This window comes from Pseudonocardia sp. ICBG1142 (assembly GCF_020496255.1).
Taxonomy (GTDB): Bacteria; Actinomycetota; Actinomycetes; order Mycobacteriales; family Pseudonocardiaceae; genus Pseudonocardia.
In genome coordinates, this window is sequence record NZ_JAHLJC010000004.1 from 573,011 (window position 1) to 629,576 (window position 56,566).

Sequence of the window (56,566 nt, forward strand, 5' to 3'; positions counted from 1 at the left end):
TTGGACACGACGAGGGACACCAGCTGGGCCAGGATCAGCCCGGCGGGCACCCCGATCTGCGGGAACGAGCCGTAGCGCCCGCGCCGGCCGGGCGGGGCGTGCTCGACCGCCATGAGCGCGGCGCCGCCCCACTCACCGCCTGCCGAGAGACCCTGCAGCAGCCGCAGCACGACGAGCAGCACCGGCGCCGCGACGCCGATCTGGCCGTAGGTGGGCAGCAGGCCGACCCCGACGGTGGCCACGCCCATCAGCAGCAGCGAGAGGACCAGCATCTTCTTGCGGCCGAGACGGTCACCGAAGTGCCCCCACACGATGCCGCCGAGCGGACGTGCCACCAGGCCGACGCCGAGGGTCGCGAACGCGGCCAGGGTGCCCGAGGCCGCGGACATCGTGCTGAAGAACTGGCTGTTGAACACCAGGGCCGCGGCCGTGGCGTAGATGAAGAAGTCGTACCACTCGATCGTCGTGCCGATCGCGCTCGTCGCGGCGACCCGGCGCACCTGCGCGGGCGCGGAGCCGGTCGTGTCGGCGGCACTCGTCGGGCCCGTGCCGGGCGCGGCCTGCTGCTCGGTCATGCGTCCTCCCCTGCCCCGGGACGGCGGTGTCCCGGACGCGCTACTTTTGCACCGAACGTCCGGTCGGGTAAAGACGTCCGGTGCATCCGGTGCGTGCCACTCGCCGCACGGCCGGGTGCGGTCGCCGCCACGAACGGACCGTGAAGATCGGACATCGCGGGACATTCGCTACCGTCCGGTCACTGAACACGCGGTCCGGTATCCCCCGACGGGCCGGGATCCCCCGATCCCGACGCTCCCCCGCAGCCCGGCCGGTCCGCGTGCCGGAGGAGAGACCGTGCCGCCGCACCAGGAAGTGCCCCGACACCGACACCGACATCGGGCGCAGGCCGGGCCACGGCCCGGCCTGCGTCACGTCGCCACCGCGGCCGCCGTCGCGAGCGGCACGCTCGCCGTCGTCACGCCCGTGACCGGGCTCGACCTCGGGCCGACCCGGGCCGACCTGCGCCTGGCCGCGCAGGAGGTGTCCGACGGCCCCGGCGCACCGTTCGCCGAGGCCGCGGCCGCCGCGCGGGACACCCCGGTCCTCGGCGCCGAGATCGTCCGCGACGCGGGCCTGCTCGACCCGGCCGCCGACGCGAGCCTCGCCGCGGCCCGCAAGGCCCAGGGCCTGGTGCAGGAGGCCGCCGAACGGGCCAGGGCCGCTGCGGAGCTCGCCGCGCGCGGGCTGAACGACCCGTCGTGCGGGCTCGACCTCGGCGATCTGGGCCGAGTGAAGGAGTGGGTCTCCGACGCCGCGGAGTTCCTCGGCTGCGCCTACGGCGAGACCGACCTGATCGGCGTCGCGCAGCGGGCGAACGCCTCCGACCACCCCACCGGGCACGCGCTGGACATCATGGTGCGCGGGCAGAAGGGCGACCGCATCGCCGACTGCGCGCTGGCCAACGCCGACGAGCTCGGCGTGAAGTACGTCATCTGGGAGCAGCGCATGAACGACGGCTCCGGGTGGTCGACGATGGAGGACCGCGGCGACGACACCGCGAACCACTACGACCACGTGCACATCTCGTTCGACGAGCGCGCCGGGTCCGGCGAGCCGGACCTCGGCCGCTGCGCCTGACCCCGCGCCACCCGGTCCGCGCGGAGCACGGACCGGGTGGCACTGGGTGTCAGACGCCGATCTTCGCCGGGCGGCCGCCCTTCAGGTGCCGGATCGCGGCGACGGCCGGGCGGGGCTGCGCGGCACCGCCGTCGGGCCAGTGCGAGGCGGGCTTCTCCGGGGAGGCACCGTCGAGGTCGCCCGGGTGCTGCACCGACACGAGCACGAAGTTCTCGGTGACGACCGGCCCGCAGCACTCCGAGCCGACCGGGACGCTGGCGAACAGCCGGGTCGAGCCGCGCTGCGGCCCCTCCAGCACGACGCCGTAGAGGCCGTCGTTGATCTTCAGCGCCTGGGTGGAGTCGGTCGAGACCCACAGGTTGCCGTAGGGGTCGAACGCCACGTTGTCCGGCGAGGTGATCGGGCTGACCTGGGACTTGTCGAACCCGCCGAAGTAGGTCGACGGGTCGTCGGGGTCCCCGCAGACCAGCAGGATGTTCCAGGCGAACGTCGTCGCCGCCGGGTCGTCGCGCGTCTCGGTCAGCTCGATGACGTGGCCGTGCTTGTTGGCGTTGCGCGGGTTCGCCTCGTCCGGACCGGCCTTGGCACCCGCCTTGCCGCGGTCGGAGTTGTTGGTGCAGGCGATGTAGACCTTCCCGGTGCGCGGGTTGGGCTCCACGTCCTCCGGACGGTCCATCTTCGTCGCGCCGACCTTGTCCGCGGCGAGCCGGGTGAACACGAAGACGTCGGCGACGCTCATGCCGTCCACGTAGGACTTCGTGGTCGACGCCAGCGGCTTCCACTGCCCGGAGCCGTCGAAGCGGCCGTCGCGCGGCAGCGCCCCGGTGCCGGTGATCTCCGCGGCCGGGCTGTCCCCGGTGAAGGTCGCGACGTAGAGCGTGCCCGAGGACAGCAGGGTGGCGTTGTGCTCGCGGGCGGCCCGGCTGTTGCCGCGACGCATCCGCTTGTCCGACACGAACTTGTAGACGTAGTCGAAGCGCTCGTCGTCGCCCATGTAGACGACGGGGCGGCCGTCGCGGGTGAGGGCGACGGTGGCGCCCTCGTGCTTGAAGCGGCCGAGCGCGGTGTGCTTGACCGGCTTCGAACGCGGGTCGTGCGGATCGATCTCGACGATGTAGCCGAACCGGTTGGCCTCGTTCGGCTCCTGCGCGAGGTCCCAGCGCGGGTCGACGCGCTCCCACTTGCGCGACGAGCTGCCCTCGGAGATCCCGTAGCGCTTCGCACGCTCGTCGGTGACCGGGCCGGAGGCGAAGTAGCCGTCGAAGTTCTCCTCGCCGGACAGGAAGGTGCCCCACGGGGTGGTGCCGCCGGCGCAGTTGCCGATCATGCCCTTGACGCTGCGTCCGGTCGGGTCGGCCTTGGTGCGCAGCACCTCGGCACCGGCGGCCGGGCCGTCGAGCACCATCTCGGTGTCGGCGGTGATCCGCCGGTTGAGCTTCCCGTTGCGGTCGTAGCGCAGCTCGCCGGTGCGCAGGTCGCGGGTCACCTCGACGACGCCGCCGCCGTGCGCGGCGATACCGATCCGGATCTGCTCGGGGGTGGGGGCGTCCTCGTCGTACCCGCGGAACATCAGCGGCTCGAGGGTGTACTCGTGGTTGGAGAACATGACGTAGCGGCGACCCGGGCCGTCGATCGGCAGGATGCCGCAGAAGTCGTTGTTGTAGCCGAACTGGCGGGCCTGCGCCGCGGCGGTCTGCTTCTCGAAGTCGAACTCCGGCGCGTCCGGGAACATCGGGTCGCCCCAGCGGATCACGACGTTGCTCGCGTAGTCGGTCGGCACGCGGATCGCGTCGTCGAGGTTCGGCGCGACGGTCTCGTACTGCAGACCGCGCGGGGGCCGGGCCTGCTGCGGCGCGGCCACGTCGGCACCGAGCGGATGGGCAGGCGCGGCCGGGGCGGGCTCCGCCGCGGAGGCCGTGCCGGCCAGCGCCACACCGGCCCCGGCGCCCAGGCCGATCACCGCACCGGCGCGGAGCATCCCGCGCCTGTCGAGCACGGCCTGCATGACGTCGCCGAAGTAGGCGTTCGACGACGGGTTGGGCTCGGGCCGGGAGCAGGCGTCGCCGCACCGGTAGCGGCAGGTGAGTCCCTGGCGGTCGTGCCGCATGCGGTCGAGGAGCGGGAGGGCACGGCGGGGGCCAGCCTGGGGGGCGTCGCCGGGGCAGGTGTGAGCCACGGTCGTCCTCCTGGGGTCGTGGTGGGATGGCGCGGTGCGGTCCGGTCCGTTCGGAACCGTCCCTTTCCTCCGCATCCCAACACCCCTGTTCTCCCGTGAGGTGAGGAGAAGGTGGCCGCCGGGTGAACGCATCCCCGGATGGGATGACGTCGACCACGCGACGCGACCGGCGCGGCCACCCGATGGGTGACCGCGCCGGTCGTGTCACTCCGTGGAGCAGGGGCACGGGCCGGGGCGGGTACGTGTCCTCCGCCCCGGCCCGGCGGGATCAGACGATGCCCTGGCGGGCGGCGGTGTAGACGATCTCGGTGCGGCGCCGGACCTCGAGCTTGTCGCGCAGGTTCCGCACGTGGAACTTCACGGTGGCCTCGGAGATCCGCAGCCGGGTCCCGATCTCGCGGTTGGACAGGCCGACGGCGAGCAGCCGCAGCACCTGGTTCTCGCGGTCGGTCAGCAGCGAGGTCTTGCAGAGGTCCGGCGCGGGCGACGGCGCCGGGTCGTTGTCCCGCAGCACCTGCAGCGGGCCGGCGCTCGCGGTGCCCGGGTCGAAGACGCCCTCGCCGCGCAGGACCGTGCGCAGCGCCCGCACGATCTCGGCGGTGTCGGCACCCTTGCGCAGGTAGCCGTGCACCCCCAGTCGCACGGTGCGCATCATCGCGTCGCGGTCCCGGCAGCCGGTCAGCACGAGGATCCTCACCCCGCGGCAGCGCTCCATCAGCGCACGCACCAGGTCCAGGCCGGGCCGCTCGTCGCGGGCGAACTCGATGTCGACGACGATCACGTCGGGGCGGGTCCGCTCGGCGGCCATCAGGGCGTCGCGCGGGGAGGCTGCCTCGCCGGCCGGGGCCAGGTCGGGTTCGGCGGTCAGCAGTGCCCGCAGCCCGTGCCGGACGATCGGCTCGGAGTCGACGACGAGTACCCGGGCCGCGCGACGGATCACATCCACGCCGTCGGCCCCGCGGCCGGCACGCAGATCGGTGGCCTCACGAACGGCTTCGAGCGTCATCGCTGTCCTCCGGTGGGTCTGTTGCGTCATCGCCGGGCACCACCCGGCGTCCCGATGCGGCAAACCGTAAGGAGCGCCACGTTGCCCCCACGTTGCGCGCGATCCGGCGACGTCGCATCCCGGCCCGGTCGTGTGGAGGTCGGGCCCCCGAACAGCGGGTATGCTCGCCACCCCGGGGGACGAACGCCGGGACGGATCGACCCGCGTCGGCGCGGGGCATCACGTGGGAGCAGGGCACCGGGTGTGCCCCGGCCGTGGCGGGAGGCGACGTGAGCGGAGCCGAGGGCGGCACCTCCCCCGACGAGCTGGTGGCCGACGCGAACCGCCTGCGGCGCATCTACGACGACGGGCTCGGCGCCGGCGGCTCGGCCGGCGCACCGCGACCGGTCGTGTCCGACTCCTGGCAGCGGAGCCTGGCTGCGCACGTCGACCCGGAGGGCAGGCTCCCCCCGCTCGTCTACCTCGCCGACGAGCTGAAGGAGGTCCGGACCGGCCACCCGCTGCACGCGGTGATGCCGCTGCTCCGCTCCACGCTCGTGAGCATCGCCGACGAGGCGATGCACGTGATGCTCGTGACCGACGCCGACGGCACCGTCCTGTGGCGCGACGGCGCACACGGCCTGCTGCGCTCCGCCGACGACGTCGGGCTCGTCGAGGGCACCCGCTGGGCCGAGGAGACCATCGGCACCAACGCGATGGGGACCGCGCTGGCCGTCGACCAGCCGGTCCGGATCCACTCCGCCGAGCACCTCGTCCGGACCTACCACGACTGGACCTGCGTCGCGGCCCCCGTGCACGACCCGGACACCGGCGACACCATCGGCGCCATCGACATCTCCGGCCCGCTGCACACCGTGCATCCCGCGCTGGTGCAGCTGGTGACGGCGACCGCGCACCTCGCGGAGAACCAGCTGCGGGTGCGGCTGGCGATCGCCGACGAGCGGCTGCGGGTCAAGAACATGCCCCACCTGACGGCGTTGCGCGGCTCCGAGGGCGCCCTGCTGTCCCCGAGCGGCCGGGTCATCGCCAGCGAGCCCTACGGCCTGTTCCCCGAGCGGATCCGGCTCGACGACGGCGTCGACCGGGTGCAGCTCGGCGACGGCCGGGAGATGGCCGTCGAGAAGCTGGCCGAGGGCTACCTGCTGGTGCCGCCGTCGCGACGGCGCGGGCGTGTGGTCGCGGCGGTGCCGCCCGAGACGGCACGCCCGCTGGAGCTGCGTTTCACCGGCGGGGGCGGGCCGCGCGTCACCCTCGACGGCGAGGAGTTCGCGGCCACCCTGCGCCCGGCCGAGATCCTCACGGCGCTGGCGCTGCACCCCGACGGGCTCTCCGGCGAGCAGCTGACCCTGATGCTCTACGGCGAGGACGGCAATCCGACCACCCTGCGCGGCGAGATCCACCGCCTGCGGTCGTCGCTGGGGGCGGAGCTGCTGCTCACCCGTCCGTACCGGCTCGCGACCGGGCCCCAGGCCGACTTCCTGCGGGTCCGGGACGCGCTGCGGGACGGCCGGGTGTCCGAGGCGCTCGACTCCTGCCACGGCGAGCTGCTGCCCCGTTCCGACGCGCCCGCCGTGCGCGAGCTGCGTGACGAGCTCCTGGTCGGGCTGCGGCACGCGGTGCTCGCCTCGGACGACGTCGCGCTCCTGCACCGCTTCGTCGTGCACCCGCTGGGGACCGACGACCTGGAGGCGCACGAGCTGCTGCTGGACCTGCTCGACCGGGACGACCCGCGCCGCGCCGCCGTCGCCGCGCGGGCCGAGCACCTGCGGGACTGACCCGGCCCGGTCGACCCGGTGGCCGGCCGACCCGGGTCAGGTCCGTGCGGCCAGCGGGCTGTCCGGCTCCGGCTCCAGCTCCCCCGCGCGCCACAGGGCCGCGTACCGACCGCCCGCGCGGACCAGCTCGTCGTGGGTGCCCTCCTCGGCGATCCGGCCGCCGGACAGCACCACGATCCGGTCCGACCGCCGGGCGGTCTGCAGCCGGTGGGCGACGACGAACGCGGTCCGCCGCGACGCCACTCGCTCCCCCGCCGCCAGCACGGTGGCCTCGGTGGCCGGGTCCAGCGCCGCGGTCGCCTCGTCGAAGATCAGCACGTCCGGGTCGACCAGCTCGGCCCTCGCCAACGCGACGAGCTGCCGCTGTCCCGCCGACAGGCCCTGCCCCCGCTCGCCGACGGGGGTGTGGAACCCCTGGGGCAGTGACCGCACCAGGCCCAGCGCCCCGACCGCGCGGGCCGCGGCCTCGATCCGCTCCGGCGGGGCGTCCGGGCGGCCGTAGGCGATGTTGGAGGCGACGTCACCGGTGAACAGGTGCGCCTCCTGCGGGACCACCCCGAGCCGGGACCGGTACCCGGCCAGCGGGAAGCGGCGCACGTCGACGCCGTCGACGCGGACCTGGCCCTCGCCGGTGTCGTAGAACCGGGCGATCAGCTTGATCAGCGTCGACTTCCCGGCGCCGGTTGCGCCCACCAGCGCGACGGTCTCACCCGCGCCGACGCGCAGCGACACGTCGTCGAGGGCGGGGGCGTCGACCCCCGGGTAGCGGAACGTCACGTGGTCGAGCTCGACCTCGCCGCGCAGCCGCGACGGCACCGGCACCGGCCGCTGCGGCTCGTCCGGGACCGAGGTGGGCGTGCGCAGCAGCTCCGAGATCCGGTTCAGACCGACCCGGGCCTGCTGGTAGCCGTCGAACACCTGCGACAGCTGCTGCACCGGGCCGAAGAACAGGGTCAGGTACAGCAGGAACGCGGTGAGCACACCCGGGGTGATGTCCCCGCCGACGATCCGGGTGCCGCCGACGAACAGCACCACCGCCGTCGCGATGTCGGACAGCAACCCCACGAACGGGAAGTAGGTGGCGATGTAGCGCTGCGCGCGCAGCCGCGACCGGCGGTAGGCGTCGGAACGCTCGCCGAAGCGGTCGTAGCTCAGCTCCTCGCGGACGTAGGCCTGCGCGATGCGGACCCCGGACACGTTCTCCTGCAGGTCGGCGTTGACCACGCTGACCCGCTCGCGGGCCTCGGCGTAGGCGCGGGAGGAGAACCGGCGGAACACCACGGTGCCGACCGCGAGCAGCGGCAGCAGCCAGCCCAGCGCGTACAGCGCGAGCTCCGGGTCGGTGAGCACCAGGGCGGTCGCGACCCCGCCGATCGTCAGGAGGCTGACGACGGCCTGCGCCAGCCCGGTCTGCAGGAACGTGGACAACGCGTCCACGTCGGTGGTCATCCGGGTCATGATCCGGCCGGACAGCTCCCGCTCGTAGAAGTCGAGGCCGAGCCGCTGCAGGTGCGCGTAGCTGCGCAGCCGCAGCAGGTAGAGCAGGCTCTCCCCGGCCCGGGCGGTGACCAGCGTCTGGAACCCGACGACCACCGCGTCCAGCACGACGATCAGCAGCCCGGCCAGCGCCGCCAGCAGCAGGACCCGGGTGGCGCCGTCGGCGATGCCGTCGTCGACGGCGATCCGGGCGATGCTCGGCAGGGCCAGGGTCGCCAGCGCGTCCGCGGTCATCAGCGCGACGCCGAGCACCAGCAGCCAGCGCACCGGCCGCAGCAGCGAGGACAGCCGGAACGCGGGGTCGGGGGCCGTCGGGTCGTCGTCGTCGTGCAGCCGGGGCGTCTCGGTCGCCGGGGGCAGCTTCGCGACGGACTCGAGCAGCTCGGGGGTCGCGCTGATCCCGCCCGCCCAGCCGGCCGCGCCGCCTCCGCCGTCGCGGGTCAGGGCGCGGTCCGGGTCCTGCTCGATGCTGACCCGCGGCCACAGCTCCGGGGTGACGGCCGGGCCGGCGGCCACGGACGCCGCCACCGTGTCGCCGGGGCCCGCCCCGCCGGTGTCGTCCGCGGGCTCGTCGCCGACCGGGGCGACGGTGGCCGCGCGGGTGCCACCGCCCAGCTCGTCGGCGGGGCCGGTGGCCAGCAGCTCCCGGAACAGCGCGCACCGGCTGCGCAGCTCGTCCTCGGTGCCGGTGTCGACCACCCGCCCCTTGTCCAGCACCGCGATCCGGTCGGCCAGCGCCAGGGTGGACCGCCGGTGCGCGACCAGCAGCGTGGTCCGCTCGGCGGTCAGCTCGTGCAGGGTCTCGTGGATCGCGGCCTCGGTGGCGGTGTCGACCGCGGAGGTCGCGTCGTCGAGCACGAGCACCCGCGGCCGGGTGAGCATCGCCCGGGCCAGTGCGATCCGCTGTCGCTGGCCACCGGACAGGGTCAGGCCGCGCTCGCCGACCTCGGTGTCGTAGCCGTCGGGCAGGTCCTCGACGAACGACGCGACCTGCGCCGCCTCGGCGGCGGCGCGGATCTCGTCCTCGTCGGCGTCGGGTCGGCCGTAGGCGATGTTGTTGCGGATGGTGTCGGAGAACAGGAACGCCTCCTCGAACACCACCCCCAGCTCGGCGCGCAGGTCGTGCAGCCGCAGGTCGCGCAGGTCCACCCCGCCGATGGCGAGACGCCCGGCCTGCGGGTCGTAGAACCGGGGCAGCAGCAGCGCCACCGTCGACTTGCCCGAGCCGGGCGGGCCGACCAGGGCGAGGGTCTCACCGGGCTCGACGCGCAGGGAGAGCCCGTCCAGGACCGGGTCGGGGGCGGCGTGGCCGTCCGGGCCGGAGCCCGCGGGCTCGTAGCCGAACCGGACGTCCTCCAGCTCGACGGTCAGGGGGCCCTCGGGGAGCGAGGCCGGACGTTCCGGGTCCACGATCCCCGGTGCGGAGTCGACGATCTCGAAGACGCGCTCGGCGCCGGCCCGGGTCAGCTGCGCGGTGACCACGAGCGCGCCGATCAGCCGGGCGGGCCCGACGAGCATGCCGACGTAGGTGGTGAACGCCAGGAACGTGCCGAGGTCGATCGTGCCCCGGGCGGCCATCCAGCCACCGATGCCGATCACCGCGACCTGCCCCAGGCCGGGCAGCGCCAGCAGCATCGGGTTGAGCCGCGCGGTCAGCCCGGCGGCCCGCAGCCGCTCGCCGTAGAGCCGGCGGGCCCGGCCCTCCAACGTGGCGGTCTCGCGGGCCTCCTGCCCGAAGCCCTTCACCACGCGCACGCCGGTGACGGTCTCCTCGACCTGCTGGGCGATCTCGGCGGCCCGCTGCTGCGCGGACCAGGTGGCCGGGAACAGCCTGCGCCGGATGCTGTTGGTGGCCAGGAACGCCAGTGGCAGCAGGACCAGCGCGACCACCGTGAGCAGCGGAGACAGGTACAGCATCGCGACGACCGCGACGACCACCAGCACGACGGTGCCCGCCGACAGCGGAACCATCGACAGGAAGCCCTGCACCAGCTGCAGGTCGGAGATGGCCCGCGAGGCGACCTGGCCGGTGCGCAGCCGGTCCTGGCGGACCCCGTCCATCCGCTGCACCGCGCCGAACACCGCGCGCCGCAGGTCGTGCTGCACGTTCAGCGCCATCTTGCCGCCGAGATAGCGGCGCACGAACGCGCCGACGAACTTCAGCACGCCCAGCACCAGGAGCCCACCGACGACCGGCGCGAGCACGCCGGTGTCCCCGCCGATCGCGCCGTTCACGCCCTCGCGGATCAGCAGCGGGCCGATCGCCTCCAGCCCGACGCCGAGCATGGACGCGACCAGCGCACCGACCGTGACGCGGCGGTGCCGCATGCAGGCCGCGGCCAGTCTGCGGATCCAGCCGGGGCCTGCGGAGGGGTGGGGAGTGGGCACGTCGCCAGGCTATGCCCGACCCCCGACAACCGGCCCGTCGACGCCGCCCGACACGGGGTCCCCGCCGTCGGCGACGGCAGCTCCTCCGCACCACCCACCACGGACCCGGCGCTCCGCTGTCGATCAGTGCATGAGCGCTGCCGGAGGCCGGGCGGACAACGGTCATGCACTGATCGACGAGGTACCCGGCGGTACTCACGGCGGGAGGCGGCTCAGGACCGGCGTCCCGCGCCTGCGGCGGCGTCGGACCGGGGGCCGCCGGCAGGTCTCAGGTGATGTCCCGCCGTGCCCCGACGACGGCGGCCAGCGCGATCCCCGCGGCCGTCCAGGCCGCCAGGACCAGCAGCCCGACCCAGCCGGGCGGCGGGGCGCTGACCCCGGCCAGGAACTCCAGGACGAACCGGGACTGCGCGCCCAGCCCGGCCGAGCTCACGACCGGCTCCCAGACCGCGAGGTCACCGGCGTTGCCGGGCAGGAACGGGGTCAGCCGGGCGAACACCGACGGGTCGCCGAGCGAGGACCCGTCGCCCGCGCGCAGCGCCCCGGCGATCAGGTTCTCCCCGATCAGCAGGTAGCCGACGGTGAGCGCGATCGCCCCTGCCTGGTTGGTGACCAGGGTTCCGACGGCGACGCCGAGCACCCCCCACAGCGCGCACACCAGGATCCCGATCGCGCCCAGCCCGGCGAGCCGGCCGAGGTCGGGGAGCTGCTGGCCGCCGAGCGTCGCACCGCCGAGCAGCGGGCCGACCACGACGAGGGCCAGTGCGTACAGCCCGGCGACGACGGCGGCGATCACCGCCTTGGCCGCGAGCACCTGGCCCCGGGACCCGGTCAGGTAGGCCAGCGTGACCGTGCGGTGCCGGAAGTCGCCGGTGCCCAGCAGGGTCCCGAAGGCGGCGCCGACGATCGCGGTCATGGTCAGGGCCGACGCCAGCCCCGCGAGCATCAGGATCGAGGAGGTCTCGGTGGCCTGCGGCACGAGCAGCTGCAGGATGCTGCCGAGCAGGCTCTGGGCGAGCGCGAGCAGCAGCACCGGGAGGAACAGCAGCCACCACACCCGGGTGGACAGGGTCTTGCGGACCTCCGCGGTCAGCACCGCGCGGAAGCGGTCGAGGCTCACGGTCGCCATCAGCGCTGCTCCTCACCGGCGAGCAGGCGCAGGAACATCTGTTCCAGCCCGGCCCGCTCCTCGCTCATCCCGTACACGGCGACGCCCGCGGCGAGCGCCAGGTCCCCGACGCGGACCGCGTCGGCCCCGCCGACGGCCAGCACGCCGTCGTCGACGCGGTCGATCTCGGTGATCCCGTCCGTCGCGAGCGCCTCGGCCAGCCGGGCCGGGTCCGCGGCGCGCACGAGCACGCGCGAGCCGTGGCCGGCGCGCAGCTCGGCGACGGTGCCGTCGAAGCGGCAGGCACCACGGTCGATGACGACCAGCCGCTGCGCGGTCAGCTCCATCTCGGCCAGCTGGTGGGAGGAGACGAGCACGCTGCGCCCCGACGCGGCGAAGGCCTGCAGGAACGAGCGCAGCCAGGCGATGCCGTCGGGGTCCAGGCCGTTGCCCGGCTCGTCGAGCACGAGGATGCGCGGGTCGCCGAGCAGTGCCACCGCCAGTGCCAGCCGCTGGTTCATGCCGAGCGAGAATCCACCCGCCGAGCGGTCCGCGGCGGCGGCCAGGCCCACCAGGGTGAGCACCTCGTCGACCCGGGTGTCGGGCACGCCGATCGCGGCGGCCGCGGCGCGCAGGTGTGCGCGGGCGGTGCGTCGCGGATGCACCCCCTGCACCTCCAGCACCGCGCCGACGACGCGGCCGGGCGAGACCAGCGCGGAGAACGGGACCCCGTCGACGAGCGCGCGCCCGGTGCTGGGCACGACCAGGCCGAGGATCATCCGCAGCGTCGTCGTCTTGCCGGAGCCGTTGGGCCCGAGGAACCCGGTCACCGAGCCGGGCTCGACGGTGAACGACAGGTCGTGCACGGCCTCGACCGGGCCGAACCTCTTGCCGAGCCCCTCGACGACGATCCGCCCGCTCCCGGCCGCCGTCGCCGGGTCCGTGGACGCGGTCTCCTGCACTCCGGTCTCCGTCCGTCTCGCGTCGCGCCCCGGGGTTCGCACCGGGGCATCGCCTGCGCCAATCCTCGCCCAGCCCGGGATCGCGGCGGGAGGCGGGCCCCGCACCGTTCCGGGCGGCGCGGGACCGGCCGGACCGTGCCCGTCGGGGCCCCGACCGCTACACGGTGGCGCGGACCGCCGCCTCGACCGCCGCGGCGAGCGTGTCCAGGTACGGGTCGTCGCACGCCGCCCCCGTGACCAGCACCCGGAACAGCAGCGGGGCGATCAGGAGGTCGACCGCGAGATCGACGTCCGCCGACGGCGGCAGGTCCCCCCGCGCGATCGCCGCGCGGAGCATCTGCACGCCGACCTCCCGCCGCGGACCGGCCACGTCCGTCTGCAGCACCTCGGCCAGCGCCGGGGTGTGGCGGAGCTCGGCGAGCAGCGTCGGGACCACCGCTGCCACCACCGGGGTGGCCACCTGGTCGCGCAGGGCACCGAGCAGCTCACGCAGGTCGCTGCGGAACGCCCCGGTCGCCGGGGCGGGCGGCAAGGTGTCGGCGACGGCCTGGCGGACCAGGTCGGCCAGCATCTGCTCCTTCGACGACCAGCGGCGGTACAGCGCCGCCTTGCCCACACCCGCACGCCGGGCGACCGCCTCCATCGACAGGCGGGCGTACCCGGACGCGGCCAGCTCGGCGAAGGCCGCGGACACGATCGCCTCGGTGACACGGGGGCGGAGCACCGATCCGCCGCCGGTGGTTCGTCGGAGCGTCACGCCGACATCCTAGCCGCCGACGGAACGCTTGCGTTCCGTCGATCGTCGACCTAGCCTCGGACACCAAAACGGAACGGCACCGTTCCGTTGAAGGAACGGAGAGATGCGATGTCCACCTCCACCAGCGACCGGGTCCGACTGCTGACCACCGGCCTCGAGGCCTTCCACCGGGAGGACGTCGAGACGTTCATGGCCATGTACCGCGAGGACGCCGTGCACGAGTTCCCGTTCGCCCCGGAGGGGATGCCCACACGCGTCGAGGGCCGGGAGGCCATCGAGGCCTGGATGCGCACCGTGCCCGATCTCCTGACCCTCGACGGCGGCATGCACGACCTGCGGATCCACGAGGGCGGCGACACCCTGACCGCCGAGTGGTCCTCGACCGGCCACTTCGCCGACGGGACCCCGGCCGCGATCTCCTACGTCGCAGTGGTCACCTTCGACGGCGATCTGGTCGCGCGCTACCGCGACTACATCAACCCCCTCGACCTGCGGCCCGCCTTCCCCGCCGCCCGCCACTGACGCCCGAGCCCACGGCGGGCCCCGTCCGACGTCACACAGGGCGCGATGCCGCTGTTCCACGTCGACGGGACCAGCGACGCGTTCGTCGCGCCGGCCCGGGGCGCGCGGATCGTGACGACACGGACGCCCGGCCGGCGTCGGCGACGTCGCCGTCATCGGAGTGCCCGACGACCGCCGGGGCGAGGTGCCGAAGGCCTGCGTCGCACCCTCCCCCGGCGCCCGCATCGACCCCGAGGACCTGCCGGTTCATGCGCGCGCCCACCGCGCGTCGTTCACATGTCCGACGACCGTCGACGCCCTGTCGGGGCTCCCCCGCAGCCCGACCGGCAAGATCGTCGAGAAGGACCTCCGGCCACCGTTCCAGGTGATGTGGCGCCGGTCTCATACTGAGACACGCCGAAACTTGACTGACTCAAGAAAAGCGGGCAGGCTCGCCGCCGTGTCGAACGCATCGGACTACGAGGGCATGTTGCGTGGAGCGTCGCTGCGCGTGACGCGTCCTCGCCTGGCCGTGCTGCAGGCGGTCCACTCCCACCAGCACGCGGACACGGAGTCGATCATCCGTGTCGTGCGGGAGGACCTCGGGGAGGTGTCGCACCAGGCCGTCTACGACGTGCTGCGTGCGCTGCACTCCTCAGGGCTGGTTCGTCGGATCCAGCCCACCGGCTCCGTCGCGCGGTACGAGGCGCGGGTCGGCGACAACCACCACCACGTGGTCTGCCGATCCTGTGGCGCCATCGCCGACGTCGACTGCGCCGTCGGCTCCGCACCCTGTCTCACCGCCTCCGACGACAGCGGCTTCGTGATCGACGAGGCCGAGGTCGTCTACTGGGGACGGTGCCCCGACTGCTCATCCACTGATCCCGAGAGGATGTCCCGTGTCTGACGAGCACCCCACCGTCGAGAGCGAGATGAACCGCGAGCAGGACGGCGGTTGCCCCGTCGCCGCCGGTCGCATCGCGCACCCCACCGAGGGTGGCGGCAACCAGAGCTGGTGGCCCAACCAGCTCAACCTGAAGATCCTCCGCAAGCACGCCCCCGCGTCGGACCCGATGGAGCCGGACTTCGACTACGCGAAGGAGTTCGCGACCGTCGACCTCGACGAGCTCGCGCGCGACGTCGACGCCGTCATCACCACCTCGCAGGACTGGTGGCCGGCCGACCACGGCAGCTACGCCGGGTTCTTCATCCGGATGGCCTGGCACTCCGCGGGCACCTACCGGACCTACGACGGCCGCGGCGGCGCGGGCGCCGGCATGCAGCGCTTCGCCCCGCTGAACAGCTGGCCGGACAACGCCAACCTGGACAAGGCCCGCCGGCTGCTCTGGCCGGTCAAGCAGAAGTGGGGCCGCAAGGTCTCCTGGGCCGACCTCATGGTCTTCGCGGGCAACCGCGCCCACGAGATCTCCGGCTTCCCGATGTTCGGCTTCGCCGGTGGCCGCGCCGACGTGTGGGAGCCCGAGGAGGACGTCTACTGGGGCTCGGAGAACGTCTGGCTGGGCAACGAGGCGCGCTACGGCGGCAACAAGGACATCGCGCACCGAGAGCTGGAGAAGCCGCTCGGCGCGTCGCACATGGGCCTGATCTACGTCAACCCGGAGGGCCCGGACGCCAGCGGTGACCCGATCGCCGCCGCGCGCGACATCCGCGAGACCTTCGGCCGGATGGCGATGAACGACGAGGAGACCGCCGCGCTCATCATCGGCGGGCACAGCCTCGGCAAGACCCACGGCGCCGCGAACCCGGACGAGAACGGCAACGTCGGCCCCGAGCCGGAGGCCGCCGACATCACCGAGCAGGGCCTGGGCTGGAAGCAGAACTACGGCAAGGGCAAGGGCCGCGACGCCATCACCTCCGGGCTCGAGGTCATCTGGACCCGCACCCCGAACCGGTGGAGCCACGACTACCTCAAGCACCTCTACGCCTACGAGTGGGAGCTGGAGGAGTCGCCGGCCGGCGCCAAGCAGTTCGTCGCCAAGGACGGCCCGGAGGTCATCCCGGACCCCGAGCCCGGCTACCCGAACCGCAAGCCGCGGATGCTGGTCACCGACGTCGCACTGCGCGTGGACCCGGTCTACGGCGAGATCACCCGTCGCTGGCTGGACAACCCGTCCGAGTTCGAGGACACCTACCGTCGCGCCTGGTACAAGCTGACCCACCGCGACATGGGCCCGAAGGAGCGCTACATCGGCGCCTGGGTGCCGCAGGAGGAGCTCCTGTGGCAGGACCCGGTCCCGGCCGTCGACCACCCGCTGGTGGACGCCGACGACGTCGCGTCGATCAAGGCGAAGGTCCTCGAGTCCGGCCTGTCGGTCACCGACCTGATCAAGACCGCCTGGGCCGCGGCCTCGTCGTTCCGCCAGTCCGACAAGCGCGGTGGCGCCAACGGCGGCCGCATCCGCCTGGAGCCGCAGCTGCAGTGGGAGGTCAACGACCCCGACACGCTGCGCCAGGTCGTCTCGGCGCTGGAGTCGCTCCAGTCCGAGATCAACGGCTCCCTGACCGGCGGCAAGAAGATCTCCTTCGCCGACCTCGTCGTGCTGGCCGGTGCCGCCGCCCTGGAGAAGGCCGCCAAGGACGGCGGGCACGACATCACCGTGCCGTTCGTCCCGGGCCGGACCGACGCCACCCAGGAGAAGACCGACGTCGAGTCGTTCTCCTACCTGGAGCCCACCGCCGACGGCTTCCGCAACTACCGCGGCAAGGGCCACACCCTGCCCGGCGAGTTCCTGCTCGTCGACCGCGCGAACCTGCTCGGCGTCTCCGCCCCGGAGATGACCGTGCTGGTCGGCGGCCTGCGCGTGCTGGGCGCCAACACCGGCGGGTCGACGGCCGGCGTGTTCACCGACCGGGTCGGCACGCTGTCCAACGACTTCTTCACCAACCTGCTGGCCGGCGACGTCCAGTGGCGCTCGGTGGCCGGCGACGACGACTCCTTCGAGGCCGTCGACGCCTCCGGGAACGTCAAGTGGACCGGCACCCGCGCCGACCTGGTCTTCGGGTCGAACTCCGAGCTGCGCGCCGTCGCCGAGGTCTACGCCTCCGACGACGCGAAGGAGAAGTTCGTCCGCGACTTCGTCGCCGCCTGGGACAAGGTCATGATGGCCGACCGCTACGACGTCTGATCGTCGCGTAGCAGCACGTCACGACGCCCGGGCCGGGTCACCGGCCCGGGCGTCGCCATGTCCGGGCCCCGGGCCGGACACCTCCGTCGAGATGCGGCTGAGGGCTGCGGTGCGCGCCCCCGCACGGACCCTGCGCTGCATCTCGACGCATTCCGGACACCGAGATGCAGCTCAGCGGGCTGGGGAGATCCACAACTCCCGCTGAGCTGCATCTCGGCGGGTCGGCGCCGGCGGTGCCGGTCGACGGGCGTCCCGTGGACCGGGCGTCAGTGCTGCAGCAGCCGTGGGGCCCAGGTCCCGGCACGCGGGCGGACGGCCCACCACAGGCGGGCGTAGGCGGAGTGCAGGGAGTCCCGCACCCGCGGACGGGGGCGGCCGCGACCGAGACGGTGAGCATCGGCCTCGCGGTGCAGGTCCGCCATCCGCGCCCGCGCGAGCCGGGCCCAGTGGTCCTCGATCACGACCCGCCTCCCGGCGGTTCGGACGGGGTGATCTCGTGCGGCGGTCGCGGGAGCCACGTGCCGAAGAAGAACTCGACCGGACGTGCCCCCGGCGGACAGGCCGACGGGTCGTGCTGCCGCTGCTCGAACCGTCGCGAGACGGCGATCAGCTCGTCGTGCAGCGCGCCGAGCTCCTCAGCGGTCATCCAGGTGGAGCCCGCCGAGAACCCGGCACCCTCGCGCCACTCGGGCGCCTCGGCCCCGGCGCGCCGGAACCACCGCTTCATCTTCTCGGCGACCCGGTCGACGTAGACCTCCGACAGCGTCTCCGCCGCCATCGCGGTCTCCGGCTCCATGCCGTCCTCGACACCCCAGGACTGGCCGTAGCGGACGAGCTTCCAGGGCTTCTCCCGGCCGCGGCCGCCCTCGGCCGGCTCGACGAAGCCGTACTTGGCGAGGATCCCCAGGTGGTACGCGCAGCTGGCCACGCTCTCGCCGGTGAGCTCGGCGCACCGGGTGGCCGTCGCGGTCCGTTCGAGCCCGACCACCTCCAGCAGCTCCACCCGCAGCGGATGGGACAGCGCGCGCAGCCGCGCGGGGTCGGTGAGGGTGTAGGGCTCCTTCGGCACGGAAGTCAACATACCTTTATCAAGATACTTTGAGCAAGGAGTGTTGATACGACTCGACCGCGCCGCGATGCAGCCGAGGGCTGCCCCGGCGCACGTGCGCACAGCCCTGACCTGCATCGCGGCATCAGAGGGTCGTCGAGATGCATCTCAGCGGGAGCTGTCGATCTCCACGGCCCGCTGAGCTGCATCTCGGCGACCGGCGGGCCGGGCAGCGGGGCGGGCGGCGGGCCGGGCGATGGGCCGGGCGATGGGCCGGGCGATGGGCCGACCGGCGAGCCGGGCGGCGGGCCGGGACGGGACGGCAGAGCGGGGGCGCGCCCGGAATGCGCGACGGGCGGGATCACCCCAGCCCGTCGAGCACCCCCGCGAGCCCCGACGGCGCGGAGAGCATCGGCCAGTGCCCCGTCGGCAGCGCCGTGAACGTCCACACCGGACCGTCCATCTCCGCGAACCCGGGCACCCCGGCGTCGATCAGCTCGCGGGCGTCGGCGGGGGTGAAGCTGCAGGCCACGACGGTCTTCGGCAGCGAGGGGTCGGGCGTTCCGCGACGGGCGCCGGTGAGCACCACCCCGGGCGGCTCGGCCGTCGAGCGGGCACGGACGTCGTCGAAGACGGTGTCGGGGATGCCTGCGGTGCTGCTGCCCGCGGCGTCGAGCTCGGCGCGGGACGGCATCGGCAGTGCACCGTGCTCGGCGAGGGTCGCCCGGGTCGCGGCCTGCGCGTCGGGCGGGGTGAAGTCGATCTGCGCGACCCCGTCGGGCAGCGGTCCGGTGTCGACGAACACCAGGTGCGCGACCCGGTCCCGGGCCCGCTCGGCCGCCGCCGCGCAGACCGGGCCCGCGCCGCTGTGACCGACGAGCACGACCGGCTCGCCCGCGCCGCCCAGCGCGGCGAGCACGTCGTCGACGCGGGTCCGGGCGGTGGCCCCGGGCTCGTGACCGAGGTCGAGCGCGGTGACGTCGTGCCCGCGGGCGCGCAGGTCGTCCGCGACCGCGCTCCATGCCGTCGCGTCGATCCAGAACCCGGGAACCAGCAGGTAGCTCGTCATGCCCCGAGCCTGGCGGCGGACGAGGACGGTTCCGGTCCTCGTGCTAGTTCTTCTGCTGCTCGGCCTTCAGCCGGGCGGCCTCGCGCTGGCTCTCGGCGCGGGTGGCGCGCTCACGGGCCAGCCACTCGGGCTCCTCGGCCTTGATCGCGGCGATCTGCTCGGTGGTCAGCGGCTCGGTGATCCCGGCGCGGGCCAGTCCCGAGATCGACACCCCGAGCCGGTCGGCGACGACCGGGCGCGGGTGCGGCCCGGTGGCGCGCAGCTCGCGCAGCCACTCCGGCGGGTCGGCCTGCAGCGCGTCGAGCTCGTCACGGGAGACGACGCCCTCGCGGAACTCGGCGGGGGTGGCGTCGAGGAGCACACCGAGCTTCTTCGCCGCGGTCGCGGGCTTCATCGTCTGGGCGGACCTCTGGCGCGTCATGTCACCAGGCTATGCGGCTAGCCTCGACCGGTGACCGCCACGTCCTTCCACCTCGGCTACGTCCCGGGCGTCACCCCCGGCAAGTGGACCCGGATGTGGGCCGAGCGCCGCCCCGGGGTCCCCCTGGAGCTGCACACGGTGAGCCCGGCCGAGGCCGCGGACCTGGTCCGCGCGGGCACGGTGGACGCGGCCGTCGCCCGGCTGCCGATCGACCGGACCGGACTGCACGCGATCCCGCTCTACACCGAGACGACCGTGGTGGTGGTCCCGAAGGAGCACGTGGTGACCGCGGCCGACGAGGTGACCGTCGCCGACCTGACCGACGAGATCGTCCTGCGCACCGGCGACGACACCCTCGACTGGCCCGACGGGCCGCCCGGCCGGGCCGCGGAGTACACCCCGCCGACGACGGCCGAGGCGGTCGAGATCGTCGCGGCGGGGGTCGGGCTGCTGATCGTCCCGCAGTCGCTGGCCCGGCTGCACCACCGCCGGGACCTCACCTACCGGCCGCTGGTCGACGCGCCGGGCTCCGGCGTCGCGCTGACCTGGCCGGACGCCGAGAACAGCGATCTGATGGAGGAGTTCATCGGGATCGTGCGCGGCCGCTCGGCACACAGCACCCGGACCCGGCGCAGCGAGCCCCCGGCCGCACCGGCGCGCCGCCCCGCGTCGACGGCGGCGAAGCGGCGACCGGCCCGGCGTCGCCGCTAGCCCCCGGACACGACGACGCCCCCCGGTGCACGGGGCACCGGGGGGCGTCGGGCGTATGACGCGGACGGGTCAGGCCGCAGCGGGCACCGGCTTCTGCGAGAGCTTCTCGAGGCGGCGCGTGGTGGGCCAGCGGACGGCGGTCGCCCAGCCGAGCTTCTCGAAGCCGCGGATGACGGCGGCCGAGATGTCGATCTGGCCCTTCTTCACACCGTGCCGGGCGCAGGTCGGGTCGGCGTGGTGCAGGTTGTGCCAGGACTCGCCGAAGGACAGGACCGCCAGCCACCAGACGTTGGCGGACTTGTCACGGGAGGCGAAGGGGCGCTCGCCCCAGATGTGGCAGATCGAGTTGATCGACCAGGTGACGTGGTGCAGCACCGCGACGCGGACCAGACCGGCCCAGAAGAACGCGGTGAACGCGCCCCACCAGGACATGGTCACCAGACCGCCGATGAGCGCCGGGCCCGCCAGGCTGAAGACGACGATCAGCGGGAACGCCTTCTCGACGCGCATCATGTCGCGGTCGGCGAGCAGGTCCGGGGCGAACCGCTTCATGTTGGTGAGGTCGCGGTTGAACAGCCAGCCCAGGTGCGAGTGCCAGAAGCCCTTGACCAGCGCCGAGGCGCCGGTGCCGTAGAGCCACGGCGAGTGCGGGTCGCCCTCCTTGTCGGAGAACGCGTGGTGGCGGCGGTGGTCGCCGACCCAGTCGAGCACGCTGCCCTGCAGCGAGATGCTGCCGGCGATCGCCAGGGCGATCCGCAGCGGACGGTTCGCCTTGAACGAGCCGTGGGTGAAGTAGCGGTGGAAACCGACGGTCACACCCAGGCCGCTGACGGCGTAGAAGACGACGAACAGCGCGACGTCGACCCACCCGAGACCCCAGCCCCAGGCGAGCGGGACGGCGGCGAACAGCGCGAGCGTCGGGAGGATCACGAACAGTCCGACCAGGAACATCGCGCCGGGCGGGCGCTGCCCGTCCACGATCGGCGCGGGTGTCCGCTTCTCGGACGTGCTGCGGGGTGGTGCGGCCTCGAGCGTCATGCGTCCCACTGTCGCGGCACCCCTACCCCGCGGGCAGTGCGGTTAACCCCCCTGTTCGGATTCGGGTTCCGCCCCGGTCCGGACTTGACCGACGAGTAACTTGTGAGTACTGAACGGGGAGTGAAGCTCTCCACCGTCCTCCCCTACGGCGACGACCCGATCCGCAACGCGGACGCCGTCACCGACATGGAACGCGCCGGCCTCGATGTCGTCTGGGCCGCCGAGGCGTACTCGTTCGACGCCGTCTCCCTGCTCGGTTACCTCGCCGCCCGCACCGAGCGTCTCGAGATCGGGTCGGCGATCCTGCCGATCTACTCGCGCACCCCCACCCTGACCGCGATGACCGCGGCCGGCCTCGACGCCCTGTCCGACGGTCGGTTCAACCTGGGCCTCGGCGCATCCGGCCCGCAGGTCATCGAGGGATTCCACGGGGTCGCCTACGACAAGCCGGTCGGGCGCACGCGCGAGATCATCGAGATCTGCCGCAAGGTCTGGAAGCGGGAGGAGAAGCTCACCAACGACGGGCTCTACCCGATCCCGCTGCCCGGCGGCACCGGCCTCGGCAAGCCGCTGAAGATCATCAACCACCCGAAGCGCGCCGACATCCCGGTCTGGGTGGCCGCACTGGGCGAGAAGAACCTGGAGATGACCGCGGAGCTGGCGAACGGCTGGCTCCCGCACGTCGTGCTACCGGAGAAGATCCAGGAGGTCTTCGGGCCCGCGCTGCAGGCCGGCTACGCCAAGCGCGCCCCCGAGCTGGGTCCGCTGCAGATCACCGGCGGCGGGATCGTCGCGCTCGAGGAGGAGTTCTTCGAGCCCGCCCGCCAGGCCGCCCGCGGCCTCTACGCGCTCTACATCGGCGGCATGGGGGCCCGCGGGAAGAACTTCTACAACACCGTGTTCGCCAAGCAGGGCTACGTCGACGAGGCGAAGACCGTGCAGGACCTCTACCTGGACGGGAAGAAGGAGGAGGCCATGGCCGCCCTCCCCGCCGACTTCATCGACAAGGTCACCCTGATCGGCCCCGAGGGGCACGTCCGCGAGCGGATCGCCGCCCTGCGCGAGAACGGGATCACCCACCTGCACGTGAACCCGATGACCAACGACGTGAACCACACGTTCGAGAAGCTCAAGACCTGGATGTCGTAGGTCGACGTCCTGGGTCGATGTCCTGGGTCGACGTCCCGGGTCCCGGCTTGCCGGGCCCGCGCGGGCGTGCTCATCTGGGTGACGTGGTCGACAGCACCGTTGGTCAGGACCTCACCCCCGACGAGCGCGACGCGGTCGTGGCCGGAGCCCGGTTCGCCGGGCCCTCCGGGCCGCACCGCCTGCGCGGGCCAGGGCCCGTCCCCCGTCGCGCCGGACGCCACCGCGGGCTCCGGCCGTCCGGCCGCGGCGCGGCCGCGTGAGCGCCACGCCGCCCCCCGACGGAGGGACCTGCGACATTGCGCCGTTCGGCCCAGTACCGGGGGGTCCTGTCACGGCTCGTAGGCGGGGCGTAGAGAATGTGTGACGTCATCCACGGTTCACGGTGCTCCGGGCAACCCCCGGCGGGGCACCCGCGACAGGACTCGCGACATGACGAGGAGACCGACTTGCTGGAGCTCGCCATCCGGACCTCCGACGAGCCGATCTCCCCCGGTCAGTACCGGCACACGGCGACGCACGCCTGGTGGATGGGGACCTGCTTCGCCCGCGACGAGCTCTGTGTCCACTACAGCGAGCACCTGCTCCAGCAGTGGACCCCGCTCGACCCGGCCCAGGACTGGCTGCTCGACCGCGAGCTGACCGGCCGCGTGCACTGGTTGTGCGGTGACGGCGCGGCGGCGATCGAGGACGGCTTCGACATCGCCGACCAGTGGCCCACCGGCCGCTTCCGCGCCCCGCACGGCGACTTCTACGCCGAGCTCCACGGCCACCGGCCCGCCGCGAAGGTCGGCTCGTGGGCCAACCCGACCGAGGCGTTCCTCGCCGGCCTGCCCCGCGACCCGGCGGCGATGCTGGACCGGCTGATCGCCGACAGCCCGCCCGGCCGCGGCTACACCGGCCCGTTCCCGAGCGCCGTGAGCGCGCTGCGGACCTGCCGGGTCCCCGCCGAGCTGCGCGCGGTGCTCTACGCCGCGCTGCGCCGGATGCCCGCCGTCTCCCTCGGCGAGACCGACAACCTCGACGGCGAGCGGCACCCCACCCTCGTCCACGACGACGGTCCGGTCCGCACCGAGCTGCTGATCTCCCCCGTCGACGGGCAGTACGCCGGCGAGCGCGACACCGTCCGGCGCCCGGCCCGCGTGGGCCCGCCGGTCGGCACCGTCGTCGCCGAGACGACCACGCAGACCTCCGTGGTCGCCGTGCTCGGCTCCCCGCCCGGCTTCTGAATCGTGCCGCTCGCCGTCCGCGGGCGGTCGATCACGAAACGATCACGAAGTGGGACCCGGCACACTGCCCGGTCTCGCGCCAAGGGGACTAACCTGGTAGCCGGTCGCGAAAAATCGAGCAGCTATCAAGGCGGTTGACGCAGAGTGTCATCGAGCAGTACCTCCCATCAGGCGAGCGACTTCGGTCCGAACGAGTGGCTCGTCGAGGAGATGTACCAGCGCTTCCAGGAGGACCCGTCGGCCGTGGACCCGGCCTGGCACGAGTTCTTCGCCGACTACGGCAAGGGCGGTGAGAAGGCCTCCTCCTCGTCGTCCGTCGGGACCGAGGAGTCCGACGACACCTCCTCCGGCAACGGCTCCGCCCCGACCTCCTCGGGTGGTGTCACCCGCGGCGCGGGCACCGAGGACGACCAGGGCAGTGGGCACGGCACCGGGAACGGCACCGTGAGCAGCAAGGGGACCGGCGCGGCCGGCTCCGGCGACGCTCCGGCCCAGAAGGCCGTGACGAACGGCGGGAAGGCCGGGGGCAACGGCACCGCCACCTCTCGCGACGTCCCGCCGCCGGTCACCCCGAAGGCCGAGCCGCCGCCCGCCGAGGAGCGCCTGCGCACCGCGAGCGCCCCGGCACCGGCGTCGTCGAACGGGTCGTCGGCCAAGCCGGCCGCGGGCAGCGGCTCCAAGGCCGCGAAGCCGGCGCAGGACGGGGGTGGCGCGACCACCACCCCGCTGCGCGGTGCCGCGAACGCCATCGCCAAGAACATGACGTCGTCCCTCACGCTGCCGACCGCGACCAGCGTCCGTGCGGTCCCGGCCAAGCTGCTGGCCGACAACCGCATCGTCATCAACAACCACCTCAAGCGCACCCGCGGCGGGAAGCTGTCGTTCACGCACCTGATCGGCTACGCGCTGGTCCGGGCCCTGGCCGACTTCCCGAACATGAACCGGCACTTCGTCGAGACCGACGGCAAGGCCTCGGTCGCGACGCCGGAGCACGTGAACCTCGGCCTGGCCATGGACATGGCGGGCAAGGACGGCAGCCGCACGCTGATCGTCGTGTCCATCAAGGGCTGCGAGAACTTGTCGTTCGCGCAGTTCTGGCAGGCCTACGAGGGCATGGTCCGCAAGGCCCGCGAGGGCAAGCTGACCGCCGAGGACTTCTCCGGCACCACGATCAGCCTCACCAACCCGGGCACGCTGGGCACCAACCACTCGGTGCCGCGGCTGACCGTGGGCCAGGGCGCGATCATCGGCGTCGGCGCGATGGAGTACCCGGCCGCGTTCCAGGGTGCGTCGGAGGAGCGGCTCGTCGAGCTCGGCATCTCCAAGATCATCACCCTGACCTCGACCTACGACCACCGGATCATCCAGGGCGCCGAGTCCGGCGACTTCCTGCGCCGGATCCACCAGCTGCTCCTCGGCGAGGACGGCTTCTACGACGACGTCTTCGCCTCGCTGCGGGTGCCGTACGAGCCGGTCCGCTGGGTGCAGGACTTCCCCGAGGGCGAGGTCGACAAGACCGCCCGCGTGCTGGAGCTGATCGAGTCCTACCGGACCCGCGGCCACCTGATGGCCGACACGGACCCGCTGAACTACCGCCAGCGCCGCCACCCCGACCTCGACGTCCTCAGCCACGGCCTGACCCTGTGGGACCTCGACCGCGACTTCGCGGTCGGCGGGTTCGGCGGGCAGAGCCACATGAAGCTGCGCGACGTGCTCGGCCTGCTGCGCAACTCCTACTGCCGCACCATCGGCACGGAGTACATGCACATCGCCGACCCCGAGCAGCGCAAGTGGCTCGAGGAGCGCATCGAGGTCCCGCACGTCAAGCCGGACTCCTCGGAGCAGAAGTACATCCTGTCCCGGCTGAACGCGGCCGAGGCCTTCGAGACCTTCCTGCAGACCAAGTACGTCGGGCAGAAGCGGTTCTCGCTGGAGGGCGGCGAGACCGTCATCCCGCTGCTCGACGCCGTGCTGGACAAGGCCGCCGAGCGCGAGCTCGACGAGGTCGTCATCGGCATGCCGCACCGCGGCCGGCTCAACCTGCTGGCCAACATCGTCGGCAAGCCGATCAGCCAGATCTTCCGCGAGTTCGAGGGCAACCTCGACCCGGGCCAGGCGCACGGTTCCGGCGACGTGAAGTACCACCTCGGCGCCGAGGGCAAGTACTTCCGGATGTTCGGCGACGGCGAGACCGCCGTCTCGCTGACCGCGAACCCGTCGCACCTGGAGGCCGTGGACCCGGTGCTGGAGGGCATCGTCCGCGCCAAGCAGGACCTGCTCGACAAGGGCGACGGCGGCTTCACCGTGCTGCCGGTGCTCATGCACGGCGACGCGGCGTTCGCCGGCCAGGGTGTCGTCGCCGAGACGCTGAACCTCGCGCTGCTGCGCGGGTACCGCACCGGCGGCACCGTGCACGTCGTGGTCAACAACCAGGTCGGGTTCACCACCGCGCCGGAGCACTCGCGCTCCTCGCAGTACTGCACCGACGTGGCGAAGATGATCGGCGCGCCGGTGTTCCACGTGAACGGCGACGACCCGGAGGCCTGCGTCTGGGTCGCCAAGCTGGCCGTCGAGTACCGCCAGCGCTGGAACAACGACGTCGTGATCGACATGATCTGCTACCGGCGCCGGGGCCACAACGAGGGCGACGACCCCTCGATGACCCAGCCGTCGATGTACGACATCATCGACGCCAAGCGCAGCGTCCGGAAGATCTACACCGAGTCGCTGATCGGCCGTGGTGACATCACCATGGAGGAGGCCGAGCAGGCGCTCAAGGACTTCTCCAACCAGCTCGAGCACGTCTTCAACGAGGTGCGCGAGCTCGAGAAGACCCCGCCGGTGATCTCGCCGTCGATCGAGTCGGAGCAGCTCGTCCCGTCCGACCTCGACACCTCGGTCCCGCTCGAGGTCGTCCACCGGATCGGCGACGTGCACACCAACCTCCCCGAGGGGTTCGCGGTGCACAAGCGGGTCGAGCCCGTGCTGCGCAAGCGCGAGAAGATGTCCCGCGAGGGCGACGTCGACTGGGCCTTCGCCGAGCTGCTCGCCCTCGGCTCGCTGGCGATGGACGGCCGGCTGGTCCGGCTGTCCGGTCAGGACTCCCGTCGCGGCACCTTCGTGCAGCGGCACTCGGTCCTGATCGACCGGCACACCGGCGCCGAGTACTTCCCGCTGCGCAACCTGGCCGAGGGTCAGGGCCGGTTCCTGCCCTACGACTCGGCGCTGTCGGAGTTCGCCGCGGTCGGCTTCGAGTACGGCTACTCGGTCGCCAACCCGGACGCGCTCGTGATGTGGGAGGGCCAGTTCGGCGACTTCGTCAACGGCGCCCAGTCGATCATCGACGAGTTCATCTCCTCCGGTGAGGCCAAGTGGGGCCAGCTCTCCGACGTCGCGCTGCTGCTGCCGCACGGCCTGGAGGGCCAGGGCCCCGACCACAGCTCCGGGCGTATCGAGCGCTTCCTGCAGCTGTGCGCCGAGGGCTCGATGACCGTCGCGCTGCCCTCGGAGCCGGCGAACTACTTCCACTTGCTGCGCCAGCACACCCTGGACGGGGTGCGCCGGCCGCTGGTGGTGTTCACGCCGAAGTGGATGCTGCGCGCCAAGCAGGTCGTCAGCCCGCTGTCGGACTTCACCGAGGGCCGGTTCCGCCCGGTCATCGACGACCCCGAGCACGCCGGCAAGGGCGAGCGCGTCTCCGGCGTGAAGCGGGTGCTCTTCTGCTCCGGCAAGATCTACTGGGAGCTGGCCGCGGCACGCGACAAGCGCCGCAAGAACGGCGACGAGTCGGTCGACGAGGCCGCGCTGGTCCGGGTCGAGCGGCTCTACCCGATGCCGGCCGAGGAAATCGCCGCCGTCCTCGAGCGCTACCCCGAGGCCGCCGGTGACATCCGCTGGGTCCAGGAGGAGCCGGCCAACCAGGGCTCGTGGCCGTACTACGGCCTGGAGCTGCCGCAGAAGCTCCCGCAGCTGCAGGGCAACTTCACCCGGGTGTCCCGGCGGCGGATGGCGGCCCCGGCCGCCGGCTCGTCGAAGGTGCACGAGGTCGAGCAGGCCGAGCTGATCGAGAAGGCGTTCGCCCGCTAGGGCACACGCGACGACGACGGCCGGGCCGGGGACTCCCCCCGCCCGGCCGTCGTGCTGTGCGGGGTCAGCGTCCGCGCACGGCACCGACGACGACCGCGGCGCCGGTCAACGCGGGCACGGCCCACTCGACCGCCCGGATCCGGCGCGCCAGGGCAGGCTCCGGCGCGGCCGGACCGGCACCGGCCGGGGCGTCCGACCCGGCACGCCGTCCCAGGGCACCCGCGTAGGCGGTCGCGGCGAGCGCGGCGCCGGTGAGCGCGGCCCGGGAGACCGCGGCGGTGGCGGCGGCGGGTTCGCGCCGGGCACGGGCCACGTCGCGCACCAGCAGGCCCGCGCCCCCCAGCAGGTGGGTGGCCATCGCGGCACTGCCGATCCGGCCCCACCGGCCCCAGCCGGCCCCGGCGAGCCGCTCGCGCTCGGCCGGGTCGCCGACGGCGTCGAGCGTGCCGTTCAGTCCGGTGACGCCCATCAGCGACCCGCCGAACCAGGCGGCCAGTCCGACGTCGTGCAGGGTGCGGGCGAGGGGCTCGGTACGGGACATCGGTACTCCGGTGCGTCGGGGGCGGCGGGCCACGGGTGCGGCCGCACCGGACGCTAGTGCGGCCCCTCGGTGGGGTTCCCGCGGGCCGGTGGGATCCTCCGTCCGCGGTGCCACCGCACGCCGACGGTCACGGCGCGGCCACCGCGCCGCCACCCCCGGAGCGGGGTCACCGACGGGCGGCCGAGCGGTAGGTCAGCCGTCGCAGCAGGGTCTCGGCGGGCCCCCGGACACCGGCCCGGTCGAGCCGGTACGCGACGACGACGGTGAGCAGCCACACCCCCACCGCGACCAGCGACGCCGACCAGCCCGAGAGGTGGGCACCCAGCCCGAGGCCCCAGGCGGCGAGCAGCGGCACGAACAGCAGCGACTGCGCCAGGTAGCCGCTCAGCGACCGGCGGCCGAGCGCGACGAGGGCCCGGACCGGCAGCGGCGCCACCGGACGGGTGCCGAGCCGGTGCGCGACGAGGCCGAACACCGCGACGTAGCCGAGGGCGGCGAAGATCCCGGTGGCGATGTGCAGACCGGCGAACGCGCCCGGGTCCGGCAGGACGACGACGCCGACGTGCACGAGCGCCTGGACGAGCCCCGCCGACCAGCCGACGGCGATGCCCACGACGGCGGTGCGGCGGAGCAGGGGCAGGTACCGGCCCGGCTCCTCCAGGACGCGGTGCCGCGCGGCGAGCAGCCCGAGCAGCACCGCGGCGGGCATCACCAGGGTCAGGAACGCCCCGGGGAGCGCCGCGACCCACAGTCCGAGCCGCAACGGCAGGGTGGCGAGCCAGCCCGGCGTGGACAGGGCCACCTGCTGCGCGACGGCCGTGGGCGTGCCGCCGCCGGCGAACTGTGCGAGCACGCCGGTCACCGTGGGGACGACGACGGCCAGTCCGACCAGCACGCCGGCCACGGTCCGCAGGGTGCGGTCGCTGCGGTGCAGGAACAGCGGGACCAGCACCAGGCCGAGGAGGCCGTAGGTGCCGAGGATGTCGCCCTGCCACAGCAGTGCCGCGTGGAGCAGGCCGAACGCGAGCATCCACCAGTGCCGGGTGCGCAGCAGCCGTCGTGCCTGCGCATCGGTGCCGCCACCGGCGATGCGGCGGGCGTAGAGCTGCCCGATGCCGTAGGCGAACAGGAACCCGAACAGCGTCCAGGCACGGCCGTCGACGGCGGTGATCGTCACGATCTGGGCGATCCGGTCGGCCGGCCCGCCGTCCGCGGCGTGCAGCAGCGTGGCCCCCAGCTCCGAGGTGTAGGCGAACCATGGGGCGTGGGCCAGTGCGATCAGCAGCAGCATCGCCCCCCGGGCGAGGTCGGGGGCGAGCGCACGGTCGCCGACCGGGGTCGGCGCGACGGTCGCCGCGGGTGGCGCGGTGGACATGGGGTCTCCTCACGAGGCGGTGGGAGACCCATCGGAAACGATGCCGTCGCGTCCGGGTCAAGCAGTGCCCGCCGTATCCTCGCCGGCATGTACTTCACCGACCGCGGCATCGAGGAGCTCGTCGACCGGCGCGGCGACGAGCAGGTCAGCGTCGAGTGGCTGGCCGACCGGCTCCGCGCCTTCGTCGACGCGAACCCGCAGTTCGAGACGGCCGTCGAGCGGCTGTCGAGCTTTCTCGCCCGGGACGACGCCGACGACGAGTGACCCCGTGACCACAACGACCACAGGGCACGCAGCGACCACTACGTGGGCTGTGTCCGCAAGCGGGACCGGGGCCGGGGTCCGGACCTAGCGTTGCTCCTCGACACGTCCGTCGAAGAGGAGCACCGATGCTCATCGTTCTCGGGTCCGCGATGATCGCGGTCTTCATGTACCTGATCCTGTCGAAGCGGCTCGCGCCGACACTGGCGCTGGTCCTCGTCCCGCTGACCTTCGCCCTCGTGGTGACCGGCACCGGCCTGTCCGAACCGGGTGAGGACGGCGTCGTCGACTCGATCTCGTCCGCCTTCAAGGACTTCGCGCCGACGGCCGTGCTGCTGTTCTTCGCGATCATCTTCTTCGGCACGATGATCGACGTCGGGCTGTTCGACCCGCTGATCCGCTTCGTGCTGCGCACGGTGAAGAACGACCCGGTGCGCCTGGTCGTGCTGACCGCGGTGCTGGCCGGGGTCGTCTCCCTCGACGGCGACGGCTCGACCACCTTCATCATCACGGTGTCCGCGCTGCTGCCGATCTACCTGCGGCTCGGGCTGAGCCCGGTGGTGCTGACCGTCGTCGCCAACCTCGCGAACGGCGTGCTCAACATCCTGCCCTGGGGCGGCCCGACGATCCGCGCCGCGACGGTGCTGAACGTGTCCCCCTCGGAGCTGTTCAACCCGATGGTCCCGGGCATGGTGGCCGGCATCGCCACGGTGCTGCTGCTGGCCTGGCAGCTCGGTCGTTCCGAGCGCAAGCGGCTGCTCGCCTCGGGCCGCACGCTGTCGGTCGTCGCCGACGAGATGGTGGCGGTGCGCGAGCCCGCCCTGGTCGGCGGGGGCACCGGCACCGACGGCACGCACGGTGCCGACCGCCCGGCGTCGGGCTCCGCCGGTGGCGCCTCCGACTACCTCGGGGGCACCCTCGACCCGAACCGCCCGACCCTGCGGCCGAAGCTGATCTGGTTCAACCTGGGGCTCACGGTCGCGCTGCTGGTGCTGCTGGGCATGGACGTCCTGCCGCTGTCGCTGGTGTTCGTCGCGGCCGCCGCGATCGCCCTGGTCGTGAACTTCCCGAAGCCCGAGGACCAGCTCCGTGCGGTGACCTCGCACGCCAAGTCCATCGTCGGCGTCGTGTCCATGGTGTTCGCCGCCGCGGTCCTGGTCGGGGTGCTGTCGGGCACCGGCATGGTGACGGCGATGGCGAACGGGATCGTCTCGGCCGTGCCGCCGTCGGTCGGCTCCTGGTTCGCGGTGATCACCGGGGTGCTGAGCATGCCGCTGACGTTCTTCATCACCAACGACGCGTTCTACTTCGGCATCCTGCCGATCCTCACCGAGGCCGCAGGCCACTACGGCATCGCCCCGGTGGAGATGGCCCGCGCCTCGATCATCGGCCAGCCGGTGCACATGACCAGCCCGCTGGTCCCGGCGCTGCTGCTGCTCGTCTCGCTGGCGAAGGTCAACCTGGCCGACCACCACCGCAAGGTGATCTGGCGGGCCGCGGTCTGCTCGCTGGTGATGCTGGGGGTCGCGCTGCTGCTGGGCGTCGTCCCGCTGGGCTGACCGCCCGGTGCGGCGCGGGCCCGGTGCGAGGCGCGGGACGGGGTCAGTCGTCGTCGCGGCGCAGGCGGAACAGCCGCCGGTCGCCCGAGGAGCGCAGCTCGCGCAGAGCCTCGTCGGCGGCCTCCTCCAGCGCGGCGTGCTCGTCCGGGTCGGCCCGCAGGTCGGGTCGTGGCCGGGGCCGCCCCGGCTCCTCGGCCGCCCACATCAGCTGCAACGCGGCCTCCCAGCGCAGCTCGAACATGCCGCGGGCCAGGGTGAGCCGGTCCGCGGCCTCGCGCAGCTCCCGCTCGGTGCCACGCAGCTCGCGGCGCAGCTCCTCGGCCCGCCGGGCGTCGTGTTCCCGCAGGTCGACGACGGCGCCGGCCAGCTCGGACACCACCGCCCGGTAACGCTCCACCGCACTCACGCCCCACCTCCGGCGAGAGTCCCCGAGCCGCCGCCACCCGCGAGAGTGCCCGAGCCACCGCGTCCGGCGAGGGTGTCCGAGCTGCCGCCACCGGAGAAGGTGTCCGAGCCGCCGCCCCCGGCGTCGGTCAGGATGACCAGCTGTGGGCGTCCGTGCCGGGAGCGGTCGAGGAACAGCGCGCGCCCCGGCGTCGGCGTCCAGTCGAGCGGCTGCCCGCCCAGCAGCGCCACCAGGTCGGTGCCCTGCACGCCGGTCGCCACCCAGGCACCCAGGTCGTCGATCGCCGCACCCGGCGGGGCCAGCAGCGTCTTCAACCGTTGCGCGCCCTGCCACCAGCCCAGCACGTGCACCCCGACACCCGGGCCGTGACGCAGCAGCGCCCGCAGGTCCTCGGTGCCGGCGCGGTCCAGCATCGACTCCGCGGCATCGGCGCCGAACATCACGACCAGCAGGGGTGCATGCCCTCCGCCGCCCGTCGCCGCCCGGGCGCGGACCGTCGCGGCCAGCTCGGCCACGCGGGCGGCGAACCCGTCGGCGGAGACCTTCTCCACCGTGCCGGGCAGGTCCGGGGCGAGCCCGTCCGCGGCGGCCGCCGCGTCCGGGGCCAGCGGCACGAGCACGACCTGTGCGCTGGCCGGGTCGGGCAGCGACGCAGCCACCGAGCGGACGGCCGAGCACAGCAGCGGGACGGCGACGCGGGCGTCGGGCCCGATCACCCCGAGGTTGCGGCCGGGACCGTCGGACAGCTCGGCGGCCGCGGGGCTGCCGTGCACGTCGACGAACTGCCCGACCAGCGCGCGGGGCACACCGTCGGCGGGCAGCCGGGCGGCCAGCGCGTCGTACCCGGGGGCGCGGGCACCGTCGAAGACGACCGGCTCCTGGGTGTCCGGGAAGTCGGCGAACGCGGTCACCTGGACGTCGCGGACCACCGGGCCGCCCGCCTCGGGCAGCCGGACCACCCGGTTGCCGTGCGCGACGCCCGAGTCGTGATTGACGATCGCGTGCCAGCGCGGGAGCGCCAGCGCCGCCTCGTTGTCCTGGGCAAGGATCCGCCGCGCGCGGGGCAGCGCGATCCGCAGCACGAACTGCTCGAAGATCGCCGAACGGCCCCACAGCGCGTCGATGCCGGAGACGTCCTGGCTGGCCAGAACCAGGTGCACGCCCTGCGAGCGGCCGCGCCGGGCGACGTCCTCCAGCAGCGCGGTCGCCTCGGCGCTGACCGCGTCCCGGCCGGTGAACAGGAACTGGAACTCGTCGATGACCGCGACGATCCGCGGCAGCCGCAGGTCCGGACGCTCGGCCCGCAGCTCGGCCAGCTTGGTCGCGCCGTGCCGGCGGGCGGCCTCGGCGCGGCTGCGCATGACCTCGGAGAGGTGGCGCAGCAGCGCGAGCCCGAACTCCCGGTCGGTGTTGATGTTGACGCCGATCAGGCGGGCCTGCGGGAGCCTGTCGGCGCGGTGCCCGTCGGGGGCCGGGGCGAACGGGGTGAACGACACCCCCTCCTTGAAGTCGAGCAGGTACAGCTCGACCTCGTCGGGGCCGTAGTGCGCGGCGAGGCCGGCGATCCAGGCCAGCAGCAGGTTCGTCTTGCCCGACCCGCTCGGCCCGCCGACGAGTGCGTGCGGGGAGTGGTCGTCGAGGCTCAGTTCGGCGGGGATGCCGTCCTCGTGCCCGACGACGACCTTCAGCCCGTCGTGCGAGCGGCCCTCGCCACGCCGCCGGGGCAGCATGTCCTTGAACGCGCCCAGCCGTCCGCGCCACTGCTCGTGCCCGGCGGCGATCGCCTCGCACACCGCGGTGACGGCGTCGGCAGGCACCGGTGGGTCCGGCTCGACGAGCACGTGCGGCCCGGTCACCGACGTCCGCACCGGGACCGGCTGCCGGTCGTCGGCGGGGTCGACGCCCGGCGGGTCCCCGAAGTCGACGGTCTCCACCGGACGCGGCAGCGCCGCCGGGACGTCGAGCAGCACCAGCTGCACCCCCGCCGCGACCCCGCCGCGCGCGACCCGCTGCAGCTGGCGCAGCTCGGCCTCGGGCAGCTCGCGGCCGTTGCCGACGAGCACCGCCACCAGCCACGCCTCCGGGCGCTCCCCCGTGCGGTCGGCGAGCTCGCGCAGCGAGGTGGCGCCGTCGGCGAGCACCCGGGTCTGCACCCGGCGGATCCGGTCGGCGAGCTGGTCCAGCAGCCGCCCCAGCCGGGTCGGGTCGTGCACGGTCAGCAGCCCGGTGCGGGTCAGCGGGTACAGCCCGGGCAGCGCGCCGGCGAGCTGGCCGACGTCCCAGACGTGCACGTTCACCGCGCCGGGCCGGAAGTACCGCACGGTGCGCAGGACCAGCTGCTCGACCATCGCCTCGGCCCGGTCGCGGGAGCGCGGCGTCGACACCACCTGCAGGTGCGCGCCGTCGAGCAGCGGGACCGCGACCCGGAACGGGGCGCCGCCCTCCACCGAGCCGGTGCCGAGCACCCACATCTCCGGCACCGGACCGGTCGGCTCCACGGCGCCCGCGACCGGCTTCCAGTCGGTCGGGTCGTCACCGGCGGCACCCGGGGTGGCGTCGGCGACGATCTCCGACAGCGTCTGCGGGGAGTCGCCCTGCCAGCGGTCGAACACGTGCGCCCGGTCCTCGGCGACCCGGGCGAGGACGCCGTCGAGCCGTGGGTTGTCGAACAACCGGGAGAGCCCCGGGTCGCGGCGCGCGGCGTCGTAGCCGGTCTCGCGCAGCCACAGCTCCGCCATGACCTCGGCGTGCCGGGTCGCGGCCCGGTCGCGGCGTCCCTCCGCCGCGCCCAGTGCCCGCGACGCCGCCCGGTGGAACCCGTCGAAGGCGAACCGGATCCGCTCGCGGCGGTTCGGACGACGGGCCATCAGGGGCGGGCGGGCGCGGTCAGAGCCGCGAGGCGACGTCGTCGGCGGACTGCATGGCGATGTGCAGGGCCTGCTCGACCTCGTCGATCTTCTCCGACGCGGCGGCGAAGCGGGCGCGGGCGTCGTCGGCGTCGTTCTGGGCGGTGCCGTAGATGTTCTGCGAGAACGCGGCGCCGGCCTCCTCGATGGCCTGGCGGGCGTGCCGCAGTGCGCCGAGGCTCTCGGTGGCCTGCTGGTTGGCCCGCCCGATCCCGGCCCGGATCTCGTCGATGTTCGCCATGCCCACCCTCCGTGCGTGCGCGTGCGACGACCGTGACCCGGCCGACGCCGCGGCCAATCTATCGGCCGGTCCCGGTACCCGTTCATGGTGCGCCGCACCTGTGGCCGCTGCAACGCCGGGTGCGCCGGCTACCCCACCCCGGCCCGCGTTCGGGGGGTCCGGTTCGTCCGTTCGTGACCCTCCCGCGCTGGAACCGCCCGGCGCGCTCGCCTAGCGTGCACGGCACACCACCCACGACGCCGTGATCGGAGACTGTGACGATGGCCTCCCCCGCTCCGCAGACGGACTTCCTGGAACCTCCCACCGGTGCACGGAAGATCCGCTCGATCGGGCCGGGGCTGCTCGCCGCGGCGACCGGCGTCGGTGCGGGCGACCTCGTCGCGACGATGGTGGCGGGAGCGTCGTTCGGGACGGTGCTGCTGTGGGCCGCCGTCGTCGGGACGCTGGTCAAGCTCGCGCTCGGCGAGGCCGTCGGCCGCTGGCACCTCGGCTCCGGTGCCACCATGCTCGACGGCTGGCGGCGGCTGGGCTACTGGGCCACCGGCTTCTTCGGCGTCTACATCGTGGTGTGGGGCTTCGTCTACGGCGCCACCGCGATGTCGGCGGTCGGTCTGCCCCTCAACGCGCTGTTCGGCGGACTGCCGGTCGGCGGGTGGGCGGCGAGCGCGGGCGTCGTCGGGCTGGTGCTGGTGTGGGTGCAGCGCTACCACGCCTTCGAGAAGTTCATGACGGTGCTCGTGCTGATCAAGTTCGCGACGGTCGTGTTCGTCGCGATCCTGGTCGGCCCGGACGTCCCCGCGCTGCTGAACGGCCTGGTGCCGCGGCTGCCGGAGGGGTCCACGGTCTACGTGCTCGGGCTGATCGGCGGCGTCGGCGGCACGATCACCATGGCCGCCTACGGCTACTGGCTGTTCGCGAAGGGCTGGAAGGGCCCGAAGTGGCTGTCGATGATGCGGCTCGACAACGCGACCGGCTACATCATGACCGGCATCTTCGTCGTCTCGATGCTCGTCGTCGGGTCGACGATCCTGCTCGGGGAGAACCTCACCGAGTCCGACAGTGGCCTGCTCACCCTCGCCGACCGGCTCGGGGCCCTCTACGGCGAGCCGGTGCGGATCCTGTTCCTTGTCGGCTTCCTGTCGGTCACCTTCACCTCACTGCTCGGCGTCTGGAACGGCGTGTCGCTGCTGTTCACCGACTGGGTGCGGGCGATCCGGCTCCCGCACGGGAAGAAAGCCGCGATCGGGCCGGACGAGGTCAACGCCGTCGTGCCCGGCGAGGAGGCGACCGCCGAGCGCGGCGACGGCCCCGGGCGGCCGGGGGCCTACGAGGCGGCCCGCGCCGAGCGCTCGCTGCCCTTCCGCGGGTACCTGCTGTGGCTGACGTTCCCGCCGATGGCGCTGCTGCTCATCGGGCGGCCGTTCGCGCTGACGCTGGTCTACGGCGTGCTGGGCTCGTTCTTCATGCCGTTCCTGGCGGTCACGCTGCTCCTGCTGCTGAACACGACGATGGTGGCCCGCGAGGCGCGCTCGCGGTGGCTGTCCAACGCGATCCTGGGGATCTCGTCGCTGCTGTTCGCGGTCCTGCTCGTCACCGACGTCTACGGCCGCCTGACCTGACCGGGGTCAGGTCACCTCGACGCGGTCGCCGACGCGCAGCGTGCCGGTGTGCTCGACGCGGGCGTAGAGACCCGCGCACGGCAGCACCCCGAAGCCCTCGACCTCGACACGGTTGGCCTCGGCCGGGCCGCGCAGGGCGTGCGGGGCGCGGGGCAGGTCGCCGTGCTCCAGCGTCGGCACGGAACAGCGCAGCGTCGGGACCAGTACGACGTCGCCCAGGGTGAGCCGGCGCCCCAACCAGTCGTTCTCCACGAACGGCTCGGTGCCCGGCGGCGTCGCGACGACCACGTTGGGCCGGTAGCGCAGCGCCTCGACCCCGAGCGCGTCCAGCGTCGCGGTGGTGATCAGGTGCACCGGCGAGTGGTCGACGAACCGCCCGCCGGGAGCGCCCTGGGCGATCTCCAGGATCGGCGCGTCGACCTCGGCGTCCAGGCCGTGGACCAGTACGTCCTCCGGGTCCGGGCGCTCGGCGACGGCACCGTCGGCCCGCTGCTGTGCGACGACGACCGGCCGCCCGAGCAGCTCCGCGAGCGGCCCGGCGGCCTGCCCGGCGTCGACGGTGCGGCCGTCGGGCAGGGTGACCCGCACGTCGTCGCCGACACCCGCGGAGGTGCACGTCAGCAGGCGTCGCCAGTACCGGGGCTGTTTGGCCGTCGCGACCCGTCCGGTGTCCGGGTCGGTCAGGGCGAGTGCCCGGTCGCCGACGACGCCGTGCCCGTCGAGCTCCAGGGCGGCGAGATCCTCCCCCAGCATCGACTTCACGGGGTAGCGGTGCAGACTGATGACATTCACCCGTACCCCACTTAAGTGGGGCCAACAGTCTGCCTCTGCCCCAGTCCACTCATGGACGTTCCGTCACCCACGTGTTGACGCTTGAAGACTGATTCGATTCGGCATCCAAGCGCTCAGAATCGACGAACAGCTCAACAGTACTACCGATCCGGCGAAAGCCGAGCCGACGCACCATATTGCGATCTCCAAGGTGGCCTACACCCAGCTCCTCCTGAATGTGCAGCGCCGCCAAGCCCGATGCCTCCTCAATCGAGGAGGGATATGAGTCGTCGCGCACCATATCATTGCAGTACTCGGAGACGTCCGACTCGTGGACAACGAGCTGCACAGGCTGACGATACGCATTACCGTCTCGGCCTTTAACGCTCAGAACTCCCAGCTCACCGCCCGACTCCACCTCGAATCCGTCAGATTCTAGACCCGCAACCACCGCAGCACTGAACCCGTCCGTCATCATGGACAGTTCCTCACGTCAGGGTAAGCCGTTATAATATCTCCAGTGGAGAGGACCACGAACATTCTGATATTCTGCTGACGAACAACCTGATTGGTGCGAATATTCTTCAGGAAGATCACCCTATTCAAGCAGCCCTTCCCGTCTCCCGCGGGACGGGCAACATCAGGATCCCTCGCGATCGACTCCATCGCAAGATCTGCGACATCTCGCCAGTTCATGTACGTCCCGGCAGCAAGCCTCTCGAAATCCAGCCTATGTCTGGCCGCGATGTGCCGGTAGCCCACGTTGGCATTTCCGCATCGAAGATAGTAATTACTGCGGGCGTTCACTGCAAACTGCCGCACCAGCTTGGATTCTGGAGTGCTCGTGCCGCAAGCTCCCCACGGCGCCGCCTCAGCCGCGGGCGCAAGGACCAAGGGGGCACCAACAACCGACATTACCACCACCGCGAATGCGATGAAGAATCTCATCAAACGACTCATTGCCCCCCCAATAGCTTTGGACTGAATACCAAACTACCTTACCACTCGAGGCAAGTCGAAGGAATCAGTTTTCCCCCGAAAGAGTGATCAGTAGTACCGTGTCGTCACTCCCGCAACAAGAAGCTCAATCAGACGAGGCCCTGTCGCTTGAGCCACTCTCGGGCGACAGACTCCACCGACGGTTTATTGGAAGCGCCCGCGGCCGTCCCCATTCCGATCAGCTCCTGCGTTGTCAATTTCGCCGTCACAGCGTTCAGCGCATCAGCTACCTGCGGAGTCACCTTTGCCTTATTGATCAACGGGACCACATTCTGCGCGGCGAAGTTGCTCTTTGGATCGTCAAGTACCACAAAATCGTTCGCCGTGATCGCCGGATCAGTGGTGAACAGGTCGGCGGCCTGGACGTCGCCGTTCTTGAGCGCCGTGACCGTCAAAGTCCCGCCGGCATCGAGCGAGCGGTAGGACTTGAACGAGCAGTTGTAGGTCTTCTGGAGGCCGGGGATGCCGTCGGGCCGGGTCTGGAACTCCGGCGGGCCGCCGAACACGAGCTCACCGCAGCGCGGCGCGATGTCGGCGATGGAGGTCGCGTTCAGCCGCTGTGCGGTCTCCCGGGTGACGACGACGGCGTCCTTGTTCTCGGCCTCGGCCCGGTTCAGGACGGTCAGCGTCGGCGCCGCGGTGTTCAGGGTGGACTGCAGCGCGGTGTAGACCTCGTCCGGCTGGGTCTGCGCAGCGCTCTTGTCCAGGTACTGCAGCAGCGTGCCGCTGTAGTCCGGGATGAGGTCGATGGAGCCGTCCTTGAGCGCGGGCACGTAGGCCTCGCGGGACCCGATCGGCGGCCGGGTCTCGACGGTGACGCCCTTGGCCTGCAGCGCCTGGGCGAACACCGAGGACAGGATCTGGCTCTCGGTGAAGTTCGCGGCGCCGACGACGACGGTGTTCTGGTCACCGCTGCCGGACTGCCCGCCCCCGGCGAGGGGGTCGGAGCCCCCGCCGCAGGCGGTCAGCGCGAACGCGGCGGTCACCGTCGCGGCGACGGCGGTCAGGAGGCGGGTGCGTCTCATGGTGGGTGTCCTCTCGGGACGTGCGGGGTGGTTCAAGCCGCTTCGCGGACGGGTTCGGGGCGGGTGGGCACCGCGCGCAGCCGGCGCGGCGCGGTCCGGCCGGTGGCCTGCAGGCCGGGTGACACGATCAGCTTCTGCAGCCCGCCCAGGATCAGGTCGGCGAGGATCGCGAGCACCGCGACCAGGATCGAGCCGCCGATCATCATGCCGAAGTCGCGCTGGCCGAGGCCGTCGATGATGAACCGGCCGAGCCCGCCGAGGGACACGTAGGCGGCGATCGTCGCGGTGGCGATGACCTGCAGGGTGGCGCTGCGCAGCCCGCCGATGATCAACGGCAGCGCGTTGGGGAGCTCGACCTTCCAGAGCACCTCGGACCCGCGCATGCCCATCCCGGTGGCGGCGTCGACCACCGCCGGGTCGACGTTGCGGATGCCGGCGTAGGTGCCGGCCAGCACCGCCGGCACCGCCAGCACGATGAGGGTGATGATCGGGCCGACCAGGGAGAGCCCGGTGAGCGTCGCCAGCAGCACGAGCAGGCCGAGGGTCGGCAGCGCGCGCAGGCCGTTGGCCAGCCCGACGACGACGAACCCGCCGCGCCCGGTGTGCCCGATCCAGGCGCCCAGCGGCACCGCGATCACGACCGCGACCAGCAGGGTCAGGGCGGTGTAGCCGAGGTGCTCGGCGAGCCGGGCGAGGATGCCGGTCGGCCCCGTCCAGTTCGCGCCGTCGAACAGCCAGCCGAAGTAGGTCATGTCCCCGCCTTCCCGGTCCGGGCCCGCTGCCAGGGGGTGAGCAGCCTGCCGGCGAGCAGCAGGGCCGAGTCGACGACGAGGGCCAGGAGCAGCACGAGCACGATGCCCGCGACGATCTGGGCGTCGTTGCTGCGGTTGAAGCCCTCGGTGAACAGCAGGCCGAGCCCACCGAAGCCGATCACCGCACCGACGGTGACCAGGCTGATCGTGGACACCGCGGCGACCCGCAGCCCGGCCACGATCACCGGCACGGCCAGCGGCAGCTCGACGCCGACGAAGCGGCGCAGCGGCGTGTAGCCCATCGCGTTCGCGGCGTCGACGACGTTGCCGGGCACCGCGGACAGCGCGTCGGACACCGTCCGTACGAGCAGCGCGACGGTGTAGACCGTCAGCGCGACGACCACGTTGACCGGGTCGAGGATCTGGGTGCCGAGCAGCGGCGGCATGAACACGAACAGCGCCAGCGACGGCACCGTGTAGAGCAGCCCGGCGGCGTTGGTCATGACGGTGCGCAGGGTGCCGTTGCGGTTGGCGACCCAGCCCAGCGGGATCGCGAACAGCAGCCCGAGCAGCACCGGGATCAGGGCGTACACGACGTGCTCGGCGAGCGCGTCGAGCACGGAGTCGAGGTTGGCGAACACCCAGGTCACGGCGGCCTCAGGCGGCGTTGTGCGAGTCGCGGGCCGCGGGCAGGGCCTCGAGCACCGAGTCGGCGGTGACCGAGCCGGCGACGCGGCCGTCGGCATCGACGGCGACCCCCTGCCCGGACGGTGAGGACAGCGCCGCGTCGAGCGCGCCGCGCAGCGAGCCGGACTCGACGGCGTAGAGCGACCCGCCCGGGACGATGGCCTCCTCGGTCACCCGTCCCGCACCGGCCTCGACCCAGCCCAGCGGCCGGGCGGACTCGTCGACGACGACCGCCCAGCCGTCGTCGGGGAGGGGATCGCCGACCGAGAGCATCGGCAGCGACCCGAGCGGGATGGTGTCCGAGGACAGGAAGCCCAGGCCCCGGTATCCGCGGTCGCGGCCGACGAAGTTGTCGACGAAGCCGTCGACCGGGCGGGACAGCAGCACGCCCGGCTCGTCGTACTGGGCCAGTCTGCCGCCGACCCGGAACACCGCGACCTTGTCGCCGAGCTTGATGGCCTCGTCGATGTCGTGGGTGACGAACACGATGGTCTTGCCGAGCTCGGACTGCAGGCGCAGCAGCTCCTCCTGCAGGCTCTCCCGGACGATCGGGTCCACCGCGGAGAACGGCTCGTCCATCAGCAGCACGGGCGGGTCGGCGGCGAGCGCACGGGCCACGCCGACCCGCTGCTGCTGGCCGCCGGACAGCTGCGCCGGGTAGCGCCTGGCCATCGCGGTGTCCAGGCCGACGATCTCCATCAGCTCCATCGCCCGGTCCCGCGCGGCCTTCTTGCTGCTCCCGACGAGCATCGGCACGGTCGCGATGTTGTCGACGATGGTGCGGTGCGGAAACAACCCGGCCTGCTGGATGACGTAGCCGATGCCCCGGCGCAGCTCGGCGGGGTCGGCGGACAGCACGTCGCGCCCGTCGACGCGCAGCTCGCCCGAGGTCGGCTCGATCATCCTGTTGATCATGCGGAGGGAGGTCGTCTTGCCGCAGCCGGACGGGCCCACGAAGACCGTGATCCGCCCCTGCTCGGCCACGAGGTCGAGCTCGTCGACCGCGACCGTCCCGTCCGGGAAGCGCTTCGTGACGCCCCGGAACTCGATCATCGGCGGTTCCCCCTGCCGTCGCGCGGGACCCCTGCTCCCCGCTTGGTCGCAGCACACTAACCCGGTCGTGCGCGACGGGCGAGCGGTCGGCCGCAGGTCACGACACCCCGCCGCGCTTGACCTGCAGCCCGGTTCAGCACCGACGCTGCGGACATGACCCCGACCACCGCCCTGGGCCCGCTCGGCATCGCCACCGGACCCGCTCCCGCCGATGCCGCGGCCCTGGAGGACGCCGGAGCCCGCACCCTGTGGCTCGCCGGGGGCGCGATCGACCGGCTCGAGCGGCTGACCGCGCTGCTCGACGGCACCCGGGACGCCGTCGTGGTGCCCGGCATCGTCCCGACCGGGGTGTACCCGGCGTCGACCGTCGCCGCGGTGCACGCCGACGCGGGCCGCCGTCATCCCGGGCGCTACCTCACCGGGTTGGGGGCGCCCCAGCAGCCGGGGGCACTGGACGCACTGCACCGTCACCTCGACGAGCTCGACGCACTCGGGCTGCCCGCGTCGCAGCGGCTGCTGGCCGCGCTCGGACCACGCAAGCTCGACCTCGCCCGTACCCGCTGCGCCGGGGCGGTGACGCTGCTGGTCACCCCGGAGCACACCGCCCGGGCGCGGGCGGCGCTCGGTACGGGCCGGCTGCTCGCGGTGATGCTGCCGACCGTGCTCGGGACCGACCGGACGGGGCTGCGCGAGCTGGCCGGGTTCCTCCTCGACGTGCCCGGCTACCGCGCCGCCGCCCGCGGGATGGGGTTCACCGACGCCGAGATCGACACCCGCGCCGACCGGCTGCTCGACGCCGTCGCCGCCCGCGGCGACCGCGACGACATCGTCGCGCGGATGGCCGAGCACCGGGCCGCGGGCGCCGACCACGTCGTGCTCAGCCCGGTCGGGGACCCCGGATCCGGTGCCGCGCTGCTGCGCGCGCTCCGATAGGCGCCCGGGCCGGCCCGTCCTGCCGTGCGGCCGGTGCGCCGCGGCGCAACAGTGGGGCCATGCCGAAGGAGCCCACGCGTCTGCCGCGTCCCGAGCTGGACCTCGACCCGGACCACCCGCACGTCGCGGACTGGTTCCACTACGCCGACCTGCTCACCGACGCCGAGCGCGCCGACCTGCGCCGGGTGCGGGAATTCCTGCGGGCCGAGGTCGCCCCGGTCGTGCTGGACGCGTGGGACCGTGCCGAGTTCCCGATGCAGCTGGTGAAGGGCTTCGCCGGGCTGGACCTGGCGGGGGCCGGTTATGCCGACCCTCCTGCGTCGCGGCTGTTCCTCGGGTTCCTACATGCGGAGATCTCGCGGGTCGACCCATCGGTCAACAGCTTCTACGGGGTCCACACCGGCCTCGCGATGGGCTCGATCCACGCCGGTGGCACCCCCGAGCAGCGCCGGCGCTGGCTGCCCGCGATGGCCCGGATGGACTCCATCGGCGCGTTCGGGCTGACCGAGCCGCACGGCGGGTCCGACGTGGCCGGTGGCATGGAGACCACCGCCACCCGGGACGGGTCCGGGCCCGACGCGGAGTGGGTCCTCGACGGCGAGAAGCGCTGGATCGGCAACGCCACCTTCGCCGACCTGATCATCGTGTGGGCCCGGGACACCGACCCGGACGCCGACGGCGCGGTGCGCGGCTTCGTCGTGCCGTCGCCGTCCGAGGGCATGACGATCACGAAGATCGAGGGCAAGCAGTCGCTGCGGATCGTGCAGAACGCCGACATCCTGCTCGACCAGGTCCGGGTGCCGGAGTCGCACCGGCTCTCCGGCGGCTCGGGCACGTTCCGCGACGCCGGGCTGGTCCTGCAGCGCACCCGGGCCAACGCCGCCTGGGGTGCGGTCGGGGTGCAGATGGCCGCCTACGAGCTGGCGCTGTCCTACGCCGCGCAGCGCGAGCAGTTCGGCCGACCGATCGGCGGGTTCCAGCTGATGCAGGACCTGCTGGTGCGGATGCTCGGCAACGTGAGCGCCTCACTGGGCATGGCGGTGCGCAACGCCCAGCTGCTCGACCAGGGCCGGGGCTCGGACGCGCACTCGTCGCTGGTGAAGGAGTTCTGCGCGACCCGGATGCGCGAGACCGTGGCGATGGGCCGCCAGCTCGTCGGCGGCAACGGGGTGGTGCTGGAGAACCGGATCGCGAAGTACTTCGCCGACGCCGAGGCGATGTTCTCCTTCGAGGGCACCCGGGAGATGAACACGCTGATCGTCGGGAAGGCGATCACCGGGCAGAGCGCGTTCGTGCGGTGACAACGGCGGTCGCGCCCGCGGTGGGCGGGCGCGACCGGCTCACCAGAGGTCCGGGGTCCCCTCGGGCGGGGTGGCTACTCGTCGCCGGGGTCGGCAGGCCGCCGCCGCGCAGCACGCGGTGCAGGTCGGCGGGGCGCAGCGAGCGGGCGAACAGCCAGCCCTGGAACGCGTCCACACCGAGCCCGCGCAGCACGTGGAACTGCTCGGCGGTCTCGACGCCCTCGGCGACGGTCTTGCGGCCCATCGCGCGGGCGACCTCGACGACGGCGCGGGCGAGCGCGAAGTCGGCCGGGTCGGTGCCGACCCCGGTGACGAAGGCCCGGTCGACCTTGACCGTCTGCGCCGGGAGCTCCTTGAGCCGGGCCAGCGACGAGTAGCCGGTGCCGAAGTCGTCGACGGCGAAGCGGACACCGCGGTGCACGAGCTCGCTCATCGCGTCCAGCGCGGGGCGCGGCAGCGCGACCAGGCTGGTCTCGACGAGCTCGAGCACCAGCTGGTTCCACGGCAGCCCGGCACCCTCCACGATCGCGGTGACGTCGGCCAGGAACGACGGGTCGGCGGGCAGCAGCCCGGCCAGGTTCACCGCGACGGCGACGGCCTGACCGGTCCGGGGCCAGGTCGCGGCCTCGGTGACCGCGGAGCGCAGCACCCACAGGTCCAGCTCGCGCTGCAGGCCGCCGCGCTGGGCGACCGGCAGGAACTCACCGGGCGAGACCTCGCCGTGCACCGGGTGCGACCAGCGCAGCAGCGACTCGGCGGACAGCACGGTGCCGTCCGGCGCGACGACCGGCTGGTACTCCAGGCGCAGCGCGTCGCCCTCGATCGCGGCGCGCAGCTCGGCCTCCAGCTCCAGCTGGCGGCGCGCCGGCGCGACGGCGCCGCGGTCGGCGACGGCGACCGTGCCGCGTCCGCGCTGCTTGGCCTCGCGCACCGCGACCTCGGCCGAGCGCAGCAGGTCGTCGCCGCGGGGGCCGCGGGCGTCGGCGTGCGGGCCGGTCAGCGCGGCATCCCGCCCGGCGACGCCGACCGAGGCGGTCAGCGTGATCGGCCTCCCGGCCACGGTGACCTCCCCACGCAGCAGCTCGGCGACGACGGCGGCGAGCGCCTGCGGTCCGCCGACCTCGTCGACGTCGGCGCAGACCACCGCGAACTCGTCGGCCGACAGCCGCCCGGCCGTGCAGTGGTACGGCAGCTCGCGCTGCAGCCGCCCCGCCAGCTCGATGAGCAGCAGGTCACCGGCGTCGTGGCCGAGGCCGGTGTTGACGCGGGAGAAGTCGTCGACGTCACCGCAGACGACGGCGACCCGGTCGGCGTCCGGACCGGCCAGCAGCCGGTCGGCGAGCTCCAGCAGCCCGGCCCGGTTGGGCAGCCGGGTCAGCGGGTCGACGGTGTCGGCCTCGCGCAGCACGTCGGCGGCGCGGCGGCGCTCCCCCACGTCGGTGACGACGAGCAGCCAGAACGGGCGGCCGTCGTCGGAGGGGGCGGCGTTGACCACGACCTCGCAGTCGACCCTGGTGCCGTCGGCCCGCAGCAGCGGCAGCGACTCGATCCGGTAGGTCGGCTCGGGGTGCGACGGGTCGCGCAGCCAGTCCGGCAGCCCCCCGCGCCGGTCGGACCCGGGCTCGGCGGACAGGCTGCGTGCCGGGACCCCGCGCAGGGTCTCCAGATCGGCGTCGAGCAGCTGGCACAGCGCCGGGTTGGCGTCGACGATCCGGCCACGCCCGTCGAGCATCGCGACGCCGGTGGTGATCGCGGCGACGAGGTCGGCGAACCGCTGCCCGGAACGCTGCGCGCGGGACTCGGCGCGGCGCCGGTCGGAGACGTCCTGCACGGTCCCGATCAGGCGCAGCGGTGCGCCGCCGGGCGTGCGGTCGATCCGGGTGCGGCACGACAGCACCGCGCCGCCCTCGGGGCGGATCTCGGAACTGTGCGCGGTGGTGGGCTCCGGCGCGGCCTCCGGGCCGCGGCGCAGCATCCGGCAGACCCGCTCGACCTGCTCGCCCTCGATGGGGCCGTCCGGGCCGTCGGGGCGCACGCCCAGCGCGCGGTAGAGCTCGACGAGCCCCTCGCTGCGGGTCAGCGTCCCGGCCTGCAGGTCGAAGGTCCAGGTGCCGGAGCGGGTGGCGCGCTCGAGGTCGAGCGCGGGTGCCTCGTCCGACGGCGCGGGCGCGGCGTCGGGGAACGGGGTGAGCAGCACGACGGTGCGGTCGCCGGGCTGGTTCCAGCGGACGACCTTGACCCGGGCCAGCCGGCGGTCGGCGCGGACCAGGCGGGCGTCGGAGTCCGGGCCGACGAGCAGCTGCGGGAGCCGCATGCCTGTCGGGTCGGCGGAGCCGGCGAGGCGACGGAGCGCGGCGTTGGTGTGGACGACGACGCCCCCGGCGTCGCAGACCAGCGCGGGCGAGGGCGGGAGCTGCACCGCGGAGTGGTCGGCGCCGTCGGTGCCCGTGGACCCGGCGGTCCCCGGACCGGGACCCGCGGCGGTGTCCGACGGGGCCGCACCGGGCGGGCGCGGTGCACCGGGGAGCCGCCGGGCCATGCCGAACGGCGGCTCCCCGAAGCCCGCGCCGGAGATCTCGGCGTCCGGCGCGGCCGCGGCGTTCAGGGCCTCCGCCGGGGCGAGGAGCTGCTCGTCGTCGGGACCGGGCCGGGTGCGACCCGCCGGGGTGCCGCCGGGACCGGCGAAGGCCCGGGCGAGGTCACCGGCCAGGCCGGGGTCACGATCCCGGTCCCGGCGGACACCCGGTGCCTGCTCCGCGCGTCCACCGGCCGGTTCTCCGACCGATGCACCCGGACGGTGTCCCGCCCGCGACTCCTGCTCCGACACGCCCGCCTCCGTTCCGTTCGGCAGCTCCGTCGGGAACAACGAGCCACCGTGCCGGGCGATCCGGGCGGGTAGACCGATCGAGCCACCCGATACAGCGAGTGATGAGGCCGTTCGGCCCAATGCCGCTGCTCCGCCCGTCACTCACGGGTGGTGACAGGTAGTCGTCGGAGGGTGAAGGGTGTGGCGCGCTCGGCGAGCGGTGGCAACCGATCCGACCGTGCGTGGTCGACCGCTCACAGCGCACCGTGCCGTTCGGCGCAGACCCCGATTGCACACGTTTCGTAACCGGGGTTATGGACGCCCGACGGCCGGCGGTCAGACGGGCGTCGCCGCGGCGCGGGCCACCGCCGCGGCGACGGCCGGGGCCACCCGCGGGTCGAACGGGCCCGGCACGATCTTCTGCGGGGACAGCTCGTCGGCCACGACGTCGGCGATGGCCCGCGCGGCCGCGATCTTCATGTCGTCGGTGATGCGGCGGGCGTGCGCGTCGAGGGCACCGCGGAAGATCCCCGGGAAGGCCAGCACGTTGTTGATCTGGTTCGGGAAGTCGCTGCGGCCGGTCGCGACGATCGCGGCGTGCCGGGCCGCGACCTCCGGGTGCACCTCGGGATCGGGGTTGGACAGCGCGAAGACCATGCCCTCCGGGGCCATCGTGGCCAGCAGCTCCTCGGGCAGCGTGGCGCTGGAGAGCCCGACGAACACGTCCGCACCGGCCAGTGCCTCGGCGACCCCGCCGGTGACCCCGCGCGGGTTGGTGACGGCGGCCAGGGCGGCCTTCTCCCCGCCACGTCCGGCGTCGACGACCCCGCGCGAGTCCAGCAGGACGACGTCCGAGGCGCCCGCGGTCAGCAGGATGCGGGCGCAGGCGATGCCGGCAGCACCGGCCCCCGAGATCACGATGCGCAGGTCCGACAGCGAGCGGTCCTGCACCCGGCAGGCGCCGTCGACGGCGGCGAGCAGCACCACGGCGGTGCCGTGCTGGTCGTCGTGCATGACCGGGCAGTCCAGCGCCTCGACCAGGCGCCGCTCCAGCTCGAAGCAGCGCGGCGCGGCGACGTCCTCGAGGTTGACCGCACCGAAGGTCGGTCGCAGCCGCACCAGGGTCTCCACGATCTCGTCGACGTCGGTGGTGTCGAGGACCAGCGGGATCGAGTCGAGCCCGGCGAAGGACTTGAACAGCGCCGACTTGCCCTCCATCACCGGCAGCGACGCGCGCGGCCCGATGTCACCGAGGCCGAGCACCGCGGTGCCGTCGCTGACGACGGCGACCAGCCGGTGCGCCCAGGTGTAGCGGGCGGCCAGCGAGGCGTCGTCGGCGATGGCGCGGCAGACGTCGGCGACGCCGGGGGTGTAGGCGATGGACAGGTCGCGCTCGTCGGCCAGCGGCGCGGTCAGGCCGGTGGCGAGCTTGCCGCCCTCGTGCGCGCCGAACACCTCGTGCCGGTCGGGGGCGGAGCGCGTGGTCGGGTCCTGGGCGAGCGTCATGGGAGAACTCCACGGGTGGTGCGGTACGAGAGCGGCGCACGGACGCGCCTGCCGTCGCACCGGGCGTCGCGGGTTGACGTCGACCTGCTCGCGGTGCCGGACGGCCATCCCGCCCGCCACGCCGGGATAGGGGCGCCGCGCCGGGACGAGCTGTCGGATCTGGCGGCGAGTCTAACCGGGCGCGCGCCGGGAACCGGCCACCCGGCACGTCCGGAGTGGCCACCCGCACACCGACGGGCGTCCGGCGCCGGTCCCCGGCGGTGCACCGGGTCGGCGCAGCAGGTCAGCGCAGCGGGGCCGGGGTGAGGTCGGGCAGCGGCAGCGCGGGCAGCGACGGGCCGGTGGGCAGCTCGGTCAGCGGCAGCACGCCCGGGGTGAACGGGACCCGCCCGGGGACGACCTCCAGCGCGCCGACGACGCCGTAGCGCTCGGCGTAGGCCAGCGCGCGGGCGATGTCGGTGACCCCGTTGGTGTTGGTCGGCAGCATCAGGCTCGACAGCAGCCCGAACGCACGGCCGCGCGCGTCGAGGTAGCCCGAGCCCGAGTCGCCCGGGACCCCCGGCGGCGTGGTGGAGACGACGTGGGTGCGCGGCCCCTCCGGCTGCCCGAGGCTCAGCCCCTGCTTGTACGGCGTCGCCACGAGCTGGTTGGGCTGGTAGCTGTAGACCTTCTCCCCCTGTTCGGTGCCGTCGGTGTCGAGCCCGGTCGGGCCGCCGAAGCCGGGGACCGTGGGGTCGGCGACGGCGACGGCCGCCGGGTCGAGGCGGATCAGCGACAGGTCGTTGTAGAGGCACAGCTGCGGGTCGCTCTCCCCGCGGTCCTGCATGACCGCCCAGGAGTTGTAGGCGACCCGTCCGGTGTAGTTCCTGCCGTCGCGGCCGCGGATGCCGACCTCGATGCCCTCCGGCATGACCGGCTCGCTGCAGCCGTCCACCGAGGACATCGCGTCCTCGCCCGCCATGCAGTGCGCGGCCGCGCCCAGGTAGAGCGCCCCGGCGGGCGCTGCCTGGTGCTCGGCGCCGTCGGCCCCGTCCCGGTGTCCGTCCTGCGCGGCGGCCGGGGTGTAGAGGAAGTTGGCGGTGCACAGCTCGGCCCCGCCGGTGACCGGGGTGGCGATCTGCACGCCGGGGCCGATCGCGCCCGCCTGCACCGCCGGGGCGGACGGCGCGGCCACCGCGGTGCCCGCGGCGGCGGGCGCGGTCAGCGCGACGGCGACCGCGAGGCCGGCCGCGGCGGCGATCCCGGCGATGCGCCGCCGCGCGGGGCGGTGGGAGAACTGCGACGACATGACGCTCCTCGGCTCGTGGTCCGCCACGGATCTCAGCCGAACCGGCCACCCTGCGGGTACGGCGCGCCCGGCGGACTCCCCGGTCGGGGAGCGATCCGACCCGACCGGGTGACGTGATCACCGCGAGCGTCCCGCAGCGTCCGCGACTAGCGTCGCCGCACGTGAGCACCGACGCCGATCCCGAGGGACGGATCCTCCTGCTGCGCCACGGCGAGACCGAGTGGTCGCGCACCGGGAAGCACACCGGCCGCACCGACGTCCCGCTGACCGACCAGGGCCGGGTCGCCGCCCGCCGGGTGCGCACCGCGCTGGCCCTGGTCCGCCACGACGCCCCGCCCGCCCGGGTCCTCTGTTCCCCGCGCTCGCGCGCGCGGGACACCGCCGAGCTGGCCGGGCTGCGGGTGGACGCGGTCGACGACCGGCTCGTCGAGTGGGACTACGGCGACAACGAGGGCCGGACCACGCCGCAGATCCGCGAGTCCCTGCCGGGCTGGACGATCTGGGACGGGCCGTGGCCCGGCGGTGAGACCCCCGACGACGTCGCGGCCCGCGCCGACGCCGTGCTCGCCGACGCACGCGCCCTGCTCGGCGACGGCGACGTCGTGCTCGTGGGGCACGGCCACTTCTCGCGGGTGCTGACGGCGCGCTGGATCGGGTTGCCCGCGAGTGGCGGGGTGCACTTCCGCATGGACCCGGCCGGGGTCAGCGTGCTGGGGTTCGAGCGCGGGGTCCCCCGCCTCGACCACGTCAACCAGCGCCCCACCCCCGCGGAGGACCAGTGAGCGTCCGGACGGCCACCCCCGACGACGTGCCGGTGATGGTCCGGCTCGTGCACGAGCTGGCCGACTACGAGAAGGCCGCGGACGAGTGCGGGCTGACCGAGGAGCAGCTGCACGCCGCGCTGTTCGGCCCCGACCCGTCGGCCGGGGCCCTGGTCGCCACCGGCGCCGACGGCGCGGTCGTCGGCACGGCCATCTGGTTCCGGACCTTCTCCACCTGGGAGGGCGTCGCCGGGATCCACCTGGAGGACCTCTACGTGACCCCCGCCGCCCGCGGCGGCGGGCACGGCGCGGCCCTGCTCGCCGAGCTGGCCGCCGAGGTGGCCCGGCGCGGCTGGAAGCGCCTGGAGTGGAACGTGCTGGACTGGAACACCCCGGCCATCGGCTTCTACCGCTCCGTCGGCGCGGTGCCGAACGAGGGATGGACCACCTACCGGCTCACCGGCGACCCACTCGTCGCGCTGGCCGGGCGGGCCGGGCGCTAGTCCTCGGGGTACTCGTCGCCCATCGACCAGCGGCGGGACTGCTCGCTGATCAGCATCAGGAACGTGAACAGCACGAACAGGCCGCAGACGATGCCCCACACCAGCTGCCGGCTGGGGCCCAGCGCGTAGTAGATGACCGGGAACAACAGGAGTTGCACGACGATCGCCGGCGTGCGGCAGCCGTGCACCCCGCGGACCAGCCCGTAGCCGACACCGGCCACGGCGGCCGCCATGAGCACGAAGATCCCGGCCTCGGCGAGCCCGTAGTAGAGGCGTGCGCCACCGGCCTCCAGGGCGCGCACGCCGAGCACGACCGCGAGGACGGCGCCGACGAGCCCCTGCGCCGCGACGAGCACCCCCGCCACCCGCACGTTCTCCGGCGGTCGCTCCCGCGTCGCGGGGCGGGCGTCACGGTCATCGGCCACCTCGCGAGGATAGGCCGCCCGGCGTGACGGCCACCGCCGGGCGGCCGACGGACCGCCCGGTGCGCGGTCGATACAGTCGGCCCGTGCGCGCGCTGCTCGTGGTCAACCCTCAGGCCACGTCCACCACCGCCGCCGGCCGGGACGTGCTGACCAAGGCCCTGGCCAGCGAGCTGAAGCTCGACGTCCTGCAGACCCGCTACCGGGGCCACGCGGCCGAGGCGACCGCGGCGGCCGTGGCGGACGGCGTCGAGCTCGTCGTGGCGCTCGGGGGCGACGGCACGGTCAACGAGGTCGTCAACGGGCTCCTGGCCGCGCAGACCGGCTCGGGCAGCGGCGCCCCGCGGCCGGACCCGGACGCCACGGCGATGCTCGCAGTGGTCCCCGGCGGCTCGGCGAACGTCTTCGCCCGCGCCCTGGACATGCCGCGCGACCCGGTCGAGGCGACCGGGCACGTGCTCACCGCGCTGGCCCGGCGACGACGACGGCTGGTCGGCCTGGGCTGGGCCGACGACCGCTGGTTCACCTTCAACGCCGGCATGGGCTGGGACGCCGAGGTCGTGGCCGCGGTGGAGCGCGCCCGCGCGCAGGGCCACGAGGCCAGCCCCGGCCGCTACGCGCTGACCGCGATCGCCCAGTACCTCGCGCAGCTGCGCCGGCCGCCGTCGATGACGGTGGAGCTGCCCGACGCGGCGCCGCTGACCGGGGTGCGGCTGGCGTTCGTCTCCAACACCGACCCGTGGACCTTCCTGTCCGGCCGCGCGGTGCGGACCAACCCCCGCTCGTCGTTCGGCAGCGGGCTGGGGCTGTTCGCCCTCACCGGGCTGAGCCCGCGGACGATCGCCTCGACCCTGCGCCAGATCCTGGCCGCCGACGGCGACCCTCACGGGCGGCACATCGTCCGGCACGACGCGGTCGGCCGGGTGCGGATCACTTCGGAACAGCCCCTCGCGCTCCAGCTCGACGGCGACCACCTCGGAATGCGCACCGACGTGGAATTCCTGAGCGTGCCCGGAGCGTTACGCGTCGTCGTGTGAGACGGACGGTTCGTCGCTCATCGTGCGGGCGCTCTCACACGCTGGAGTGAGCTACCCCGCCATTCACCGATGTGAGCGGACCGTCGGTCCCGTTGGGGCTTACACCAGGCCAAACCCGTGATCCAAGGTGGTCCTACGCAAGCGAGGCCACGAGCAGCGCCGCTCGTGGAGGTTCCGTCCCACCGGGCCGGGCCCCTCACTCAGAGGGTGTCCGGGTCGACACCGTTTTCGGGTGGCCGATTCCGCGTGGGACAGGGACACTGGATCGTGGAACCGGCCCAGGGCGGCTCGAAGTCCCGGGCACAGGTCTGTCTGCGTGCGTTCCCTATGAGGGCGCTCACGTATCCCGCGAGCAGTTCCCCATTGAGGACCGTGGTGGCTCGTGAAAGTATCACAAGCTGCGAAACATGCACGTAACATCAGCGCACAGACGATCGGCGCGACCCCGATCGCGCACCAGAGGAGAAAGTGATCATGGACTGGCGTCACGACGCGATCTGCCGCGACGAGGACCCGGAGCTGTTCTTCCCGGTCGGCACCAGCGGCCCCGCCCTGATGCAGATCGCGGAGGCCAAGAGCGTGTGCCGGCGTTGCCCGGTCACCGAGTCGTGCCTGCAGTGGGCCCTCGAGTCCGGCCAGGACGCGGGTGTCTGGGGCGGCATGAGCGAGGACGAGCGGCGCGCCCTGAAACGGCGCAGCACCCGTCCGCGCGCTCGCACCGCGTAGGCAGCCGCCTCCGGGCACTCGCCCGGACCACGGCAAGAACAGCTGTCCCGGGAACAGTCGCTTCGCGCGCCTCGGGCAGTAGCTCCGAGAAGTAGAAGAAGTAGCTCCCCGACCTCGGGCCCGTAGCCGGACGCCACCGGCCACGGGCCCGAGGTGCGTTCGGGGTGATCTGCCACCCCGGTGTGACGGTCGACCACGGTACCGGCGCGACCACGGCACCGGGATCAACGGTCACGGGACGAGCGTATCCGGTGCCCTCCGGGCCCTCTCCCACGCCCCGGGTCACCGGGAGTGACCGGGATCGGTCGTCCGCCGCACCGCAGCGACCGCCCGGGGACGACGGGCGGCGGAACCGTTGCCCCGCCGCCCTCCCATCCCCTGTCCTCAGGAGCCGCCGAGCGGTACCCGGACCACGGCCACCGTGCCGCCGCCCTCCCGGGCCCGCACCTCGATCGTCGCCTCCAGCTCGGAGGTCAGCAGGGTCCGCACGATCTGCAGCCCCAGCCCCTTGGACTTCTCGAAGTCCAAGTCGGCCGGCATCCCGTGGCCGTCGTCGGCCACCGACACCTCCAGCCGGCTCGCCGAGCGCACCGGGCTGACGACCACCTCCCCCGCCGTACCGGGGTCGTAGGCGTGCGCCAGCGCGTTGTGCGTCAGCTCGGCCAGGACCAGCACCAGCGGGGTCGCCTTCGCCGCGGGCAGCGCCCCGAAACCGGGGTCGACGCGTACCCGGGCACGGGACTCGGTCGTCGCGCCGTCGCGGATGGCGGGCAGCACCTTCGGCAGCAGCTCGTCGAGCTCGACGACCTCGGCGACGGAGTAGGCCAGGGCCTCGTGCACGTGCGCGATGGAGGTGACCCGGCGGACCGACTCCTCCAGCGCGCGACCGGCCTCCGGGTGCTCGCTGCGCCGGGCCTGCATCCGCAGCAGCGCCGCGACCGTCTGCAGGTTGTTCTTCACCCGGTGGTGGATCTCGCGGATGGTGGCGTCCTTGCTCATCAACGCCGCGTCCCGGCGGCGCAGGTCGGTCACGTCCCGGACCAGCACCAGCGCGCCCGCCGCGTCGCCGCGGGGGCGCAGCGGCAGTGCGCGCACGAGCATCGTCGCCCGACGGCCCTTGATCTCCATCCGGGTGGACGGGACGCCGTCGAGTGCCTCGTTGATCCGGCCCGCGACGTCCTTCGCGTCGAACGGGTCCAGCACCAGCGCCTTGGTGACCGTCGCGAGGTCGGCCCCGGCGACGTCGCTGGCGTGGCCCATGCGGTGGTACGCCGACAGCGCGTTCGGGCTGGCGTAGGCCACGTTGCCGTGCACGTCGAGGCGGACCAGGCCGTCCCCCGCACGCGGGCTGCCCTCGGCCGAGCCGGGCGGACCCGACTGCGGCGGGAACGTCCCGTCCACGATCATCTGGCACAGGTCCGAGGCGCTGCCGAGGTAGGCGATCTCCAGCGGGCTCGGGACGCGCGGGGTGGACAGGTTGGTGTCGCGGGACAGCACCGCCACCGTGCGGCCCTTGAACCGCACCGGGATGGTCTCCCGCCGCACCGGCACCTCCAGGTGCCAGCGCGGGTCGTCGTCGCGGCAGATCCGGCCCTCCAGCACCGCCCGGCGCAGCTGGCCGACCTCCACCGGCACCGCCCGGCGTCCGACGACGTCGTCCGGGTGGGCGGTCGGCGCGGTGGTGGGCCGGGCCTGGGCGACGCACAGGAACTGCGCGGTCGCCGCCCGGGAGGCACCGCCGGTCCCCGCGTGGAGGTCGTCCAGCGGCACCCACAGCAGGAAGTCGGCGAAGGACATGTCGGCCAACAACTGCCACTCACCGACCACGCGCTGGAGGTGATCGGCGGTCTCGCCGTCCATCGTCGTGTGCTCGGCGAGCAGCTCGCTCAGCGTGGTCACGATCGCCCATCCCATCACATGCGAGAATCGCCCCTACCAAGCTCCCGCGGCACCACCGCGGAACCGTGACCCGGACGGGAAGGAGGGTCGAGATGTCCAAGCGTGCACGCAAGCGCCGTGACCGTGCCAAGAAGGGCGCCAACCACGGCAAGAAGCCGAACTGCTGAGCTCGGCGACACCGACGCGAGAGGGCGGGCACCCCGATGGGAGTGCCCGCCCTCTCGCGTGTGGCCGGTCAGCCGCTGCGGTACTCGGTGCGCTGGTGCGACACGGAGACGCTGGTGCCCTCCGGGCCGCTCTCCACGGTCACCTGGGCCTGCTCGAGCACCGCGGAGCGGATCTGGGACCGCAGCCGGTCCTTGAGCCCGGCCGGGGCCGCCTCACCGCCGCACTTGCGGGCCAGCAGCGCCTTCAGCTTCTCGTCGATGCCGTACTCGGCCAGGCAGGGCCCGCACTCGTCCAGGTGCTGCTGGAGCAGGCGTCGCCGCTCCTGGTCGCACTCGTGGTCGAGGAACAGCCACACCTCCGCCAGCACCTCGCTGCACCCGGTGTTCGCGGGCGGGTCCTGGATCATGGGGTTGCGCTCGAGCGGTGCGCCCGAGCCCTCGGCGGCGCTCACGATGCCGTCACCTCCCGGTCCCCGGTCGCGCCGGCGCCCCCGTCGCGGACGAAGCCGCGCTCACGGGCGACGTCGGTCAGCATGTCCCGCAGCTGGCGCCGGCCGCGGTGCAGCCGCGACATCACGGTGCCGATCGGGGTGCCCATGATCTCGGCGATCTCCTTGTAGGCGAACCCCTCGACGTCGGCGAGGTAGACCGCCATGCGGAAGTCCTCCGGCAGGCCCTGCAGGGCCTCCTTGACGTCGCTGTCGGGCAGCGCGTCGAGCGCCTCCACCTCGGCCGAGCGCAGACCGGTCGAGCTGTGCTCACCGGCCTGGGCCAGCTGGTAGTCGGTGATCTCGTCGTCGGTCGGCGACTGCAGGGGCTGACGCTGCCGCTTCCGGTACCCGTTGATGTAGGTGTTGGTCAGGATCCGGTACAGCCACGCCTTGAGGTTGGTGCCGCGGCGGAACGACCCGAACGCCGAGTACGCCTTCAGGAACGTCTCCTGCACCAGGTCCTCGGCGTCGGCCGGGTTCCGGGTCATGCGCAGCGCCGCACCGTAGAGCTGGTCGAGCAGCGGCATCGCGTCGCGCTCGAAGCGGGCCGTGCGGTCGGAGACGCTCTCGTCCTCGGGCGCGCGGTTGCCGTCCTCGTCGGCCACACCGACCATGGCGGCGAGCTCCGCGGGATCGGTCCCTGCCGCACCCGTCTCCGGCTGGTCCGGCTCATCCGGCTGTACTGACAAAGGTTCCCTCTCCAGTGACACGAGTCGCGCGCCGGTGCGGGTCACCGGCACGACGGACGCGTCGGAGGGTACGCACCCCGGCCGCTCGCGGCCGTCCGGCGGCGCGGCCCCGGGCCTCTCCATCACTGATGTCGTCACCCCCG

General features: G+C 73.4%; 51 protein-coding genes and 1 pseudogene (1 of these 52 only partly in view). 21 read left to right on the forward strand and 31 right to left on the reverse strand.

The window, feature by feature from the left end; all coding sequences use genetic code 11:
* A protein-coding gene (locus tag KPL59_RS05150) for an MFS transporter (protein ID WP_226360090.1) crosses the window boundary here: on the reverse strand, positions 1-575 show its 5' end (the start). It extends 769 nt beyond the left edge of the window; 575 of the gene's 1,344 nt are visible here — the first part of the coding sequence; it begins with the start codon at positions 573-575; its stop codon lies off the left edge, out of view.
* 277 nt (positions 576-852) lie between these two features.
* Between KPL59_RS05150 and KPL59_RS05155 the strand changes: the two genes are divergently transcribed.
* Positions 853-1,635, forward strand: coding sequence for a hypothetical protein (locus KPL59_RS05155; RefSeq protein WP_226360091.1), 783 nt, complete (start codon positions 853-855; stop codon positions 1,633-1,635).
* 49 nt (positions 1,636-1,684) lie between these two features.
* On the opposite strand, the gene KPL59_RS05160 is transcribed toward KPL59_RS05155, so the two are convergent.
* Together KPL59_RS05160 and KPL59_RS05165 are read right to left on the reverse strand one after the other, a co-directional pair.
* On the reverse strand, positions 1,685-3,742 hold the full coding sequence (locus tag KPL59_RS05160; RefSeq protein ID WP_226351434.1) for a PhoX family phosphatase: 2,058 nt from the start codon (positions 3,740-3,742) through the stop codon (positions 1,685-1,687).
* Positions 3,743-4,079: 337 nt separating this feature from the next.
* Positions 4,080-4,817 (reverse strand): response regulator transcription factor, encoded by a 738-nt coding sequence (locus tag KPL59_RS05165; RefSeq protein WP_226351435.1) that lies wholly within the window; start codon positions 4,815-4,817, stop codon positions 4,080-4,082.
* Between the two features lie 269 nt (positions 4,818-5,086).
* Here KPL59_RS05165 and KPL59_RS05170 point away from each other — a divergent pair, with 269 nt between their 5' ends.
* Positions 5,087-6,592 (forward strand): helix-turn-helix domain-containing protein, encoded by a 1,506-nt coding sequence (locus KPL59_RS05170; RefSeq protein WP_020625397.1) that lies wholly within the window; start codon positions 5,087-5,089, stop codon positions 6,590-6,592.
* Between the two features lie 36 nt (positions 6,593-6,628).
* On the opposite strand, the gene KPL59_RS05175 is transcribed toward KPL59_RS05170, so the two are convergent.
* The 4 genes from KPL59_RS05175 to KPL59_RS05190 form a co-directional block, all read right to left on the reverse strand.
* Entirely contained in the window at positions 6,629-10,417 is a 3,789-nt protein-coding gene (locus tag KPL59_RS05175) for an ABC transporter ATP-binding protein (protein WP_226360126.1), read from the reverse strand.
* 328 nt (positions 10,418-10,745) lie between these two features.
* The gene (locus KPL59_RS05180; protein WP_149665308.1) at positions 10,746-11,606 is read right to left on the reverse strand and encodes a hypothetical protein; all 861 of its coding nucleotides are present in this window, start codon (positions 11,604-11,606) and stop codon (positions 10,746-10,748) included.
* Complete coding sequence (locus KPL59_RS05185; RefSeq protein WP_075310422.1) at positions 11,606-12,547, reverse strand: ATP-binding cassette domain-containing protein; 942 nt, start codon at positions 12,545-12,547, stop codon at positions 11,606-11,608. The genes KPL59_RS05180 and KPL59_RS05185 overlap by 1 nt, the downstream gene beginning before the upstream one ends.
* Positions 12,548-12,704: 157 nt before the next feature.
* Positions 12,705-13,304: a TetR/AcrR family transcriptional regulator gene (locus tag KPL59_RS05190; RefSeq protein WP_226351436.1), complete on the reverse strand. Its 600-nt coding sequence runs from the start codon at positions 13,302-13,304 to the stop codon at positions 12,705-12,707.
* 108 nt (positions 13,305-13,412) lie between these two features.
* Here KPL59_RS05190 and KPL59_RS05195 point away from each other — a divergent pair, with 108 nt between their 5' ends.
* From KPL59_RS05195 to katG, 4 genes and pseudogenes are all read left to right on the forward strand, one after another.
* Positions 13,413-13,826, forward strand: coding sequence for a nuclear transport factor 2 family protein (locus KPL59_RS05195; protein ID WP_226351437.1), 414 nt, complete (start codon positions 13,413-13,415; stop codon positions 13,824-13,826).
* A 145-nt stretch (positions 13,827-13,971) separates the two neighbouring features.
* A pseudogene (locus tag KPL59_RS05200) lies at positions 13,972-14,145 on the forward strand (long-chain fatty acid--CoA ligase); the annotation flags it as partial.
* A gap of 147 nt (positions 14,146-14,292) precedes the next feature.
* Positions 14,293-14,712, forward strand: coding sequence for a Fur family transcriptional regulator (locus KPL59_RS05205; protein ID WP_043278241.1), 420 nt, complete (start codon positions 14,293-14,295; stop codon positions 14,710-14,712).
* On the forward strand, positions 14,705-16,951 hold the full coding sequence (gene katG, locus KPL59_RS05210; protein WP_374111591.1) for a catalase/peroxidase HPI: 2,247 nt from the start codon (positions 14,705-14,707) through the stop codon (positions 16,949-16,951). The genes KPL59_RS05205 and katG overlap by 8 nt, the downstream gene beginning before the upstream one ends.
* A gap of 266 nt (positions 16,952-17,217) precedes the next feature.
* Here katG and KPL59_RS05215 read toward each other — a convergent pair whose 3' ends face one another.
* The 4 genes from KPL59_RS05215 to KPL59_RS05230 all read right to left on the reverse strand — a co-directional run bounded on the left by KPL59_RS05215 (position 17,218) and on the right by KPL59_RS05230 (position 19,489).
* Positions 17,218-17,412 (reverse strand): hypothetical protein, encoded by a 195-nt coding sequence (locus KPL59_RS05215; RefSeq protein WP_226351438.1) that lies wholly within the window; start codon positions 17,410-17,412, stop codon positions 17,218-17,220.
* Positions 17,409-18,020 carry a helix-turn-helix domain-containing protein gene (locus KPL59_RS05220; RefSeq protein ID WP_226360092.1) on the reverse strand — a complete coding sequence of 204 codons (612 nt, stop codon included), beginning with the start codon at positions 18,018-18,020 and terminating at the stop codon, positions 17,409-17,411. The genes KPL59_RS05215 and KPL59_RS05220 overlap by 4 nt, the downstream gene beginning before the upstream one ends.
* Before the next feature lie 340 nt (positions 18,021-18,360).
* On the reverse strand, positions 18,361-19,068 hold the full coding sequence (locus tag KPL59_RS05225; protein ID WP_226360093.1) for an alpha/beta fold hydrolase: 708 nt from the start codon (positions 19,066-19,068) through the stop codon (positions 18,361-18,363).
* A gap of 43 nt (positions 19,069-19,111) precedes the next feature.
* Positions 19,112-19,489, reverse strand: a complete 378-nt coding sequence (locus tag KPL59_RS05230) for a DUF5997 family protein (RefSeq protein ID WP_226351440.1) — start codon at positions 19,487-19,489, stop codon at positions 19,112-19,114.
* 30 nt (positions 19,490-19,519) lie between these two features.
* Between KPL59_RS05230 and KPL59_RS05235 the strand changes: the two genes are divergently transcribed.
* Positions 19,520-20,200, forward strand: coding sequence for a LysR substrate-binding domain-containing protein (locus KPL59_RS05235; protein ID WP_374111592.1), 681 nt, complete (start codon positions 19,520-19,522; stop codon positions 20,198-20,200).
* 69 nt (positions 20,201-20,269) lie between these two features.
* On the opposite strand, the gene KPL59_RS05240 is transcribed toward KPL59_RS05235, so the two are convergent.
* Positions 20,270-21,238, reverse strand: a complete 969-nt coding sequence (locus tag KPL59_RS05240; protein WP_226351441.1) for an acyl-CoA desaturase — start codon at positions 21,236-21,238, stop codon at positions 20,270-20,272.
* Between the two features lie 120 nt (positions 21,239-21,358).
* Here KPL59_RS05240 and KPL59_RS05245 point away from each other — a divergent pair, with 120 nt between their 5' ends.
* The 4 genes from KPL59_RS05245 to KPL59_RS05260 all read left to right on the forward strand — a co-directional run bounded on the left by KPL59_RS05245 (position 21,359) and on the right by KPL59_RS05260 (position 27,699).
* Entirely contained in the window at positions 21,359-22,387 is a 1,029-nt protein-coding gene (locus tag KPL59_RS05245; protein WP_226360094.1) for an LLM class F420-dependent oxidoreductase, read from the forward strand.
* Positions 22,388-22,470: 83 nt separating this feature from the next.
* Positions 22,471-22,647, forward strand: coding sequence for a hypothetical protein (locus tag KPL59_RS05250; protein ID WP_226351443.1), 177 nt, complete (start codon positions 22,471-22,473; stop codon positions 22,645-22,647).
* A 186-nt stretch (positions 22,648-22,833) separates the two neighbouring features.
* Positions 22,834-23,613: a hypothetical protein gene (locus KPL59_RS05255; protein WP_226360095.1), complete on the forward strand. Its 780-nt coding sequence runs from the start codon at positions 22,834-22,836 to the stop codon at positions 23,611-23,613.
* A 210-nt stretch (positions 23,614-23,823) separates the two neighbouring features.
* Positions 23,824-27,699: a multifunctional oxoglutarate decarboxylase/oxoglutarate dehydrogenase thiamine pyrophosphate-binding subunit/dihydrolipoyllysine-residue succinyltransferase subunit gene (locus KPL59_RS05260; RefSeq protein WP_374111593.1), complete on the forward strand. Its 3,876-nt coding sequence runs from the start codon at positions 23,824-23,826 to the stop codon at positions 27,697-27,699.
* 64 nt (positions 27,700-27,763) lie between these two features.
* Here KPL59_RS05260 and KPL59_RS05265 read toward each other — a convergent pair whose 3' ends face one another.
* Positions 27,764-28,240, reverse strand: coding sequence for a hypothetical protein (locus KPL59_RS05265; protein ID WP_226351445.1), 477 nt, complete (start codon positions 28,238-28,240; stop codon positions 27,764-27,766).
* A 166-nt stretch (positions 28,241-28,406) separates the two neighbouring features.
* Positions 28,407-29,615 (reverse strand): DUF418 domain-containing protein, encoded by a 1,209-nt coding sequence (locus KPL59_RS05270; RefSeq protein WP_226360097.1) that lies wholly within the window; start codon positions 29,613-29,615, stop codon positions 28,407-28,409.
* An 87-nt stretch (positions 29,616-29,702) separates the two neighbouring features.
* Here KPL59_RS05270 and KPL59_RS05275 point away from each other — a divergent pair, with 87 nt between their 5' ends.
* Together KPL59_RS05275 and KPL59_RS05280 are read left to right on the forward strand one after the other, a co-directional pair.
* Entirely contained in the window at positions 29,703-29,879 is a 177-nt protein-coding gene (locus tag KPL59_RS05275) for a DUF6104 family protein (RefSeq protein WP_020623156.1), read from the forward strand.
* A 125-nt stretch (positions 29,880-30,004) separates the two neighbouring features.
* A complete protein-coding gene (locus tag KPL59_RS05280) occupies positions 30,005-31,435 on the forward strand; it encodes a CitMHS family transporter (RefSeq protein WP_226360098.1) in 1,431 nt (476 codons plus the stop codon).
* Positions 31,436-31,478: 43 nt separating this feature from the next.
* Here KPL59_RS05280 and KPL59_RS05285 read toward each other — a convergent pair whose 3' ends face one another.
* Genes KPL59_RS05285 through KPL59_RS05295 form a run of 3 tightly spaced genes read right to left on the reverse strand, consistent with a single transcriptional unit; the run spans position 31,479 to position 34,988 of the window.
* Positions 31,479-31,841 (reverse strand): hypothetical protein, encoded by a 363-nt coding sequence (locus KPL59_RS05285; protein WP_139318938.1) that lies wholly within the window; start codon positions 31,839-31,841, stop codon positions 31,479-31,481.
* Positions 31,838-34,708, reverse strand: a complete 2,871-nt coding sequence (locus KPL59_RS05290) for an FtsK/SpoIIIE domain-containing protein (RefSeq protein WP_226360099.1) — start codon at positions 34,706-34,708, stop codon at positions 31,838-31,840. Before KPL59_RS05290 ends, KPL59_RS05285 begins: the two co-directional genes overlap by 4 nt.
* Positions 34,709-34,727: 19 nt before the next feature.
* On the reverse strand, positions 34,728-34,988 hold the full coding sequence (locus KPL59_RS05295) for a hypothetical protein (protein ID WP_020623160.1): 261 nt from the start codon (positions 34,986-34,988) through the stop codon (positions 34,728-34,730).
* 260 nt (positions 34,989-35,248) lie between these two features.
* Here KPL59_RS05295 and KPL59_RS05300 point away from each other — a divergent pair, with 260 nt between their 5' ends.
* A complete protein-coding gene (locus KPL59_RS05300) occupies positions 35,249-36,607 on the forward strand; it encodes an Nramp family divalent metal transporter (RefSeq protein ID WP_226360100.1) in 1,359 nt (452 codons plus the stop codon).
* A 6-nt stretch (positions 36,608-36,613) separates the two neighbouring features.
* Here the strand turns inward: KPL59_RS05300 and KPL59_RS05305 are convergent, their stop codons facing one another.
* The 7 genes from KPL59_RS05305 to KPL59_RS05335 form a co-directional block, all read right to left on the reverse strand.
* Positions 36,614-37,399, reverse strand: coding sequence for an MOSC N-terminal beta barrel domain-containing protein (locus KPL59_RS05305; RefSeq protein WP_226360101.1), 786 nt, complete (start codon positions 37,397-37,399; stop codon positions 36,614-36,616).
* Between the two features lie 49 nt (positions 37,400-37,448).
* A complete protein-coding gene (locus tag KPL59_RS05310; protein ID WP_226360102.1) occupies positions 37,449-37,856 on the reverse strand; it encodes a hypothetical protein in 408 nt (135 codons plus the stop codon).
* Positions 37,853-38,326: a hypothetical protein gene (locus tag KPL59_RS05315; RefSeq protein WP_226360103.1), complete on the reverse strand. Its 474-nt coding sequence runs from the start codon at positions 38,324-38,326 to the stop codon at positions 37,853-37,855. Before KPL59_RS05315 ends, KPL59_RS05310 begins: the two co-directional genes overlap by 4 nt.
* A 140-nt stretch (positions 38,327-38,466) precedes the next feature.
* On the reverse strand, positions 38,467-39,402 hold the full coding sequence (locus KPL59_RS05320; protein ID WP_226360104.1) for an ABC transporter substrate-binding protein: 936 nt from the start codon (positions 39,400-39,402) through the stop codon (positions 38,467-38,469).
* A 32-nt stretch (positions 39,403-39,434) separates the two neighbouring features.
* Positions 39,435-40,154 carry an ABC transporter permease gene (locus KPL59_RS05325; RefSeq protein WP_149665968.1) on the reverse strand — a complete coding sequence of 240 codons (720 nt, stop codon included), beginning with the start codon at positions 40,152-40,154 and terminating at the stop codon, positions 39,435-39,437.
* A complete protein-coding gene (locus KPL59_RS05330) occupies positions 40,151-40,804 on the reverse strand; it encodes an ABC transporter permease (protein WP_020623165.1) in 654 nt (217 codons plus the stop codon). The genes KPL59_RS05325 and KPL59_RS05330 overlap by 4 nt, the downstream gene beginning before the upstream one ends.
* A 7-nt stretch (positions 40,805-40,811) precedes the next feature.
* Positions 40,812-41,894, reverse strand: a complete 1,083-nt coding sequence (locus KPL59_RS05335; protein ID WP_020623166.1) for an ABC transporter ATP-binding protein — start codon at positions 41,892-41,894, stop codon at positions 40,812-40,814.
* A 153-nt stretch (positions 41,895-42,047) separates the two neighbouring features.
* Between KPL59_RS05335 and KPL59_RS05340 the strand changes: the two genes are divergently transcribed.
* Both KPL59_RS05340 and KPL59_RS05345 read left to right on the forward strand, forming a co-directional pair.
* Complete coding sequence (locus KPL59_RS05340) at positions 42,048-42,827, forward strand: LLM class F420-dependent oxidoreductase (RefSeq protein WP_226360105.1); 780 nt, start codon at positions 42,048-42,050, stop codon at positions 42,825-42,827.
* Positions 42,828-42,886: 59 nt separating this feature from the next.
* Complete coding sequence (locus tag KPL59_RS05345; RefSeq protein ID WP_226360106.1) at positions 42,887-44,128, forward strand: acyl-CoA dehydrogenase family protein; 1,242 nt, start codon at positions 42,887-42,889, stop codon at positions 44,126-44,128.
* On the opposite strand, the gene KPL59_RS05350 is transcribed toward KPL59_RS05345, so the two are convergent.
* The 3 genes from KPL59_RS05350 to KPL59_RS05360 form a co-directional block, all read right to left on the reverse strand.
* Positions 44,100-46,955 carry a bifunctional diguanylate cyclase/phosphodiesterase gene (locus KPL59_RS05350; RefSeq protein ID WP_226360107.1) on the reverse strand — a complete coding sequence of 952 codons (2,856 nt, stop codon included), beginning with the start codon at positions 46,953-46,955 and terminating at the stop codon, positions 44,100-44,102. The genes KPL59_RS05345 and KPL59_RS05350 overlap by 29 nt on opposite strands.
* 315 nt (positions 46,956-47,270) lie before the next feature.
* Entirely contained in the window at positions 47,271-48,440 is a 1,170-nt protein-coding gene (locus KPL59_RS05355) for an NADP-dependent malic enzyme (RefSeq protein WP_226360108.1), read from the reverse strand.
* A 283-nt stretch (positions 48,441-48,723) separates the two neighbouring features.
* On the reverse strand, positions 48,724-49,728 hold the full coding sequence (locus KPL59_RS05360) for a serine protease (RefSeq protein ID WP_226360109.1): 1,005 nt from the start codon (positions 49,726-49,728) through the stop codon (positions 48,724-48,726).
* Positions 49,729-49,889: 161 nt separating this feature from the next.
* Between KPL59_RS05360 and KPL59_RS05365 the strand changes: the two genes are divergently transcribed.
* Positions 49,890-50,510, forward strand: a complete 621-nt coding sequence (locus KPL59_RS05365; RefSeq protein WP_226353281.1) for a histidine phosphatase family protein — start codon at positions 49,890-49,892, stop codon at positions 50,508-50,510.
* Positions 50,507-50,992, forward strand: a complete 486-nt coding sequence (locus tag KPL59_RS05370) for an N-acetyltransferase family protein (protein WP_374111594.1) — start codon at positions 50,507-50,509, stop codon at positions 50,990-50,992. The genes KPL59_RS05365 and KPL59_RS05370 overlap by 4 nt, the downstream gene beginning before the upstream one ends.
* Here the strand turns inward: KPL59_RS05370 and KPL59_RS05375 are convergent.
* Positions 50,989-51,417, reverse strand: a complete 429-nt coding sequence (locus KPL59_RS05375) for a hypothetical protein (RefSeq protein ID WP_060710703.1) — start codon at positions 51,415-51,417, stop codon at positions 50,989-50,991. The genes KPL59_RS05370 and KPL59_RS05375 overlap by 4 nt on opposite strands.
* A gap of 83 nt (positions 51,418-51,500) precedes the next feature.
* Between KPL59_RS05375 and KPL59_RS05380 the strand changes: the two genes are divergently transcribed.
* Together KPL59_RS05380 and KPL59_RS05385 are read left to right on the forward strand one after the other, a co-directional pair.
* On the forward strand, positions 51,501-52,451 hold the full coding sequence (locus KPL59_RS05380) for a diacylglycerol kinase family protein (protein ID WP_149663003.1): 951 nt from the start codon (positions 51,501-51,503) through the stop codon (positions 52,449-52,451).
* A gap of 474 nt (positions 52,452-52,925) precedes the next feature.
* Positions 52,926-53,177 carry a WhiB family transcriptional regulator gene (locus KPL59_RS05385; RefSeq protein ID WP_043277332.1) on the forward strand — a complete coding sequence of 84 codons (252 nt, stop codon included), beginning with the start codon at positions 52,926-52,928 and terminating at the stop codon, positions 53,175-53,177.
* Between the two features lie 384 nt (positions 53,178-53,561).
* Here KPL59_RS05385 and KPL59_RS05390 read toward each other — a convergent pair whose 3' ends face one another.
* Positions 53,562-55,076 carry a sensor histidine kinase gene (locus tag KPL59_RS05390; RefSeq protein ID WP_226360110.1) on the reverse strand — a complete coding sequence of 505 codons (1,515 nt, stop codon included), beginning with the start codon at positions 55,074-55,076 and terminating at the stop codon, positions 53,562-53,564.
* Positions 55,077-55,168: 92 nt separating this feature from the next.
* On the opposite strand from KPL59_RS05390, the gene KPL59_RS37410 reads away from it, so the two are divergent.
* Positions 55,169-55,243 carry a 50S ribosomal protein bL37 gene (locus KPL59_RS37410; RefSeq protein ID WP_369804880.1) on the forward strand — a complete coding sequence of 25 codons (75 nt, stop codon included), beginning with the start codon at positions 55,169-55,171 and terminating at the stop codon, positions 55,241-55,243.
* Between the two features lie 68 nt (positions 55,244-55,311).
* On the opposite strand, the gene rsrA is transcribed toward KPL59_RS37410, so the two are convergent.
* Positions 55,312-55,650 (reverse strand): mycothiol system anti-sigma-R factor, encoded by a 339-nt coding sequence (rsrA, locus tag KPL59_RS05395; protein WP_043277336.1) that lies wholly within the window; start codon positions 55,648-55,650, stop codon positions 55,312-55,314.
* A 41-nt stretch (positions 55,651-55,691) separates the two neighbouring features.
* Positions 55,692-56,348: a sigma-70 family RNA polymerase sigma factor gene (locus KPL59_RS05400; protein ID WP_226360111.1), complete on the reverse strand. Its 657-nt coding sequence runs from the start codon at positions 56,346-56,348 to the stop codon at positions 55,692-55,694.
* Positions 56,349-56,566 lie beyond the last annotated feature (218 nt).

What these genes read in the sequence shown, in the direction of transcription:
- KPL59_RS05160 (WP_226351434.1), bottom strand. Translation starts at nt 3,742, where the DNA reads ATGCGGCACGACCGCCAGGGACTCACCTGCCGCTACCGGTGCGGCGAC.
- KPL59_RS05165 (WP_226351435.1), bottom strand. Translation starts at nt 4,817, where the DNA reads ATGACGCTCGAAGCCGTTCGTGAGGCCACCGATCTGCGTGCCGGCCGC.
- KPL59_RS05175 (WP_226360126.1), bottom strand. Translation starts at nt 10,417, where the DNA reads ATGCGGCACCGCCGCGTCACGGTCGGTGCGCTGGTCGCGTCCATGCTC.
- KPL59_RS05180 (WP_149665308.1), bottom strand. Translation starts at nt 11,606, where the DNA reads ATGGCGACCGTGAGCCTCGACCGCTTCCGCGCGGTGCTGACCGCGGAG.
- KPL59_RS05195 (WP_226351437.1), top strand. Translation starts at nt 13,413, where the DNA reads ATGTCCACCTCCACCAGCGACCGGGTCCGACTGCTGACCACCGGCCTC.
- KPL59_RS05205 (WP_043278241.1), top strand. Translation starts at nt 14,293, where the DNA reads ATGTTGCGTGGAGCGTCGCTGCGCGTGACGCGTCCTCGCCTGGCCGTG.
- KPL59_RS05225 (WP_226360093.1), bottom strand. Translation starts at nt 19,068, where the DNA reads ATGACGAGCTACCTGCTGGTTCCCGGGTTCTGGATCGACGCGACGGCA.
- KPL59_RS05230 (WP_226351440.1), bottom strand. Translation starts at nt 19,489, where the DNA reads ATGACGCGCCAGAGGTCCGCCCAGACGATGAAGCCCGCGACCGCGGCG.
- KPL59_RS05240 (WP_226351441.1), bottom strand. Translation starts at nt 21,238, where the DNA reads ATGACGCTCGAGGCCGCACCACCCCGCAGCACGTCCGAGAAGCGGACA.
- KPL59_RS05260 (WP_374111593.1), top strand. Translation starts at nt 23,824, where the DNA reads ATGTACCAGCGCTTCCAGGAGGACCCGTCGGCCGTGGACCCGGCCTGG.
- KPL59_RS05265 (WP_226351445.1), bottom strand. Translation starts at nt 28,240, where the DNA reads ATGTCCCGTACCGAGCCCCTCGCCCGCACCCTGCACGACGTCGGACTG.
- KPL59_RS05270 (WP_226360097.1), bottom strand. Translation starts at nt 29,615, where the DNA reads ATGTCCACCGCGCCACCCGCGGCGACCGTCGCGCCGACCCCGGTCGGC.
- KPL59_RS05275 (WP_020623156.1), top strand. Translation starts at nt 29,703, where the DNA reads ATGTACTTCACCGACCGCGGCATCGAGGAGCTCGTCGACCGGCGCGGC.
- KPL59_RS05280 (WP_226360098.1), top strand. Translation starts at nt 30,005, where the DNA reads ATGCTCATCGTTCTCGGGTCCGCGATGATCGCGGTCTTCATGTACCTG.
- KPL59_RS05290 (WP_226360099.1), bottom strand. Translation starts at nt 34,708, where the DNA reads ATGGCCCGTCGTCCGAACCGCCGCGAGCGGATCCGGTTCGCCTTCGAC.
- KPL59_RS05295 (WP_020623160.1), bottom strand. Translation starts at nt 34,988, where the DNA reads ATGGCGAACATCGACGAGATCCGGGCCGGGATCGGGCGGGCCAACCAG.
- KPL59_RS05300 (WP_226360100.1), top strand. Translation starts at nt 35,249, where the DNA reads ATGGCCTCCCCCGCTCCGCAGACGGACTTCCTGGAACCTCCCACCGGT.
- KPL59_RS05310 (WP_226360102.1), bottom strand. Translation starts at nt 37,856, where the DNA reads ATGATGACGGACGGGTTCAGTGCTGCGGTGGTTGCGGGTCTAGAATCT.
- KPL59_RS05315 (WP_226360103.1), bottom strand. Translation starts at nt 38,326, where the DNA reads ATGAGATTCTTCATCGCATTCGCGGTGGTGGTAATGTCGGTTGTTGGT.
- KPL59_RS05320 (WP_226360104.1), bottom strand. Translation starts at nt 39,402, where the DNA reads ATGAGACGCACCCGCCTCCTGACCGCCGTCGCCGCGACGGTGACCGCC.
- KPL59_RS05325 (WP_149665968.1), bottom strand. Translation starts at nt 40,154, where the DNA reads ATGACCTACTTCGGCTGGCTGTTCGACGGCGCGAACTGGACGGGGCCG.
- KPL59_RS05335 (WP_020623166.1), bottom strand. Translation starts at nt 41,894, where the DNA reads ATGATCGAGTTCCGGGGCGTCACGAAGCGCTTCCCGGACGGGACGGTC.
- KPL59_RS05340 (WP_226360105.1), top strand. Translation starts at nt 42,048, where the DNA reads ATGACCCCGACCACCGCCCTGGGCCCGCTCGGCATCGCCACCGGACCC.
- KPL59_RS05345 (WP_226360106.1), top strand. Translation starts at nt 42,887, where the DNA reads ATGCCGAAGGAGCCCACGCGTCTGCCGCGTCCCGAGCTGGACCTCGAC.
- KPL59_RS05355 (WP_226360108.1), bottom strand. Translation starts at nt 48,440, where the DNA reads ATGACGCTCGCCCAGGACCCGACCACGCGCTCCGCCCCCGACCGGCAC.
- KPL59_RS05360 (WP_226360109.1), bottom strand. Translation starts at nt 49,728, where the DNA reads ATGTCGTCGCAGTTCTCCCACCGCCCCGCGCGGCGGCGCATCGCCGGG.
- KPL59_RS05385 (WP_043277332.1), top strand. Translation starts at nt 52,926, where the DNA reads ATGGACTGGCGTCACGACGCGATCTGCCGCGACGAGGACCCGGAGCTG.
- rsrA (WP_043277336.1), bottom strand. Translation starts at nt 55,650, where the DNA reads ATGATCCAGGACCCGCCCGCGAACACCGGGTGCAGCGAGGTGCTGGCG.
- KPL59_RS05400 (WP_226360111.1), bottom strand. Translation starts at nt 56,348, where the DNA reads ATGGTCGGTGTGGCCGACGAGGACGGCAACCGCGCGCCCGAGGACGAG.